Origin of the sequence: Comamonas sp. A7-5, assembly GCF_039581385.1 — a bacterium.
In the GTDB taxonomy this organism is placed as follows: Bacteria; Pseudomonadota; Gammaproteobacteria; order Burkholderiales; family Burkholderiaceae_C; genus Comamonas; species Comamonas thiooxydans.
Window position 1 is genome coordinate 1 of sequence record NZ_JBCPWO010000018.1, and the last position, 57,671, is coordinate 57,671.

Below are 57,671 nucleotides of genomic sequence, written 5' to 3' on the forward strand. Positions count from 1 at the left end.
CGGTGTAAGTACCGCTGTACTCGACGATGTTCCTGGATGTCCCGGATACCGTGCTGTTCAGATTCTGGGTAGTGGTTCCGCTGGTCGTTATGTTTTGATCCGAGCTTGAAGTCGACCTGCTTTCGATGCTGGATACCGATCGACTGTCCGCCGCAGCAACCGGATTGACGATGGTGATGGACTGATTCTGTTGTGCTCCCACTGCGGAAGAGCTGGAGAGGCTTTGTGCACTGCTATCGGCATTCTGCGCAAAACTGCACAGAGGGACACAAAGGCTTAGCAAGGCTATTGAGGCTTTCATGCTGTTTCTCCTTTGTCCCCGAGTCTTGACTTGGGAGGCCGCAACCCGGGGGCAATACAACTGAGTTCGCGGAGCTTATCTAGTTGGCGGCCGAGTTCGCCCATCCATAAGCATTGCCCGAAGTTCCGCCACCATTGGAGCCTCCGAAGGCTGTACCCAGGCTGAAGCCGGTAGTTGTCGCGTTGCCAACGGAGGAGGCGCCAGAGTTATTGCTGGTCGAGGTTCCTCCCGGCCCCGAGATCGCCTGCGAGTTCGCTCCAAAGTAGGAGTTGGTATGGGCAGTGCTGTTCACCACCGCAATGCCATTGCCGATGGACGCGGTTCCAGCCACATTGTTGGTGCTCGAGTTTGCATAGCCTCCGGCGCCACCGCTGACCAGCTTGCCGGGAGCTTGGCCGAGGTAATTGCTACCTACGTCCGAATGTGCGTTGGCATTGGTGGTTCCGTAGCCGCCGGCAACGCCGCCCCCGCTGGTCGCGGCAAGACTGGTGACGGTTCCTGTGGTGGAGGCGCTTCCTCCGACACTCGATTGGCCCGAGGCCACAGGCCCCCAGGAGCCGGTGGTGCCGGTGCTGGTTCCAAAGCCGCTTGCTTGAGCGCTGGCCGTCGCACTATTGAAGCTCACAGCGCTGCCCGTGCCGGAGCTGGCAGCCGAGGAATAAGTTCCTGAGGACGCATTGGTCCCTGTGTTGGTTGCAGCAGATGCCACACCAGCCAAGGCAGCAACCGCCATGACAATCAAAGACTTTTTCATGATCATTCCTTTGAATAGCGAGTTCTCAGACCACGGGGATGAATTCAGGCGAAAGACCATTTGTCATTGCACAATGATCAATGCCAACCGGAGTTGCGCTTTGGCTTCGCAGATGCCTGTTCCAAAACGTTCTTTCGGTTAATGGCAGTTTCAATAAGCCGGAGGAAAACAGAAATACCTTGTTTGGGCACGAAATAGGATTCTGTTGATCTGCTATCGTTATTTGTGCAATTTATTGGAATTCAGAACTGCATTGCTATCAACAATGAAGCGAAATCAGATGATTCCATTATTGTTTTTAAGTGTAATTTTCAAAACAATATAATTGTCTATATTGAGATTGCTGTATACGAATATTTTCCGAGAAGAAAGCAATCTTGTTCTTCTCGACTTTTAATACCAATATTCAGTGGTTTTTAATTGTAAATAATGTACTGTCCAATTCGATTGAATAGTATTTCATGGATTCATCACCATTTTTTTTGAGTTTTCGTAGAAGCTGAAAGACGGACACTCAGGAATGGTGCCTGTGGTTTGCCATGTCCGATTTCGGGACGAACCTAATCCGGCCCCGATTCTTGTTGCAAGCCAATGGGCGGCAATGCGGTTGATCCTCGGCAGGTTCAAGATATCGCCGCGATTTGTTGGCAGTCGTTTCAAGGCCATCCCTCGTAGATGCGAGCGACGGGAATTTCTGTCCCGATCGCCCGCCAGAGCTTTAGGCCCTTATCAAGCCTTTCTCACTCTCACTGGCAACCCTTGCCTGACCACTGCCCCCGATACCCAGTCGATCCAGACATTGTCCTTTGCAGGTCGGGTCGGATCGGCAAAGCCCAGAGCATTGAGATTCACGCCATTGCCGTGCTGTGGGTTGGCATGGGTGGGCTGGCCGTCAACCTTGTGGGCCATGGTACCCAGTTGCTTGTGACCGTAGCCGTGCTCAATGGCGATCGCACCGGGCGCAATACCCGCGCGTACCAAGGCCACGCCTTGGAGTTTGCCGCCGGGGGTGCTGAGTTCGATGTGGTCGCCATTGGCGATGCCCAGCTTTGCAGCGTCGGCCTTGTTGATGCTCACTGGATTGTGTGGGTGCACCTGGCGCAGGCGTGAGGCGGCGATGGACATGCTGCTCATCAGGTTTGACTTGTAGCTGGTCATGGTCAGCGGCCAGTCTTGTTCGGAAAACACTTGGCGCATGTCCGAGCCGTCGGCCAGGCGCGTGGGGTACCAGGTGGGGCAGCCGCTGTAGCGCTCGCCGGTCATGGAGTGGCGCATCCTGGACAGACCTTCGTGCCAGAAAGTGGCCGGGAACTTGGCCTGCAGCTTGAGCTGGTCGTCCGTCCATGCGTCTTCAACCTTGTCGAAGCGGCCGCCACGGCTCATGACCATGGCGACGCGGCGCACTTCTTCGGGGGCGACACGCTGTTCCAACGATGGCATCCATTTCTCGAGGCCGGTGATTTCTATGTCGTCATCGCTGGCTTCGGGTACAGGCTTGCCCGCCTGATAGGCGATATTGCACATGCCGCGCAGGTAGAAGTCTTCGGCGTTTTCCAGGTCCAGCAGCTCGCCTTGCTTGGTGCTCATCGCATTCTTGCCAAAACCTGGCAGACCCAATTGCTTGGCCACGGCAAAGATGAAGGTCTCAAAGCTGATGGCTTGGCCGTCTGCCGTTTTGGCCGTGGCGGCTTCTACCGTGGGCCAGCGCACTGTGCTGCTCTTGGCTACGACGTCGGCCCAGGGCGCGCCAATGCCCCAGCTCTCATAGGTGACAGTGTCTGGCACGATGTAGTCGGCCAGAGCAGAGGTCTCGTTGATGAAGGGGTCCACCGAGACAAACAGCGGTAGCTTTTTCACGTCCTTGACCGAGTCTGCCAGCGCATTCTCGAAGCCGCACATGGCGTAGATGGGGTTGCTGATGTGGTTGATCCAGGCCTTGACCGGGTAGGGGTAGCCCAGCATGCCGGCGGCCAGCATCTCGCTGGAAAGGCCGCCAGGCGCGGGGTACCAGGGCGCCTTGGCGGGGTAGGGGTTCTGGCCCGCCTCCTTTTTGCGCTTGAATTCGCTGGTCTTTTCGTAAGGGAAGCGCGTGCGCGACAGGGCCACACCCCGGGGTTTGACTGCGCCTTCAAACTGCGCAAAGTTGTATTTCGGTCCCGGGCCAAAGGGGCCGAACGGGCCGGCATCCATGACCCAGCCGCCGCGCACATTGAGGTTGCCGATGAGGTTGTTGAGCATGGCAATGGCATAGGCTGTGTAAAAGCCCGAGCCATTCATGGTGCCGCCGTGCGAGTTGGCCACGGCCTGTTTGCCATGGCTGGTGAATTCGCGCGCCAACTCCTCGATCTCCTTGACCGGCACGCCGCACATAGCTGCGTATTCCTCCAGCGTCTTCCTGCGCGCTTCGGCGCGCAGTTTGACAAAGGCGGTGCAGACGGCCATAGGCGCAGGCTCTTCGGTGGCGCCGACAGCCTTGATGGGTGTGAATTCGCGCTCGGCAACCAGCTCGGCAGGCTGGGCCACGGTATGGGCGGCCAGGCTGCCATCGTTCAGCTGCACCACATATACATCTTCGGCGGGTGTTTTTTCGTCGATAGGATCTGGCATGGGCAGACCAATATCTGCGCCGCGCAGGAACTGGCCGTAGCGCGGATGCTTGGGCTCGTTGACCAGCAAGTGGGTGGCGTTGCTCCAGCTGGCTTCGCCAACGCTAGCCATGGCTGCGGGGCCGGGCTGGGTCAGAAACTGCTTGTCGTAGCGCTCGTTGTCGATGATCCAGCGGATCAGGCCCATGGCCAGTGCCAGGTCGCTGCCGGGTTTGACGGGCAGCCAGCGGTTGTTGTCACCTGCCGCATGACTGGACGAAGTGGGCAGCATGGGCGAGACCACCACGTATCGATAGGTGTTCTCGCCGCGCGAGCGGGCTTCGGCCAGCTCGCGGCCCACGCGCTGGAACGGGTTGCCAGACTGAGCCGGCGAGGTGCCGATGAACAGGCCAAATCGCGAGCTCTTCCAGTCCGGCTTGCCGTGGGGCATGCCGGCCATGTCGCCCAGTGCCGCGCCCGTGCCTACCCGGTAGGTCTGGCCGCAGTAAGAGCCGTGGTTGGACACGTTGATGGTGCCGAACGATTGTTTGGCAAAGCGGTTAACCAGCGGAGTACGGCCTTCGTTGGCGGCCTCCGTCACCAGCAATTGGTTGGACTTGGGGCCGTATTCGGGATTGGCTTCATCGATCAGCGTGTTGACGTCGCGGATGGCGCGCAGGCCGTCCACATGGCCTTCGCCGAAGAGATCGCCGCCTTCGCAGATTTCCTGAACCAGCTCTTCGAGCGTGATGCTCTTCCACTGGCCGGAGCCGCGTGGACCGACGCGCTTGAGCGGCTTGAGAACACGGTGCGGTGCTTTTTGGTGCTCGAGCATGGCCGAGCCGCGGGCGCAACTGGTGGCACGTCCTTCCAGACCGTTGTCACCGCCCAGCATGGCATAGACCTCGCGAACCGGTGTTTCCATGGGGGCGGGGTGGGTGGTGGCCAGGGGGTGATAAGGGTTGCCAGCGATACGGATGATACGGTTGTCGGCAGTATCGACGCGCACACGCACGCCGCACTGTGTCCAGCAGCCCAGACACGAGGAGGGGCTGACCACCTGGCCGGGCTGGGTCGTAAGCTTGCCGCTGACGGGGTCTATACGGAATTCGGGCGTCAGCGAGTTGCCGCGCGTGGCACTTTGGGTGGCTTTGCCCGAGCTGCCGGTGATCAGCCCTTTGGCTCCCTTGGCCACGGTTTCGCCATAGCCTGCGGCAAAAGCTGCCAGACCGCCTGCGACGGCGCCGCCGCGCAGCAGCATGCGGCGGCGGTTGGCATCGGTGCGATCGGCCTCGACGTCTTGTGATTGTCCAGGGGAGAGTTTCTTGTCAGTCATTGTCTTGCCCTTTGTGTGAGGGAAGGGCAAGCGCTGCAGCGTTTCTATAGTGTTGAGAGCTGCTGGCGCCTGCTGGTATTGCGTTAGATGTGTACTTGGCTTGGTTTTTAGGCAGCGTTGGCGGGCTTGCGGGCCGGGAGCAGCTCCAGCGCCCAGGTGGTCAGCGCAACCAGTGCCACGCACAGGCCTGCCATGCCCAGCATGCCCATCAGGCCTTCACCGCCCAGAGGCATGCTGTACAGATACAGGCCTGCTCCAAACTTGGGCACGCCCTGCACGCCCATGAACAGTGCCCAGCGGAAGGCCCATGCCGACGCCGCCAGGCCGGTGCCCAGCACCAGGGTGTAGCCCTTGGCTGCCAGACGATGCTCGCCGCGCAGCAGGGCCATCACCACGGCTGCTCCAAACACGGCCGAGCCCAGCATGGAGACGCGCCAGACAGGGAACTCATTGAACAGGCGCACAGCCATGTCGAATGAAGGACTCTGGCCCGCGATGCCGGCAATTCCCCAGGTCAGGGCGCTGGCAATCAGGCCGGTGGCCAGCCACAGGCCCAGATTGCGCAGCCCTTGCAGGGCTGCCGCATCGGGCTGCAAGGATCGGGGCAGAAAGCGGTAGAGCACAAAGCCCATGCCCACGGTGGCCAGCCAGCCGCTGAGTGTTAGATTGATCGGTACCCACAGCGTGTTCCACAGCGGGCGCGATCGGATGACCATGATTTCGGCGCCCGTGTAGACCACGATGCTGAGCGTGGACAGCACCAGTACAGGCACCAGCAGGCGCATCAACCGCTGCTTGCCCAGCCACCACAGCGCGCACATCAACACGCACAGCCCGACAAACGTGGGCATGAGCACGGCACCCAGGCTCATCCACGACCAGGGCGTGAGGTGGGCATAGAAATGCCAGAAGCGTGCAGGCTGGTGCAGGTCGGCCAGCAGGGCCACCGGCGCGGCAATCGCACTCATGGCCAGCACCAGCACCGCTGTGGGCAGCAGGCGCTGGAGCAAGCCTTGGGCCGGCCCGAACGCACAGGCCGAAGTCAGCAGTGCGGCCCCCGTGGCCATGCCGACCAGAAAGAAGTACTGCACGGCCCATGGCAACCATGCCGCTTCGTAGGCTGGGGTCAGGAGTTCAATGATTTGCATGAGGGCACTCCTTTCACAGATGCTCGGCAACAAGGCGAACCGTGGCCTGACCATCGACACCGTTCACAAACTCATCGGGCAGACCGATGTAGAAGACGTGCGGCTTGGTCTTCATGCCCGGCTTGAGGACCTTGATATCGTCCTTGTGAGCATTGATGCGCTGGTTGATTTCGCTGTGCGCGTCGTTCAGATCGCCAATCACGCGCGCGCCACCCACGCAGCTTTCCACGCAGGCGGGCAGCAGACCGGCTTCCAGGCGGTGTTCGCAGAAGGTGCATTTGTCGGCAGTCTGCGTTTCGTGATTGATGAAGCGCGCGTCGTAGGGGCAGGCCTGCACGCAATAGCCGCAGCCCACGCAGCGCTCGTTATCGACAAGAACGATCCCGTCGGTGCGTTGAAATGTGGCTTGAACCGGGCAGACGGGCACACAAGGCGGTTCGTCGCAGTGGTTGCATAGCCGCGGCAGACTGACCATGGCGGCAGCCGTGTCGCCGGCCTGGTCGATTTCGTATTGCAGCACCGTGGTGCGGAACTGGCCGATGGGGGGCTGGTTTTCGACCGAGCAGCTCACTGTGCAGGCCTGGCAGCCAATGCATTTGCGCATATCGACCAGCATGCCGAAGCGCTTGCCTTGCATGCCGGGTCGGCGCAGGGGCTGGAAGCTGGGGTCGCCGGGCAGCGCTGCGCGGGCGCTGCCCGCAACACCGAGGCTGGCGGCCATGGCAATCAAATCCTGCAAAAAACCGCGCTTGGTGGGCGCAGTCACTGCCTGCTGAGGTGCCTGGGTAATGGATGGAGTGCTGCAGGTGCAGGCCGAACTGCTGGTTGCGCAGTCGGAGAGTTCTCGTTTCTGAAGTGGCATGGCCCTTCCTTTCATCGTCGCACTGGCACCAGAAAGCCCTGATGCTTTAAACATAAAAGAGTATTAAATTAATATCTTTTATGTCTAATTGACTATATGAAAGTTGCCGTTTGTGACACTTGATTTGAGTCAAGTCTTCGCTTGCTGAAGAGTTTTTTTGAATGGAACTCCCGCAAGCAGGTGACTTGTTGCCGAGCATGCAGCCACTTTATTAATGAACTGTTAAGCAATCAGTGTGTTGCCGTATGTAATCCGCTTTGCTTGGCGGCAGATGCTGGAGATCAAGCTATGCATGCACGGCATGCCTGAGCTCAGGCTGAGGTCGCTCTGCTGCGCCAACGTAAAGGCTGCTGCAGCAAACAGATTGGTTTGGAGCCTTGAACGGCTTTATATTCCTTGACATGAGGCAGTTTCGCTGCTGTCCGACAGTGCCGCAGGCCCGCGAGTTTCTTGGAGGCGGTGCGTTTTCTGTAAGATGTTCACATGCTGCAGGTTTTATGAGCGGCCGGCCCTGATGCTTGCTGTCTCGCAGCTATCTTGGTGCACTGCCAAGTGCATGCGATATTCCAATTTCGTCACATTGAAAGGATCGATATGTCACGCTCTGTTTCCGACGCCGTTTCCACCGCCCAAGACGATCTGGAAAAACTGGTCAGCGATCTGCGCGGTCTGCTGTCTGCCCGTGAACTGGACAAGCTTCCTGAAATCAGCGTGCTTCGTCAGCGCATCGACGACGGCATGGCCAACGTGCGCGAGTCTGCCGTGCGTGCGGCTCAGGACGCCGCTCGCCAGGCGCGCGAAGCTGCCGATGTGGCGGATCGTTATGCCCACGACGAACCCTGGCGCGTCGCCGGTGCCGCGCTGGCAGTGGGTGCACTGCTGGGTTTCATGCTGGGCCGTCGCTAAGCATTGCTGAGCTGCAAAAGGACAAGTGCCTGTGAATTTGATTTCACTACTAGGTCTTGATTCCCTGCTGGAGCGCTGGCGTGCCAATCTCAACGAGGCAGCGATCGCGGCCGAAGATCGCGTTGATCTTGCGCAGCTTGAGTGGCAACAGCACAAGCGCAGCATGCAAACGCTGGCGGTGCTGGCCATTGTGCTCGGCGCACTCACCGTGGTCGTGCTCATTGTCCTGTCCATGGCTGTGCTCGTGCAGTTCTGGGATAGCGAGCATCGTCAGCTGGTGGCGTGGCTGCTGGTCGGTGGCTGGGTTCTGGTCTGGGGCCTGGGGCTGTGGCGACTGCTGGCAGCTGTCAATCAACTCTCCAGTCCTTTCAGGCTCACGCGGCGCGAGCTCAAATCGGATTGGCAGGCGCTGAAGGAGAGGATTTAGCATGAACAGCATCTCTCCCGATTCGCGAGCCGCAGAGCTGGAACCCGTCAAGCCCGCAGGCATGGATGCTCGGCTCTGGGATGAAGCGACCGCCGAGCAAAAGCTGGTGCTGTCGCGCATTGCCAAGCAACGCGCGCGCGTCAAGGCCCGAGCCGCTGCCAAGGCGCAGGCGCAGGCCTTGCGCAGCATGCAGCCTGCGCATGTGGACGCCGATGCTCCCCTGCCCGAACGCCTGCTGTCTTTTGTGCGCCTGCATCCGCTGGCAACGGCGGCAGCGGGGGGCTTGCTCATGGTTCTCGGGCCGCGCAAGCTGATTCGCTGGGGTAGCGCAGCACTGCCCTGGATTCTTAAGCTGCAGCAGCGCGCACGCGGCTGAAGGGTCCTAGAAAAACAGCCCGTCAGGCTCAGGCATGACGGGCTGTTTCTTTGTGCGCAGCCAGGCCACGCGTTAAGTTCAGTGCATATGGGCGATGGCCTGGGCGGCTTCGGTCACAAGATCGGGACCGCGATAGATCAGGCCGCTGTAAATCTGCACCACATCAGCACCTGCGCGGATCTTGCTCACGGCGTCGGCGCCGCTCAAGATACCGCCCACGCCAATGATGGGAAAGCGGCTGCCAAGGGCTGAGCGCAGCTGGCGAATGATCTGGTTGCTGGCTTCGAGCACGGGCGCGCCGGACAGGCCGCCGGCTTCTTCGGCATGCTGCAGACCCTTGACGGCATCGCGGCTGATGGTTGTGTTGGTGGCAATCACGCCATCCATGCCGTGGCGCTCCAGCGTCGCCGCAATCACGCCGACCTGTTCCTCATCGAGGTCGGGAGCGATCTTCACGAACACCGGCGTGCGCTTGCCATGCTGGCTGGAAAGCTGTTCGCGGCGATTGGCGACAGCTCCCAGCAGAGCATCCAGTGCCTCGTCGCTTTGCAAGGCACGCAGATTCTTGGTGTTGGGTGAGCTGATGTTGACTGTCACATAGTCGGCATGAGGGTACACGCCGTCCAGGGCCTTGATGTAGTCGCTGGTGGCCTCTTCGATGGGGGTTGTGGCGTTCTTGCCGATGTTCAGGCCCAGCAGCATGGCGCCGCCATTGGCGCGCACTTGCGAGCGACGCACATTGGCCAGAAATGCATCCAGGCCTTCGTTGTTGAAGCCCAGGCGGTTGATCAGTGCATTCTTTTCAGGAATGCGGAACATGCGGGGCTTGGGATTGCCGGGCTGGGGGCGGGGCGTGACGGTGCCCACTTCCACAAAGCCGAAACCCATGGCGGCCAGCGCATCGATGCAGCGCGCATTCTTGTCCAGGCCTGCGGCCATGCCCACACGGTTCGGGAACTTGAGGCCCGCCAGCTCGATGGGGTCGTTGATCAGAGGGCGCGCCCAGGCCTTTTGGAGCAAGGTATTTTGACCCTTTGCCATGAAATTCATGGTGAGGTCGTGGGCCGCTTCGGGGTCCATGCCGAAAAGAATAGGACGCGTCAATGAGTAAGGAATAAGAGACATGGGGATAATCGCAGGATTACCTGGATTTTCCCTCATGACGACATCTGCTGCACCTCTTTCTCAAGATGAACTGAAAACTTTGGTCGGACAAGCTGCCCTGAAATATGTGGTCGCCGGTGAAATTGTGGGCGTGGGCACAGGCTCCACGGTCAACAAATTCATTGATGCACTGGCCACCATCAAGGATCGGATTCCTGGCGCCGTCTCCAGCTCGGTTGCCAGTACCGAGCGCCTGAAGGCGCTGGGCATCAAGGTGTTCGATGCCAATGAAGTCGCCAGCCTGGCCGTCTATATCGACGGTGCCGACGAGATCGACGGCAAGGGCTATATGGTCAAGGGCGGTGGTGCGGCGCTGACGCGCGAAAAGATCGTGGCGGCGCTGGCTCAGCGTTTTGTCTGCATTGCCGATGAGTCCAAGCGTGTGCCGGTGCTGGGTAATTTTCCGCTGCCCGTGGAAGTCATTCCCATGGCTGCTGCCCAGATCGCCCGTCGCTTTGAAGCCATGGGCGCTGACGTGACGGCGCAGATTCGCATGAAGGATGGTGCGCCGCTGGTGACCGACAACGGCCAGCATATTCTGGATGTCCGCGGTCTGAAGATCGCAGAGCCGCTGGCCTTCGAGTCTGAAGTCAATCAGTGGCCCGGCGTCGTGACCGTGGGCGTGTTTGCTCACCAGAAGGCTGCGGTGTGCCTGCTGGGAACCGCACAAGGCGTGCAGACGCTGGAATACTAAGCAGCAATCTGCGGCCGGAAAGCCACCTGCTTGCGCAGGTGGTTTTTTTGTGAAATTGATAGCTGCTAACGCTTTATTGGTAAGCGTTAGAGACTGATTTCATTGAAAATTCATGAATCCTAGAAGCGCAGGCCCGCGGGGTTGTCAGGTGTGGGTGCGCCAGGGGGTGGGGCTGCTGGCGCCGTGATGCGTGCAGGACGCTCGGCGGGCTTGGCTGCTTCGGCAGCAACTGGTGCCGGCATGGTCAAAGGCTTGGCTGCGGGGGCTTTGTAGTTCTTCGGCAACTGGGGCTGCTTGGGGTAGCCGGCCGCGCTCAGGTACTGGTCCCAGCTGTCGGCGCCAAAACCCTTGAGGTGCTGGTTGCCGATGGTGGCAAAGGGCAGGCTGTCCTGCCCGCTGAGCTTTCTGAGTGCTGCAACATCGCTGCTGGTTTCTATGGTGCGTTCGTTGAACGGGATGCCACGGTTCTGCAGATGAGACCGGGCCTCGTCGCAGGGCTCGCAGTCCTTGCCCGTATAGATCGTGACGGGATAGCGGTTGGCAGTCTGGCGCAGGTCGTAAGGCAGTTGCGCGTTGGCCGAAGACGCCGGGCCATCGGCGTTGCTCACGGCTTCGGTACTGGGCTTGGCGTTGGGGCCGATGGCCCGGTCGGAATAGGTGACACGCCCGTCGGGGCCTACACTGCGATAAAGGTTCTGGGCCTGGCCGACTCCGCTCGCCAATGCGGCAAAGGCGGCTACAAGCATTGTCAGCAACAGGGCGTTGCGGGAGGTCGGTTTCTCGGCCGAAGGCCGGGCAATGAAAGATCGTGGCATCTCAATCTTGGTCAATGAAGTGCAGTGAAGAGGTCTGAGGACGCGAGCGTCGATGGGCAGAGCATAGCTTGCATGGAGGACTGTCTGCTCCCATGCTCAGGCTTGTCTTGATCCGACCTCGGTGCGTGAGTCAGCTAGCGTCAGTCTTGGGTCTCTCTTATTGGGGCAATGGCAGACATGAAAAAGCGCCCGGGAAGGGCGCTTTTGGGGAGATGGCAGAAGACTCAGGCGGCCTGGCTCATACCTTGGTGGCGAAGCAGTGCGTCAATCTGTGGCTCGCGGCCACGGAAGGCCTTGAAGGACTCCATGGCAGGGCGGCTGCCGCCGGCCTCCAGAATCGACTCGCGGTACTTGCGGCCGGTCTCGGGGTTGGGCGAGCCATCGGCCAGCATGGTTTCTTCAAAAGCCGCATAAGCGTCCGCGCTCAGCACCTCGGCCCATTTGTAGCTGTAGTAACCGGCGGCATAGCCACCAGCAAAGATATGGCTGAAGGTGTGGGCCATGCGGTTGTAGGCTGGCGATTGCAGCACGGACACCTCGGCGCGCACCTGGTTCAGCAGCGCCATGAAGTCGTCTGCGGGATTGTGCTCGGTGTGCAGGAGCATGTCGAACAGCGCAAATTCGATCTGGCGCAGGGTCTGCATGCCGGACTGGAAGTTCTTGGCGGCAATCATCTTGTCGTACAGCGCGCGGGGCAAGGCCTCGCCCGTGTCCACGTGGGCAGTCATGTGCTTGAGCACATCCCACTCCCAGCAGAAATTTTCCATGAACTGGCTGGGCAGCTCGACTGCATCCCATTCCACGCCGGCAATACCCGAGACATCGCGTTCATTGACCTGCGTGAGCATGTGGTGCAAACCGTGACCGGTTTCGTGGAACAGGGTGATCACATCATCGTGCGTGAGCAGCGCGGGTTTGCCGTCCACGCCGGACGCGAAGTTGCAGACCAGGTGGGCCACAGGCGTTTGCAGCTGATGGGAGTCGGGGCGCAGCCAGCGTGTGCGCACATCGTCCATCCAGGCGCCGCCACGCTTGCCCTTGCGCGCCTGCGGGTCCAAGTAGAACTGGCCGACCAGCTGAGTGCCTTGCGCGGTGGATCGCTCGATACGGTAGAACTCCACGCAGGGGTTCCAGACCGGAGCTTCGTCGCGGCGGATGGAGACTTCGAACAGGGTTTCGACAATCTTGAACAGGCCTGCCAGCACCTTGGGTGCAGGAAAATACTGCTTGAGCTCCTGCTCGCTGAAGGAATAGCGGGCTTCCTTGAGCTTTTCGCCGATGAAGGCCCAGTCCCAGGGCTGGGGGTCGGCAATGCCGAGCTCAGTCCTGGCAAAGGCACGCAGATCGGCAGCATCCTTTTCTGCATAGGGGCGGGCTCGTTGTGCCAGATCGCGCAGAAAGTCAATGACCTGCTTGGGCGAATCGGCCATCTTGGGCACGATCGAGACTTCGCCGAAGTTGCTGTAGCCCAGCAACTGGGATTCTTCCAGGCGCAGGGCGAGGATTTCCTTCATCACGGCGGTGTTGTCAAAGCGTTTGCCATCGCCATCGGCCTGATCGGAAGCTCGAGTCACATAAGCCTGATAAATCTTCTCGCGCAGCGCGCTGCTCTTGGCAAACTGCATCACTGGCAGATAGCTGGGCATCTTAAGCGTCAGCTTGTAGCCTTCTTTGCCATCGGCTTCGGCGGCGGCTTTGGCCGCGGCGATCACATCGGCCGGAACGCCGTCCAGCTCGTCAATCCTGGCGTAGTAGGCAAAGGCATCGGTGGCGTCTAGCGCGTTCTCGCTGAATTTCTGGGCCAGCTCGGCCGAGCGAGCCTGAATCTGCGCAAAGCGTTCCTTGGCAGCGCCCTGCAGTTCGGCGCCCGAGAGCACAAAGCCGCGCATGGCATGGTCCCAGGCGGCGCGCTGTTCCTTGTTGAGGCTGGCCGGGTCAATGGCCTTGTACTTGGCGTACAGGCGTTCATCGGCGCCCAGATTGGTCCAGAACTCGGTGACCTTGGGCAGTGCTTCGTTATAGGCCGCGCGCAACTCCGGGGTGTCGGCAACGCTGTTGAGGTGATTGATGGCCGACCAGGCGGTGCCCAGCTTTTCAGTCGCCACGTCCAGCACGGCAGAGATGGCCTCCCACTGTGCGGGGAAGTCCGGTGCAACCACGGTCTCCAGCGCCTCACTGGCACGGGCCAGCAAAGTGTCGATGGCGGGTGCCACATCCGCAGGCTGAATGCGGTCAAACAAGGGCAGGGAGGAGGATTCGAGAAGTGGATTGCTCATGCTGTATTAAGTGCCGGCAAGGTCGGGAAAATCAAGCGCTCTCAGGGTATTTATTGCTATCGCGTTCATAGCGTCAGCCTGTGGTCAGAAGCGTGCTCGCGCCAGGACTGCGTGCAAGCGCCACCGCGCAGCAAAGCGGTCGTCCCCCTCGTGCAATCAGAGCTAGAGAGGGAGAAGTCGCGGGGCGGCTCGGAGGGCGTCAGGCAGCGGCGCGCTCTGCCGATTCCATGGTGTTGACCAGCAGCATGGTAATCGTCATGGGGCCGACACCACCGGGCACAGGGGTGATGTAGCCAGCAACTTCCTTGACGCCGTTGAAGTCGACGTCGCCGCAGAGCTTGCCTTCGGCATTGCGGTTCATGCCCACGTCGATGACCACTGCACCGGGCTTGACCATGTCGGCGGTCAGCACATCCACTTTGCCCACGGCCGCGACGATGATGTCGGCCTGGCGAGTCATGGCAGCCAGATCGGCGGTGCCGCTGTGGGTGACGGTGACCGTGGCATTGGCGGCCAGCAGCATCATGGCCATGGGCTTGCCCACGATGTTGGAGCGGCCGATGACCACGGCGTGCTTGCCGCGCAGATCCTTCATACCGATGGATTCCAGCATCTTCATGCAGCCATAGGGCGTGCAGGCCTTGAAGCCGACTTCGCCGACCATCAGTGCGCCGGCGCTGGCCACGTGGAAGCCGTCCACATCCTTGGCGGGGGAAATGGTTTCGATGACCTTGTGGTCGTCGATGTGCTTGGGCAGGGGCAGTTGCACCAGAATGCCGTGAATGCTGGGGTCGTTGTTCAGCGCTTCGACACGTGCCAGCAGTTCGGCTTCGGTCATGGAGGCATCGTACTTTTCCAGCACCGAGTGGAAGCCCACGTCTTCGCAGGCCTTGACCTTGTTGCGCACGTAGACCTGGGAAGCCTGGTTGTCGCCCACCAGAACTACGGCCAGCCCGGGCGTGACGCCCTTGGCCTTGAGCGCTGCCGCGCGGGTGGCGACTTCCTTGCGCAGTTGTTCGGAGAGGGCTTTGCCGTCGATGAGTTGGGCTGTCATTGCTGGAGTACCAATAAAAAATGCTGCTAGCCCTTGATGAACAAGCACTAGCAGCTATCAGAATAGGAGTTGGCTAAAGCGCGAGGCCTGGCCAGTGCTCCCTGGATTATCTCGCGATTGGAGTGGCTTCCGATTTCGCGGGGAGCACTTAATTGACGGCAGCCGCCGCTTTGGCCGCAGCGCTGGTCTGGCCCTGGCCCAGTGCGATCTTGAGCAGATCGGCCACGGTGTTGGCGTTGAGCTTTTCCATGATGTTGGCGCGGTGAGCTTCCACGGTCTTGATGGAGATGCCCAGATCGTCGGCGATCTGCTTGTTCAGGCGGCCGGCGACGATGCGCTCGAGCACCTGGGCTTCGCGGCCCGTGAGCTTGGCCAGCAGCGCATCGCGGCTGGCGGCTTGCTGGTGGCCGGTAAAGGCTTCGCGGGCGTGATCCAGCATGCGCTCGACCAGACTCAGCAGCTCTTCTTCGTTGAAAGGCTTCTGGATGAAGTCCAGCGCGCCTTTCTTCATGGTGTTCACCGCCATGGGCACATCGCCGTGACCGGTGATGAAGACGATGGGCAGAGGAGACTTGCGCTCGATCAGTCGGTCCTGCAGCTCCAGGCCAGTCATGCCGCCCATGCGGATGTCGACGATCAGGCAGGCCACTTCGCGTGGGTCGTAGCGCGACAAAAAGGTCTCGGCGGAGTCAAAGCAACGTACGCGGTAGTCCTTGCCTTCCAGCAGCCATTGCAGCGAATCACGGACTGCTTCGTCGTCGTCAACTACGTAAACAGTGCCTTTTTTGGGAATCAAACTCATGCAATCGTCCTCTTTATGGGTTCGCTTGTCGTGGTGAGTGTTGTCGTCTCCACACCCGTTGCCAACGGTAGCCAGAATGAGAACCGGCAACCAGTGACTTCGCTTCCATTGTAGAGGTTCTCGGCATGCATTCGACCCTGATGTGATTCGACAATCGAGCGGCAAAGGTTCAGGCCTATGCCCATGCCTTCGCTCTTGGTGGAGAAGAAGGCTTCGAACAAGTGTTCCAACACTTCCGGCGGCAGGCCCTTGCCCGTGTCTTCCACGGTGAACTCCACACCCGGCAGGCTTTCAAAGACCTGGGGGCGCACGCGCAGTTCCACATTGCGTTGGCCCAGCGGGCGGTCGGACATATCAATGGACTCAGCACTGTTTTTCATCAAATTGATGAGAACTTGCTCAATGAGGATGGCATCGGCCATTACCGGTGGCATGCGTTCGGCAATATGCGAGGTCAGCTGCACATTGCGGCGGCGCAACTCGATACCGGCCAGCTCCAGCGCCTCGTTCACCATCTCGCCTACCTGGGCCAGCATGCGATTGGGCTCGCTCTTTTTCACGAAGGAGCGGATGCGCTGAATGATCTGCCCGGCACGCTGTGCCTGATGTGCCGTCTTTTCCAGTGCGAACTTCATCTGTTCGGGTGTAAGCGTGCCGTTTTCCAGGCGCGTCAGCATGCCGGAGCTGTAATTGCTGATGGCGGTCAGGGGCTGGTTGAGTTCGTGCGCCACGCTGGATGCCATCTCGCCCATGGTGATGAGGCGGCTGGCGGTCTGGGCCTTTTCAGCCTGGGCCGCAGCCTGTTCCTCGGCCAGGCGGCGCTGGGTGATGTCGGTGGCAATCACCATCTGGGCCAGGCGGCCGTCCACCCAGCTCAGATAGCGCGAGCGGACTTCCAGCCATTTGCCCAGGCTGGGCACGAAGATCTCGGCGTTCTCGCTGCGTGCGGCAGTCAGCGTGTCCGTGGGCAAGCCCATGAGGCCGTCTTCGTTCTCGGCTTCGGGCTGGTGGCGAACCGGCAGCTTGCCGGCCTGGGCGACCAGTTGCAGATGTCCTTCGGTGTGCGAGCCAAACCACTGACGGTACAGCTTGTTGGCAAACAGCAACTCGGCACTGCCAAGAGGGGCCACGGAAACAGAGGCATCCAGCGCCTCCAGCACAATGGTGAAACGCTCGTACGAGGCAGACAGCTGTTCGCGAATCCGGTTGGGCTCGGTAATGTCCGTCATGGACGACATCCACCCCGTGTGCTGGCCGTGGGCATCAATCAGCGGCGATACATACAGGCGCGCGTCGAACAGGCTGCCGTTCTTGCGCTTCACACGTACCTGAAAGCCGCCAACGATGGTCTTACCCGACAGCTCTTCGCGCAGCTGTGAATGCAGATTGTCGTAGTCGTTATCGGGCCAGTAGGAATAGGGTGGAACCTGGCCGACCAGATCCTTCTCGCTCCAGCCCGTCATCTGGCAGAAGGCTGCGTTCACATAGGTGATGCGGCCGTGCAGATCCAGTGCTCGCATGCCCGTCAGCACGGAATTTTCCATGGCACGACGGAAGTTGGTCTCGGCCACCAGGGCCTCCTGGGCACGCTGACGGCGGCGTGTGTGGCGCCAGGTGGCCAGCAGCAGCCAGGCCGTCATGGCCGACAAGGTGCCCACCAGCCAGAACAGGCCGCTACCGACTACGCCCAGCGAGGTCTGATAGGCCTGGGCGCGCATCATCAGCGCCGTGCCCACCGGGGAGACGGGCACTTCGTATTCATTCGCAATGGCACGCCAGTGCAGCAGCTCGGTAGGCGTCTTGCGCGGTGCCAGCGGAGTGCCGGCCAGCACATGGTTGTCGGCATCGCGCATGGTGATGGCGTAACGGGCCATCACTTCCGTGGGCGTGCCATAGCGCAGCAGACTGTCCACCGAAAACTCGGCCAGCAGCTCGCCCTGGTAGCGGCTGTTGGCGCTGATTGGCACATGCAGTTGCAGCAGTGGCGGCAACTCATTGGGCTGGGCTTTTTCCTGCACATAGATGGGCTGCAGCATCTCGCGGGCCTGCTCATAGGCTTGCAGGGTCTCGCCCTGATGCAGGCTTTCGCCGACGGCACGCAACTGATCCGTGGCCACCGTCGGGGCTGACTGGCTGTACACAACCTGACGCTTGTCATTGATCCAGGTAATCGATTGCAGCTCGGGGTATTGGCTGATCAACGCTTCGGTGCGACCGTCGAAGTCGGCTTTGCGCATCTCTCGGTTGCCGATGTCACGAGCCATGCGCATCAGTTGCTCCTGGCGCTCCAACAGGCGCAGGCGCACGCGTTGTTGGGCGTATTCGACGTCGCGGCGCAGTGCCTCCTGCTCGCGATCCACTTCTTCCGTGCGCAAATACCAGAACGACGCAATGATTGCAGCCATGAACATCAGCACCGACGCCAGCGGCGCGAGCGCGGCATAGCGATCCTGCCGGGTCGGCGACAGGCTGCGCCACCAGCTACGCCACCAGCGCACAGGGGATGCAACGGATTGCGCGCTTTTTGCGTCCTCTTTTTCTCGTTCGTGATTGCTTGTTTGCATGCCTCCAGTGTAGGGGAGAGACCTAGTGGAATCTGCGACTATTTCTGTCGCGTAAAAGACAATCTATAGAGGCTTCACTGTATGTGCATTTGCAGCATTTTTTTATATAGTGAAATCACAAAGCACAATTTGAAATTTGAAAAAAATGTGCGAAACTCGCCAGCGATCGACACAGTGAATCGGTTTAATCCGGGGAGCACCCGAAGGTGCTGTGCCACGCGTTATGCGGTGTGGCGCTTGCCGCACCCGTGTGATGCCGCACTCACTGCTTCGTGATAAAGCTACCCCCTCTCGAAGGAGACACTCACAATGACAGCTCAGACTGATCCCAAAGGCGCTGGCTTTCCTGCCGGCCTGGACCAACAAGAATCGCGCGAGTGGATGGATGCCCTCTCTGCGGTGATCGACCGCGAAGGTGCGGACTATGCTCACAAGCTGATCGAGGATCTGCTTGAACACGCGCGCCAGAACAGCGTGGACATGCCTTTCTCGGCCAATACAGGCTACGTGAACACCATCGAGGCCGATCAGGAAGAAAAGTGCCCCGGCAACCTCGAGATCGAAGGTCGTCTGCGTGCCTACATGCGCTGGAACGCCATGGCTATGGTGGTCAAGGCCAACCGTATTCACCCCCCCGAAGGTGGTGATCTGGGCGGTCACATCGGCTCCTTCGCTTCGCTGGCCAATATGTTTGCCGCCGGCTTCAACCATTTCTGGCATGCCGAGAACGAAAACCACGGCGGCGACTGCCTGTATATCCAGGGTCACGTCTCGCCCGGCATCTATGCCCGCGCCTACCTGGAAGGCCGTATCTCCGAAGAACAGCTGCTGAACTTCCGCCAGGAAGTGGATGGCAAGGGTCTGTCGAGCTACCCCCACCCCAAGCTGATGCCCGACTTCTGGCAGTTCCCCACGGTGTCCATGGGCCTGGGCCCGCTGATGGCTATCTACCAGGCACGTTTCCTGAAGTATCTGCACGCACGCGGCATTGCCAACACCGAAAACCGCAAGGTCTGGGTGTTCTGCGGCGACGGTGAAATGGACGAAGTGGAATCCCTGGGCGCCATCGGTCTGGCTTCGCGCGAGAACCTGGACAACCTGGTCTTCGTGATCAACTGCAATCTGCAGCGCCTGGACGGTCCTGTGCGCGGCAACGGCAAGATCATCCAGGAGCTGGAAGGCGAATTCCGCGGTGCCGGCTGGAACGTCATCAAGCTGCTGTGGGGCAAGGGCTGGGACGAGTTGCTGGCCAAGGACAAGGACGGCGTGCTCAAGAAGATCATGATGGAGTGCAACGACGGCGACTATCAGGCTTTCAAGGCCAACGATGGTGCCTACGTTCGCCAGCATTTCTTCGGTCGCGATCCTCGCGCCCTGAAGATGGTCGAGCACATGTCCGACGATGAAATCTGGAATCTGCGCCGCGGTGGCCACGATTCGCAGAAGGTATACGCAGCATTCGCCGCTGCCAACGGCCACAAGGGTCAGCCTACCGTGCTGCTGGTCAAGACCGTCAAGGGCTTCGGCATGGGCAAGATCGGTGAAGGCAAGAACAACGTTCACCAGACCAAGAAGCTGAGCGACGAGGACATCAAGGCCTTCCGCGACCGCTTCAACATCCCGATCCCCGACAGCCAGATCGCGGACATTCCCTTCTACAAGCCGGCCGACGATACGCCGGAAATGAAGTATCTGCACGAGCGCCGCAAGGCTCTGGGCGGCTATCTGCCGCACCGTCGCCAGCAAGCTGACGAGCAGTTCACCGCTCCTGCGCTGGATACCTTCAAGGCCATCCTGGAGCCCACACCCGAAGGCCGTGAGATCTCCACGACCCAGGCTTATGTGCGTTTCCTGACGCAGCTGCTGCGCGACAAGAACATCGGCCCCCGCGTGGTGCCCATCCTGGTGGACGAGGCCCGTACCTTCGGTATGGAAGGCCTGTTCCGTCAGGTCGGCATCTACAACCCCCACGGTCAGCAATACACCCCGGTCGACAAGGACCAGGTGATGTACTACCGCGAGGACAAGGCCGGCCAGATCCTGCAGGAAGGCATCAACGAAGCCGGCGGCATGTCCAGCTGGATCGCTGCAGCCACCAGCTACAGCCATAGCAACCGGGTCATGATCCCGTTCTATGTGTACTACTCGATGTTCGGCTTCCAGCGCATCGGCGACCTGGCCTGGGCGGCTGGCGACCTGCAAGCGCGCGGCTTCCTGCTGGGCGGTACCTCGGGCCGTACCACGCTGAACGGCGAAGGCCTGCAGCACGAAGATGGTCACAGCCATATCCTGGCCAACACCATCCCCAACTGCGTGTCCTACGACCCCACCTTCGCTCACGAAGTGGCCGTGATCATGCAGGACGGTCTGCGTCGCATGGTGCAGAACCAGGAAAACATCTTCTACTACATCACGCTGCTGAACGAAAACTACCCCATGCCTGGCCTGGAAGCCGGCACGGAAGAGCAGATCCTCAAGGGCATGTACATGGTCAAGCCTGGCCAGAAGGTGCCCGAGAGCGGCCTGCGCGTTCAACTGCTGGGCTCCGGCACCATCCTGCGCGAGTCCTTCTTCGCCCAGGAACTGCTGGAAAAGGACTGGGGTGTTGCCGCCGACGTCTGGAGCTGCCCGTCGTTCAACGAACTGACCCGCGAAGGTCAGGAAGTGGACCGCTTCAACATGCTGCATCCGCTGGAAGCCGCCAAGGTTCCCTTCGTGTCCCAGCAGTTGGCTGCCCATCCCGGCCCCGTGGTCGCCTCGACCGACTACATGAAGGCCTACGCCGAGCAGATCCGTCCCTACATGCCCAAGGGCCGTACCTACAAGGTGCTGGGTACCGACGGCTTCGGTCGTTCGGACTTCCGCGCCAAGCTGCGTGAACACTTCGAAGTCAACCGTCATTACATCGTGGTGGCTGCACTGCGTGGTCTGGCCGATGAAGGCAAGATCAACGCCACGACCGTGGCCGAAGCGATCAAGAAGTACGGCATCAACGTCGACAAGATCAACCCGCTGCACGCCTAAGAAGGGGAGACAGATAACATGGCATTGACAGAAATCAAGGTCCCCGATATTGGCGACTTCTCCGAAGTCGGCGTGATCGAAGTGCTGGTCAAGGTGGGTGACACCATCAAGGTCGAGCAATCCCTGATTACCGTGGAGTCCGACAAGGCTTCCATGGAAATCCCCTCCAGCCAGGCTGGCGTGGTCAAGGAAATCAAGGTTGCCCTGGGCGACAAGGTCAAGGAAGGCTCCGTGGTCGTGATGCTGGAAACCGCCGACGCGGCTCCCGCACCTGCCGCCGCAGCACCCGCACCTGTGGCTGCCCCCGTGGCCGCTGCTCCTGCTCCCGTGGCTGCAGCTCCTGTGGCGGCCGCTCCCGCAGCGTCTTCTACCGTGGACATCAAGATCCCCGATATCGGCGACTTCAAGAACGTGGCCGTGATCGAGATGCTGGTCAAGGTGGGCGATACCGTGGCCGTCGAGCAATCGCTGTTCACCGTGGAGTCCGACAAGGCCTCGATGGAAATCCCTTCACCCTCGGCAGGCACCATCACGGCGCTGACCATCAAGCTGGGTGACACCATCAACGTGGGCGACGTGGTCGGCCAGATGACGGTGCAGGGCGCAGCAGCTGCTCCCGTGCAGGCCGCCTCTCCCGTGGCAGCCGCTGTTGCCGCCCCTGTGGCTGCTGCAGCTGCTCCTGTGGCCGCTGCTCCCGTTGCTGCAACTCCTGCTTCCACACCTGTGGCAGCGCCTGCAGCCCACAACCCCACCGTGGCGCCTTCGGGTCAGCTGCCCCATGCCTCGCCTTCGGTGCGCAAGTTCGCTCGCGAACTGGGCGTGCCTCTGGCAGAAGTCAAGGGCTCGGGCAACAAGGGCCGCATCACGGCCGAAGACATCCAGTCCTTCACCAAGTCGGTGATGGCTGGCGCCGTACAGACCCTGGCTCAGCAGGCTGTGGCTCCCAAGTCTTCCGGCGGCAACGTCGGCGGTCTGGAAGTGCTGGCCTGGCCCAAGGTCGACTTCGCCAAGTTCGGCGCTGTCGAGCGCAAGGAACTGTCGCGCATCAAGAAGATCTCGGGCGCCAACCTGCATCGCAACTGGGTGGTCATCCCCCACGTCACCAACAATGACGAGGCCGACATCACCGAGCTGGAAGCCTTCCGCGTGCAGACCAATGCCGAAAGCGCCAAGGCCAAGAGCGACGTCAAGGTGACGATGCTGGCTTTCGTGATCAAGGCCGTGGTGGCTGCGCTCAAGAAGTTCCCCGAGTTCAACGCCTCTCTGGATGGCGACACTCTGGTCTACAAGCAGTACTTCAACATCGGCTTTGCCGCGGACACACCGAACGGCCTGGTCGTTCCCGTGCTCAAGGATGCCGACAAGAAGGGCATTCTGCAGATCAGCCAGGAAATGGGCGAGCTGGCTAAGAAGGCCCGTGACGGCAAGCTGGGCGCTGCGGACATGCAAGGCGGCTGCTTCTCGATCTCGTCTCTGGGCGGCATCGGCGGCACCAACTTCACGCCCATCATCAATGCGCCTGAAGTCGCCATCCTGGGTCTGTCCAAGGGTGCCATGAAGCCTGTGTGGGACGGCAAGCAGTTCGTGCCTCGTCTGATGCTGCCTCTGTCGCTGTCGTACGACCACCGTGTCATCGACGGTGCAGCCGCTGCACGCTTCAACGCCTACCTGGGCGCTGTGCTGGCCGACTACCGCCGCATCCTGCTCTAAGCAGCTGACAAGCAGGCCGATTTTTAGCGAAATCGGCCTGTAGCGCTTATCTGAACTGCGCAAGTAGCTATCTTTTTAGATGCCTTGCGCTTCACCTTGCCAGTCCATGAGTGAGATGAAGAACCTGAGACAGCATCCCATCGAGCATCTGCGTGGCGTCATCCCGGGTATCCGGCCCTTTCCGGATGCGGCTGACGTCTTCGCCGAGCCGGTCGAGAAGTACGCGCGGCATTTTCTGCCGCTGGTCACCATCGATCTGGCCTTGCTCGACGATGCCTGGAGCGGGCCGATTCATCTCGTCGCCCCTTGCGAGCCCTACGAAGGGCAAGTCGGGGAGTGGGGAGGCGAGGAGTTTGGCAATGCGCTGCTCAAGCCTGACTGGCTGGCTTTCAAGCTCAACGAACAAGGCAGGTACGAGTTGCTGGGCGACTGGCGCTACTTCATGCTGGAGCAGGATCGGGCCGACTGGGCGGAAAAATCGCTCGACTGGCGCGAGGTGCGAACCCAGCATCGTGAACTGGTCAAACTGGGCGTGGAGCCGCCGTTTGAACTGCACCACGAGGCCAAGTACTCATGGCGCGATGTGATGGAGCTGCATTACGCAACCCAGCACGCGGCATATGGGCAGGCCAGGCGGGACTTTCTGGCCCATGGCTGGAATGCTGCCAAGCCCTGGGATGACGCTGCTGAAGTTGCCAAGCTGCCCTTGTATGAGCCAGGCACGGATTGCTATGACTCCACTTCAGGTCGCTATCTGCTCGGCGTGCTGGGCGGGCCTGCATGGGGTGGTAATTGGAGCAATCTGACCAACCCGCTGCTCAGCGACATTGGTACGGATGACGGCATTCACCCCATCCACCCGGAAACGGGCGCTGCGTTCGAGTTCATCACCAGCACCTATGCCAACGAGTTCACCGGTAGCGACTGCGAAATTCTGCTGTTCTACGAGCCACAAAGCCGCACCGTGCTGCAGACCTTTGATTGGAGCTAAGGCGTCACCGTCCGGCTTCAAACCGAGAAAAACCGTTTTTGCTGCCTGATTCTTCAGGTGGCACAGAGACAAAAACCAAGATAGGAGCGCATATGAGCCTCATCGATATCAAGGTGCCTAACATTGGCGACTTCGCCGAAGTGGGCGTGATCGAACTGCTGGTCAACCCCGGCGACACCGTGGCCGTGGACCAGTCCCTCATCACTGTGGAGTCCGACAAGGCCTCCATGGAAATCCCTTCCAGCCACGCCGGCGTCGTGAAGGAAATCAAGGTCAAGGTCGGTGACAAGGTTGCCGAAGGCTCGCTGGTGCTGACACTGGAAGCCGCAGCCGGCGCCGCCGCATCTGCTCAGGCAGCAGCCCCTGCGCCCGCCGCAGCCGCTCCCGCACCTGTGGCGGCCCCCGTGGCTGCCGCTCCAGCTCCCGTGGCCAGCAACTTTGCGGGCACTGTGGACATGGACTGCGACGTGGTCGTTCTGGGCGGTGGTCCTGGCGGCTACTCCGCCGCTTTCCGCGCAGCCGACCTGGGCCTCAAGGTCGTGCTGGTCGAGCGCTACGCCACCCTGGGCGGTGTCTGCTTGAACGTGGGTTGCATCCCATCCAAGGCGCTGCTGCATGTGGCTGCCGTGATGGACGAGGTCAAGCACCTGGAAGTGGCTGGCGTGAAGTTTGCCGCTCCCGAAGTCAACATCGACCAGTTGCGCGGCCACAAGGAAAAGGTCATCGGCAAGCTGACCGGCGGTCTGGGCCAGATGGCCAAGATGCGCAAGGTCACCGTCGTGCGTGGCTACGGCAACTTCGTGTCTGCCAACCACCTCGAAGTGGAAGAAACCACGGGCGAAGGCCAGGAGAAGACCGGCAGCAAGAAGATCGTTCAGTTCAAGAACGCCATCATCGCTGCGGGCTCGCAAGCCGTGCACCTGCCTTTCATGCCCAAGGATCCCCGTGTGGTCGATTCCACCGGCGCCCTGGACCTGAAGGAAGTGCCCAAGCGCATGCTGATTCTGGGCGGCGGCATCATCGGCCTGGAAATGGGCACCGTCTACTCCACACTGGGCGCGCGCCTGGACGTGGTCGAAATGATGGACGGCCTGATGCAGGGCGCTGACCGCGACCTGGTCAAGGTCTGGCAAAAGATGAACGCGCCACGCTTCGACAACATCATGGTCAACACCAAGACCGTGGGTGCCGAAGCCACGCCCGAAGGCATCAAGGTCTCGTTCGCTCCTGCCAAGGACGGCGTCACCGTGCCTGAACCCCAGACCTACGACCTGGTTCTGCAAGCTGTGGGCCGCACGCCCAACGGCAAGAAGATCAGCGCCGACAAGGCGGGCGTGGCCGTGACCGACCGCGGCTTTATCGACGTCGACATCCAGATGCGCACCAACGTGCCCAACATCTTCGCGATCGGCGACATCGTGGGCCAGCCCATGCTGGCGCACAAGGCCGTGCACGAAGCGCACGTGGCCGCTGAAGTCATCGCCGGTGAACTGCAAGGCAACAAGGAACTGGCTTCCGCAGCCTTCAACGCCCGCGTGATTCCTTCGGTCGCCTACACCGACCCCGAAGTGGCATGGGTGGGTCTGACCGAAGACCAGGCCAAGGCGCAAGGCATCAAGGTCAAGAAGGGCCTGTTCCCCTGGGCTGCTTCCGGCCGCGCCATCGCCAACGGCCGCGATGAAGGCTTTACCAAGCTGCTGTTTGACGATTCCCCTGAGGCCCACGGCCATGGCCGCATCCTGGGCGGCGGCATGGTCGGCACGCACGCTGGCGACATGATCGGTGAAATCGCCCTGGCCATCGAAATGGGCGCCGACACGGTGGACATCGGCAAGACCATCCACCCGCACCCCACGCTGGGCGAGTCCATCGGCATGGCGGCGGAAGTGGCGCATGGTTCCTGCACGGACGTGCCACCCGCACGTAAGTGAGCGTTTCGCTTGCTTAAAACAAAGGCAGCCTTCGGGCTGCCTTTTTTATATTTCCATAGCTGCTTGTGCTTGCTACATAAGTGCTTGAGACCGACTGATTCTCAATTTTCCATCTGTGATCGTGCTGCTTTGAGCGCTTAGACTAGTTTTGATAGCTGCCAGTGCATGATGCATAAGCGCTGGAGCCTGTTTTATCTTGAATTTTTGGCGTTGGTGCTTGAGCTTGTCTGTCAATGAATTTCCCGATCAGGAAATATTGATTCCTTTTCTGCATGCTCTGCTTCATAATTTCCCGAACGGGAATTTTCAAGCTAGACCACCTTATGTCCACCATCCACACCACCGACCAACTGGGCACGGCCCTGCGCATCGCCCGCAAACAACTGGGGCTAACCCAGCCGCAGCTTGCCTTGGCCGCAGGCGTGGGCACGCGGTTTATTGTGGATCTGGAGTCGGGCAAGCCCACGGTGCGGCTGGAGCATGTGCTGCGGGTGATCGATGCGCTGGGGGGAGAGTTGCAGTTGGGCGGCTTGCCGGAAGCGGCGCATGAAGACGCGGCAGGCCAGGCTGCCGCAGCAACGGAGGGCGCAGACCGTGACGCATGAACTCGAAGTCTGGCTGTTTGACCGGCGCGTCGGCAGCCTGTCGCTGGTGCATGGGCGGCTGAGCTTTGCCTATGCGACGGACTGGCTGGCACAGTCGCAGGCCACGGCTTTATCGCAGTCGCTGCCGCTGCAGGCTGAGCCCTTTGGCGATCACCAGACCCGGCCATTCTTTGCCGGTCTGCTGCCTGAGGGGCAGATGCGCCGCCTGATTGCCCAGCAGTTTCAGGTGTCGGGCCAGAACGATTTTGCGTTGCTGGACCATATTGGCGGCGAATGCGCGGGGGCCGTGACCTTTCTGGAACCAGGGCAGGCCTTGCCGCAGACTGACGGGGCTGGGGCGACCGGGGAACCGGGTGATGTGGAGTGGCTCAGCGATCAAAAGCTGCTCGCCTTGCTGGACGAGCTGCCGCGCCGCCCCATGCTGGCGGGAGATGACGGGCTGCGGCTATCGCTGGCCGGGGCGCAGGACAAGCTGCCCGTGGTGGTGGACGAGAGCATTCCGGGCGCAGTGCGTATCGGTCTGCCGCGCAACGGCGCTCCCAGCTCGCATATCTTGAAGCCCGCAATCCATGCGGTGGAGGACAGCGTAGCCAACGAAGGCTTTTGCATGCTGCTGGCCCAGGTCATGGGGCTGCGGCCTGCCAATGCCCGAATCCAGAGCGTGCTGGGCCGCTCGTTTTTGCTGGTGAAGCGCTATGACCGGGTGCTGAAGGACGATGCGCAGGGCCAAGCGCAGCTGCAACGTCTGCACCAGGAAGACTTTTGCCAGGCGCTGGGCGTGGTGCCCGAGCTGAAGTACCAGAACGAGGGCGGGCCGGGCCTGGCGCAATGCTTTGCCTTGGCGCGCAGCGTGACCCGCCCCAGCGCGCCGCAGGTTCTGCGGCTGCTGGATGGGGTGATCTTCAATGCCCTGATCGGCAACCATGATGCGCATGGCAAGAATTTCTCGCTGCTTTATGGCGTGCGTAGCCCTGTGCTGGCACCGTTCTACGACCTGCTGGCTACAGCGATTTACCCCCAGCTGACGCCCAAGATGGCGATGAAGATTGGCAGCAAATACAAGTTCAGCGAGCTGGAGGCCAGGCACTGGGAGCAGTTTGCCGAAGAATCAGGCCTCGCCAAGGCGGCGACGCGCAAGCGTTTGCAGCAGCTGGCGAACGAGCTACCCGCCGCCGCCCGCAAGCTGCAGGCCGCGCCACCGCATGGTTTTGCGGGCAGTGCGGTGGTGGAGCAGGTCGTGCAGCTGATAGAGCAGCGCAGTGCCTTGACGCTGCGGCGCTTGGCCTGAATGCGCACATGATTTCACACCTAGATCGGAGCGCAGCGATGCCAGTTAAATTTCCCGAACGGGAAATATGCATTTAAATTAGTTGCGGCAAGCCAAAAATTTCCTGATCGGTAAATTTAAGAAAATTCATAGCTGCTTGCACTTTATAGATAAGCGTTTGAGCCTGATTTGACCGATATTGGATGCCGCTGATTCCAGCGCTCGCCGCAAAACTGTCCCTTGATCGAAACAACCATGCCCAGCACCAGCCTTGATTTTTCCCGACCGCTCCAAGCCGCCTGCCACTGCGGCGCAGTGCGCTTTACCGTTCTGTTAAGCGATGGCCTGAACACCGCGCGGCGCTGCAATTGTTCGTTTTGCCGCATGCGCGGAGCCGTGGCGGTGTCGGCTGATTTGAGCGGAATCGAGGTGCTGCAGGGACAGGATGCGCTGACGCTCTACCAGTTCAACACCGGGCAGGCCAAGCATTTCTTTTGCAAGCATTGCGGCATCTATACCTTCCATCAGCGGCGCTCGTCGCCGCATCAGTACGGTGTGAATGTGGCTTGCATAGCGGGCATGAGCCCGTTTGACTTTGCCGAAGTGCTGGTGAGCGAGGGGCGCTCGCACCCCAGTGACCGCCGCGCAGGCGCTGCTGCGGGCAAGTCTGTAGCGGCAGGCTGGCTGAGTTACAAGGCGAATCCCTTGGCCAAAGCGCAGCTTGAGGAATGATTTTGATAGCTGCTAACGCTTTACAGGTAAGCGTTAGCGGTCATTTTTAATGAATTTTCTGCGTTCGGTATCGAATCAGCCAGCCAGATAGATCGGCGGGCGGTCCAGCTGGGGCGCTGCCTGACAAGCGCGCCGGGCATGGCTTAGCCGCGCCTGGTCTTGGAGTCGCGCACTGCCACCATCAGCACCAGTGCCGAGAGGATCAGCATGACCAGCACGAGATAGATGCTGTAGTGCCTGTTGCCTGTGTGCTGGGTCAGCAGGCCGGCCAGCGTGGGGCTGGCGGCCGAGCCCAGATTGCCCAGGCTGCTGATGAGCGCTATGCCGCCGGCGGCCACGGCCGGTGACAGATAGTCGCTGACCAGGGCAAAGAACAGCGGGGGCAGGGCCGCAAGTCCGATCAGCGTGAAGGCCAGGGCAATCAGCGAGCCCTCAAGATGGCCGTGCATCTGCAGGGTGACGATCAGGCCGGCAATGGCCATGCCGGTGGCGATGAACAAATGCCAGCGGCGGTCGCGGAACCGGTCGGAGCTGGCACCGAAGGCAATCATGCCGAAGAAGCCTGCGACAAAGGGAATGGCCGAGTAGATGCCGACATGCAGCACGTCCTGCACGCCCAGGCCCTGAATCACGGTAGGCATCCAGAAGACAAACAGATAGGTGGCACCGTGCATCATGAAATACACGAGTGACAGGGCATAGACCTTGGGGTCGCGCAGCAACTGGCTCAGAGTGGCGCTGCTGTGGGCCGCCTTGTGCCCGTGGCCGCCATGGTGAGCAACTTGGCCGCTGTCGTTGGCGATGTTGTGTTGCAGGCGCGCTTTTTCGGCGTCTGTCAGCCATTTTGCGTCGGCTGGCTTGTCCTGCAGATAGAAGTAGAGGATCAGACCCAGAATGCAGGCGGGAGGTCCCTGGATGAGAAACAGCCACTGCCAGCCATGCAGACCGTCGATGCCATCCATATATTTGAGAATGGCGCCGCACAACGGGCCGGCCGCAATCGCCATGGCCATGACGGCTGAGAGAAAGATGGAGATCACGCGGCCGCGGCGTGCCGAGGGATACCAGTAGGTGAAGTAGAGAATGACGCCGGGAAAGAAGCCGGCTTCGAAGGCGCCCAGCAGAAAGCGCGCCACATAGAACTGCATGGGAGTGGAGACCCAGGCCATGGCGGTGGCGATGACGCCCCAGACCAGCATGATGCGCATCAGCGTCTTGCGCGTGCCAATCTTCTCCAGCAGCAGATTGCTGGGCACTTCAAACAGAAAGTAGCCTATGAAGAACAGGCCTGCACCAAAGCCGTAGGCGGCGTCGCCGAAGTCCAGCGTCTGCTTCATCTGGATCTGGGCGTAGCCGATGTTGATGCGGTCCAGGTAGGCGACCATGTAGCAGATCAGCAGCAGGGGCAGCAGCCGCCAACTGACCTTGGCATACAGCGCGTTGTCTGCATCGATGTTGTGGCTGGTGTCCTGCCTGGGCGTTGCGCCCGAAATGGTCGTCGCGCTTGGGGTCATGCTTGTCTCTTGGAAGTTGGTATGGGGCGCTGGGCGGTTCCTTGCGGCACGTCTTGCAGCATCACGACGTAGACGCTGCAAGCCGCTGTGCTAGGGCTATGCCGGGCTTTTGTTGTTGTCTTGAATACAGGGGGAACTGCGCAGAGGCCCACAGCATCAAGCCGTGGTGCACAGGCTGCCAAGTCTTGCTGCCTGGAACTCACGAGGTCACGGCGGAGACTGTGGTTGTGACCAGTGATTGGATTGCTTGCCTTCGAGTTCCCGGTTCATTTCCTGCTATTGCCCTTCATGGCCTGGACCTGGCTGCGCACAGGTATGCATCAGCCTGTCTTGACCTCTGCGGGGGCAGAAATCAAGGTGTTCGAGGGGGCAATGTAGGGCTGCTGCCCTGAATGGACTTAACGCATGCCGCAATTCAGTTGCCAGATCATGACATCCGAGGGTAAGCCTTAGGGTCGGCCTTGCTGCGGCAAGGCAGCGGAAGATGCTGCAGTTTTGCGCGGCGATGGCGTGCGCCATCGAGAGCCATGCTCCACTTGCACGGGGTCGGACCCCCGTTTCATTTGCGGATAGCGAATGTGGCTGAGTATGTCTTTTTGATAACGGCCAGCGCTTTGGATATGGGGGAAGGCGCCAGTTGGGCTTCTATTTGCACAAGCGGGCTGCCAGAGCTTTTGAGCTGCCACATCGTGCTTGGGCATACGCCCGGCATGGCTCCGGGCGTGGGGGGATCGGTGGGTTCAGCGATGAGGAGTGCAGCCTCAGGCCTTTTTCAGAAACTCGGATTTGAGAATGAATGGACCCTGATCAGTCTTGCAGTCCACGTCATGGTCGCCGTTGTCATAGACCAGGCGAATGCCTTTGATCTTGGTGCCTTTTTTGATGACGGTCGAGGAGCCTTTGACCTTCAGGTCCTTGACCAGCAGCACGCTGTCGCCGTCGGCCAGCGGCGTGCCGTTGGCATCCTTGATGATGCGGGGGCCATTGTCTTCATCGGCAATGACTTCTGCATGGGCCGACCATTCATGGGCACAGTCGGGGCAGATCAGCAGATCGCCATCGGGGTAGGTATTGTTCAGGCCGCATTGGGGGCAAGAGGGCAAAGTCGTCGTGCTCAAGGATTGGCTTTCTTTCAAAATAACAAGCACCAAGCCTAGCCGCAAAGCAGTAGTGGGTCGCCCAGGTGTGGATTGAGAGGCCTTTGCACGCCGATATGGACGGCATGCGCTGCATGAGCCTGGCTGGTTTCAGTCCATCACAAAGATGGGCGCAGCCGTGCGAAACGGCAGCTTGCGGCCGGGCGGCAGCAGATAGGCATGCTCGCGCGGCACGCGCAGCTGGTCGCATTGACCATCGGTGATGATGAGGATGGGGCCGTCCTTGGGAAAGTCGTCGTCCTGTAGCAGCAGATCCACGCCCGGTTGCAGCACGGTGCCGCCACGGCCCTTGAGGGCGATGCGCTGGGCAATGTCGGCGGCTGGCAGATAGCCCAGATCGTAGGCGGCAGCGTCGCAGCATATCAGGCGCACTGCGGGCACATCCTTGGCATCGGCGTAGCTTGCGATGGCGCCCAGAGCCTTGGCCAGCACATGGCGCTCCATGGAGCCCGAGGTGTCCAGCAGCACGCCGAAGGTACGGCCTTCCAGCCAGCGGCTGTCGGCCTGAATGCGGGGCCGGGGAATATCGGGCGTGGCGCTTTGACGGCGGCTGATGCGGGCATAGCTGCGCCGCGTCTCTATGGGCGGAAAGTGGTGGTCGAACCAGCGCGCCAGCTCCACCTGCCAGTCAATCGGCGGCTGCAGCAGAGCGCGGATTTCCTCGATCAGCCCCGCAGGCAGCAGGCCGCGTGCGTCTTGCTCATGGCGCAGCAAGCCTTTGCCCAACTGGGTGCGACAGAACTCGTCGATATCGGTGTAGTCGCCAGCCCTGCGCTGGCCGCCCACATTGCGCTCCAGCATGTCGCCCTGGGCACCGGCCAGGGTGCGCAGCTTGCGCATGCGGCGCAGATCGCCCGCGATGCGGTCGTAGACCTCTTCCGCGCTGAGTCCGCGCAGCTCCGGGTCGTAGAGCAGGCCTATGCCCGGCGGCTGACCCACGTCCATCTGAATCAGCCAGTCGTTGATGACGAAGTCGCAGGCCACGTTCCAGAGAAACGGCTCGCGCCCGCGCCGTCGCAGCAGATGGCGCAGGGCGACGTGCAGGACTTCGTGGGCGATGACGAAACGCAGCTCCAGCTCGGACAGGTGCGGGCCGGGGTTGATGTAGATGGTGCGCAGCATCTCGTCGACCGCGGCGACGGCAATGTCCTCGCGCTCGCAGATGCTGGCGTCCTCCATGATGTCAAACGCCGCGACCATGCTGCCCAGCAGCGGAAAGCTGTCCATGAACCAGTGGCGTGCGCGGTCCAGCGCGCTGCTGACAGGCAGGCTCTGGCCAAACTCGCGGCGCACGCCCGCAGCCATTTCCACGGATTGGGTGACGGAGCGAGCCAGGCCTGCAGCAAACATTTCGGGCCAGTTGCCGTACCTGCGCCAGTACGGCTGCGGCTTGCTGGTGGATGAGGCGGGCTCAGGCCATTGCTCTGGCAAGGCCAGGCTGGGGTGAGCGCCGCCCTGGCCGGGACCGGCAAGACTCAGCGCCTGCGCCCAGTCGGGTATGCCCTGTTCGCAGAACTGCACGTACCACTGTGCCTCATCGCGCTGGGGCAGTCCGTCGGGTAATTCCATGCCTTCGGGCGGACGTCCGAGCTTGATGGTCTGGATGAAGCGGGCTGTGACCACATCGCAGGCTGCGCTCCATTGCGCCCAGTGGCTGCGGTCGCGCTGAAACAGCTCCAGCGCGTAGCTGAGCGTGGCCCGCCCAAGGCAATATGCCCATTCCTCGGGACTGGCCATGCGCTTGGGGTGGATGTCGATCTGGCCGGTAAAGCGCTGGTGGTTGAGGCTGGCCTGCGCCCAGCCATGGGCCGGACACTGGGAATGGGCGCTGCGCACAAAGCCCAGGCTGCGGCTGAGTTCGGTAAAGATGGGATGTGCCTGCAGCATGGCCAGGCCTTGCGTATAGGCCTGGGTGGCTGGCGTTTCGCGCGTTGGGGGCTTGGCCATCAGGCTCTGGCCGCTTCGCGCGCTTCCACCAGGCGTGGCAGGTCGCGCACGATTTCCACCATATACCAGGCGGGCAGGGTCTGGCTGTCGCTTTCGGCTGTGACGATTTGGGCCATTTCCAGGCTGATCTGGGCCAGCTCCTTGAGCATGGCCTTGGAGCGGTGCACGGTCTGCTGCAGCTCGCCGCCACTTTGCTGCTTGTCGGCGGGCAGGATCTTGAGCAGACGCGCACGGAAGGCCTGGGCCAGGAAATACAGCACATCCCTGTCCTGCGGAGCATGGGGCCAGTTGGCGTCACCCTTGAAAATGGCGTCCAGGCGGTGACGGTCGTCGGCCAGCTTGTAGAAGGCCTTGAACTGCGCCGCATGCTGGGGCGTGAGGCAGCCGCTGCTCAGGGCTTCCAGCGTCTGCAGGTTCAGCGCATCGCCATAGGAGAGCAAGGCGTCGCTGAGCATATGCCAGGAGCGCGGCGTGGAAAACGCCTCTTCATGTTTGGGCGGCTGGCTCCACAGGTGATCGGGGCGCTGGGCCAGGTATTCGAGCACCAGGGCATGCAGCTGGGCTTGCTGCGCCCATTGCAGCCACTCGCTGGCGCTGACCTTGAGTTGCACGTGAATCATGCGGTTGACCAGCGCCGAGGACATGGTGCGCACAATCGCGGAATCCTGGGCGCGGTTGCCAGCCGCAATCACGATGGAGCCCTCGGGCATCAGGTACTCGCCCACGCGGCGCTCCAGAATCAGGCTGTAGAAGGCTTTTTGCACATCCTGGCTGCAGGCGTTGAGTTCGTCCAGGAACAGGCAATAAGGCTGCTCGCGCGCAATCATGGCGGGCGGGCAGAAGCGGGTTATGCCGTCAATGATCTGTGGCACGCCCAGCAAGTCCTCGGGAGCGAGCTGGCTGCCCAGCAGGGACACGCAATCAAGCCCCACGCTTTGCGCAAAGTTCTGTACCAGTGCCGATTTTCCTATGCCTGGCGGCCCCCAGATGAACACGGGGCGTACGGTGGCGACGTTGAGAAGGAATTCGCTCAGTTGCGAGGGAGTGAGAGCCATACTGGTTTGCATGCTGCGTGCAGTCTAAGGCAAGTGCAGCGGCGTCCTCAGCATGCTCAGGCGGCCTGACCTGGAGTCTTGCGGGTCGCCGCTCATGGCTCCTGAAACGCCTGCATGCCTTGCATGCAATACAGCAAAAAGCGATTGGCGGCCGGGGACAGATGGCGGCCGGTGCGAGTGATGAGCTGCATCTCCGCATCCTGAAATGCAGGGTTGTGAATGGGAATGGCGCGCAGGCGCCCGCTTGCCAGCTCGGCCGTGACGGAGCAGGGCGGCAGCAGGGTCACGCCCTGGCCGCTGGTGACAAAGGCCAGCAGCACGCTGATGAGATTGCTGGTCAGCGCGGGGCTGAGGTGGATCTTGTCCTTGCGTTCGGCATATTCCACGAGCTGGCGAATGCCATACACACCTTGAAGCATGGCAATAGGCCATTGGCTGAGCTCCTGCAGCGAAGTCTGGGCAGCGCTGGCCAGCGGGTGCTGGGAGTGGACGATGGCGTGCATGGGCTGGCGCGCCGTACCGCGTGCGGTGATATGGCTGTCGGCGGGCGGGTAGTAGACCAGGCCGATCTCGGCAGCGTCCTCGCGAATCCGGCGCATGATCTCGGTCGTGCCGTAGATTTCCAGCGAGATGCTGACGCCCGGATATTGCTGGCGAAAATTGCGTATCGGCCCGTCTATCAGCTCCTGTGCAAAGCCTTCGCCGCTGACCACGCTGACACTGCCGCTGTGCAGCCCGCGCAGCGCATCGACCTTGGCTAGCATGTCGTGGCGGTGGGCCGTGTGTTCGCGGTGATAGTCCAGCAGCAACTGGCCGGCCTCGGTGGGTACCACGCCGTTGCGATGGCGCTCCAGCAGGGCCAGGCCCAGTTCCTCTTCGAGCAGGCTGATCTGGCGGCTGACGGCCGAGGGCACGATGCCCAGTTTTTCGGCGGCGGCACGAACGGAGCCGCAGTAGACGGCTTCAAACAGATAGCGGGCGCGGGAGTCTTGAAAGGCGGGCATGCTGCGATTGTCGTCGCCAAATTACATCTGTATTCATACGTATGTTCACTTTTTTAGAACAGAAAAAGAATGCGTATGCAATAAATGCATTGTTATATTCAGCGCCCGCATGGGTGAGCGCCAGCTTGGGCTGGCCGTGCCCATTTTCAGGGTTCAAAGCTATTTCAGCGCGTCGGCAGCGGCCGTCGTGCGCAAGGAAAGTTGATGCGTACAGAGGTGCAGCCGGCCAAGGCCGCGTTGAATGTGGGCAGCGTGGTGCAGGTATTTGCGCTGGCGCTGGTGATCGCGGCATTGTCCGAGTGGCTGGGGCCGCTGCCCATTTCGCTGGGCGTGGGCAAGGTGGTGCTGCTGCCCATGATCTGGGCGCTGCTCATCGGCCTGGTGCTGGGTCTGCTGCGCAAGCGCATGCCCGGCCCGCTGCAACTGAGCCTGTACAGCCAGAATCTGGCCGCCGCCGTGCTGTCCTGCGCGCTGTTCCTGTTCATTGCCAAGCTGGGCCTGCTGGTCGGTGGTTCGCTGCCCAAGCTGGCGGAAGTCGGCTGGGGACTGGTGTTGCAGGAGTTGGGCAACTTGGTCGGTTGCGTGGCCCTGGGCATGCCCGTGGCGCTGCTGCTGGGGATCAAGCGCGAAGCGATTGGCGCGACGTTCTCCATCGGCCGTGAACCGGGCCTGGCCATCATCGGCGAGCGTTTCGGCATGGATTCGCCCGAAGGCCGCGGAGTGCTGGCCGAGTACATCACGGGCACTCTGATCGGCGCCATCTTCATCTCGCTGCTGGCCGGCTTTGTCTCCAGCCTCAATATCTTCCACCCGCTGGCCCTGGGCATGGGCGCCGGCGTGGGTTCGGGCAGCATGACGGCCGCCGCCGTGGGCGCGATCGCCGCCCAGCATCCCGAAATGAGCGACCAGATCGCCACTTTTGCCGCTGCCGCCAATCTGATCGCAACGACGGTGGGCACTTATCTGACGTTGTTCATCTCGCTGCCCCTGGCCTTGCGCGCCTATCAATGGCTGGAGCCGATTCTGGGCCGCAAGCGCAAGCAGGCCGTGGTGGAGCAGGCCGTGGATCTGTCGGCAGCCAAGGACGAAGAGCAGGCGCAGGTGCCAGCGCTGGGTCTGGGCATGCGCTTCGCTTCCTGGGTCCTGGTCGGCGCCATGGTGCTGATCGGCAACCGCATCGGCCATGGCGTGCCGGTGATGGATGCGCTGCCCGGCGTGCTGCTCATCATTGCTGCCGTGTTTGTCGGTGATCTGATCTACGTCGGCACGCGCCGCATGCTGCCTGCCGTGTGCTGGATCTCGTTCATCGCCATGGCCATGACATTCCCGCTCACGCCTTATGCCGCCGAAGTGGCTGCGCTCACCGGCAAGGTCAACTTCCTGGCCATGATCACGCCCATGCTGACGTTCGCGGGCCTGTCGCTGGCCAAGGACATCCCGGCCTTCCGCCGTCTGGGCTGGCGCATCGTCGTGGTTTCGCTGCTGGCCAATGCCGGTGTGTTCCTGGCTGCGACCCTGATCGCCCAGACCTTTGTCCATACGCTGTAAAGCCGGAGCACGACCATGATGAACACCATCAAGTGGCCCGGCCAGCAGGAACTGCAAGCCTGGCGCCATGACTTTCACCGTCATCCCGAAACCGCGTTTCAGGAGCACCGCACCAGCGCACGCGTGGCCGAACTGCTGAAGAGCTTTGGTCTGGAAGTGCACACCGGCCTGGCCGGTACGGGCGTGGTTGCCGTGCTCAAGGGCAATATGGGCGCAGGCCCCTCCATCGGCCTGCGCGCCGATATGGACGCGTTGAATGTGACGGAGCTCAACCAGTGCGAGCATGCGTCCACGCACGCCGGCCGTATGCATGCCTGCGGCCATGACGGCCATACCAGCATGTTGCTGGGGGCGGCCCAGGCTCTGGCCTCGGCGCCCGATTTTGCGGGGACCGTGCATTTCATCTTCCAGCCCGCCGAGGAAAACGAAGGTGGCGCGCGAGCCATGATCGAAGCCGGGTTGTTCAAGCGCTTCCCCATGGACGCGGTCTACAGCATGCATAACTGGCCGGGCCTGCCTGTGGGAACGGCAGCGGTGCATTCCACGGCCGTGATGGCGGCCTTCGACATCTTTGACCTGACGCTGACCGGCAAGGGTTGCCATGCCGCCATGCCCCATCTGGGCAAGGACGCACTGCTGGCTGCCTGCCAACTGGTGACCCATCTTCCCGCGCTGATTGCGCGCGAGCAGGAGGTTCACAAGCCGGCCGTGCTTAGCGTAACCAGCTTCAACGCCGGCGATACCTATAACGTGATGCCCGAAGTCATCAAGCTGCGTGGCACCGTGCGCTGCTTTGACATGCCTCAGCGTGCGCGCATCGAACAGCGTTTTCGCGATGCGATCGCCGCGACCTGCGCGCTGCACGGCCTGGAGGCCCATCTCGACTACCGCGTCAGCTACCCCGCGACCATCAACAACCCCCAACATGCGGAAGTCTGCGCCGAGGTGCTGACCAGCGTGCTGGGCGAGGGCAAGGTGCGCCGCGATATGGTGCCGAGCATGGCCTCGGAAGACTTTGCCTTCATGGCGCAGGAATGCCCGGGCGTCTATATCTGGCTGGGCAATGGCGAGGACAGCGCATCGCTGCACAATCCCAAGTATGACTTCAATGACGCCAATCTGCCGCTGGGCATGCGTTACTGGGTGGCGCTGGTGGGTGCGCTGCTGAAGGATGGCAAGCTGCCAGCCTGACAGCGCAGTTTTGCCATACATGCCTACGCCGGGTCAACGCAGAGTTGAGCCCGGCGTTTTTCATGATCCGCTGGTTTGCAAAACTGCACCAAGCAATGCATTCGGTCACAGAAATGTCGGAAGGCTGACACCCTGTAACGCCATTGGATGCAGGAGCTCTATGATGTTTGTAGCGCTCCGAGATGGTTTCTGTCGTTATCTCAACAGGAGTTGGGGCGTGCGTGGCGGCCGCCTTGATCCTGTGGGTGAAGAGCTGGTTGCGCAATAGCAGGTGTTGCATTCCGGCGCATGGCCGGGATTTCACGCGGCGCTGACCGCATCTCTTTCGCAACGCTGCCTGCACCAACCCTGGTGACGCGACTTGTTGCACTGTCCGGGTCTTGATACAGGAGGGCGCTATATGCCGTTCGGCAATCTGGAGGCGGGCATCTGGCCTGCCGGCTTTCCACCGCTGCTGAGCTGGTGCGTGCTGGTTTCGGCCGCCGCCTTGCTTGGTCATCTGGTTCATCGCTTTACCGGCTATCCACGCATGCTGGGCTACACCATGGTCGGCCTGGTGGCCGGCTGGGTGGGGTTTGGTGACCTGCCCTGGCCTCTGCAGGGCAGTTCGGCGCTGTTGCTGGAGCTGGCCGTGGGTGCGAGCCTGTTGCTGGCTGCATCTCAGGTTTCCCTTCCCTGGCTGCTGCGTCAGCCCTGGCTGCTGCTGCAAAGCCTGGGCGAGTCGTTGTTGACTCTGGTGGTGGTGACCGCCGCCTTGTTGGCGCTGGGTTGGGGCTGGGCCGTGGCGCTGGCCGTCGGCGTGATATCCATGGCAGCATCGCCGGCCGTACTGCTGCGCATTGCCGATGATTTGCGTGCCAGCGGTGCCGTGACGGATCGCAGTCTGCTGCTGGCAACCATCAGCACCTTGCTGGCGCTGCTGGCGGCGCTGGTGCTGACGGTAGTATTTGTTCCTGCCGCAGCTGCGGCGGGCGGCGGCCTGCAGTTCTCGGCTGCGGGACTGGGGCGTTTGCTGCTCAGCCTGCTGCTGACCCTGTTCTGGGCCTTGCTGGTCACGGCCGCTTTTTGGCCGGTGTTGCGTTGGCAGTCATCGCGCAGCGACAGCACGGCCTTCTATCTGCTCGCGGCAATGACTGCGGTCTGTCTGCTTGCAGAGCAATGGGGTGGTTCGGCCGCGCTGGGCTTTATGGTAGCGGGGCTGATGCTGCGCAATCTCAGTCCCATGCCATTGATCTGGCCCCAGGCCTTTCAGGCGGCCAATGCCATGCTCAATCTGCTGATGTTTGTACTGGTTGCCAGTATGGCAGCCCAGGTCGGCATGTCGTTCGCTCTTGTTTCGGTAGTGGCTAGCGCCGTACTGGCAAGGGCAGTCGGTAAATTTTCTGCAGTTTTGCTATTGGGGCACGGTACGGCCATAGGCTGGCGCAGACAATGGCCCGTGGCCTGCGGACAGTTTGCGCTCTCGGGTGTGGCCCTGCTTATGGTCTCTGCTCTGGTGTCGCAGTGGACTGCTTTCAATGCCAGCGTGGCCCAGCAGCTCGCGGCCATTGCCTTGCCCATGATTGCCTTGTGTGAAGTACTGGGTGTGCTGCTGGCTGCCACGGCGCTGTGGCGCAGCGGCGATGCCCATCGCGGCGTGGGCCGCGCAGCCTTGCAAAGAGGGGAGAGGCGTCATGACGCATGAAGTCGAACACATTCAATCGGCAGCGACCGATGGTCTGGGCGAATTCGCGCCATCTAAGGCGTTGACGCTGGGCGTGGAGCTGGAGCTGCAGCTGCTCAACACCCATCACTACGATATGACGCCTTATGCGCCCGATATGCTGGCTCTGCTCAAGAACGCTAAGGTTCCGGGCTCCATCGTTCCCGAGGTGACGGCCAGCATGATCGAAATCTCGACCGGCATTTGTAGCGATGCACAGGACGCGTATGAGCAGTTGGCGGTCACGCGCGATGCCCTGGTCAAGGCGGCTGACCGGCTCAATATTGCGCTGGCCGGCGGCGGTACGCACCCGTTTCAGCAATGGCACCAGCAGCGCATTTACGACAAGCCGCGCTTCAAGGAACTGACGGCGCTGTACGGCTATCTGACCAAGCAGTTCACCATCTTCGGCCAGCATGTGCATGTGGGCTGTCCCAGTGCCGATGATGCGCTGATGATGCTGCACCGGCTCTCGCGCTATATCCCGCATTTCATTGCGCTGTCCGCATCCAGCCCCTTTGTGCAGGGGCAGGACACGGCGTTTGACTCCGCGCGCCTGAACTCGGTGTTCGCATTTCCGCTCTCGGGGCGTGCGCCATTTGCCTTGCACTGGGAAGACTTCGAGCGCTATTTTGTCAAGATGGCTGCCACGGGCGTGATTCACAGCATGAAGGACTTTTACTGGGATATCCGTCCCAAGCCCGAGTTCGGCACTGTGGAAGTTCGTGTCTTCGATACGCCGCTGTCCATTCATCGCGCGGCGCAACTGGCGGCCTATGTTCAGGCACTGGGCGCCTGGTTCCTCAGTGAGCAGCCCTTCGAACCCAGCGAAGACGACTATCTGGTCTATACCTATAACCGCTTCCAGGCCTGCCGCTTTGGTCTGGACGGCACCTATGTGGACCCTGCCACCAGCGAGCAACTGCCGCTGCGCGAGCATATCGAGCAGACGCTGGGGCGCATCACCGGTCATGCGCCGGCATCCGGCAAGAGCGCTTTGCAGGAGCTGACCCAGGTGCTGCAGGGCGGCAACGATGCGAGCTGGCTGCGCGAGAGCTATGCCCGGGTGCAGCAGTTGCCGGAGGTGGTGCGCCAGGCGTCGCTCAGATTCGCCGGCAGGCCCTGACGGGCGTTGACATTATCGGCTCGGCGCAAGGCATTAGAGTTGCCAACACTTAAGAGTGGGGAGAAAGGCTTGAGTAAAGCCTGGACCAGACCTGCTTTGTTGATCCGCAGGTCCGGCTGTTCTCATTGCCTGGACCAGGCGGGGCCTAGCTTTATCGGATATGAGCGATTTCATGGTTGCGACCGTCATCCTTGGCATGCTCTGCGTGCATCTGTTGTGTTTTTGCGTTCTGTTCATGCTGATCAGTCGCAGGCTGCCCGGCAGAAAAATGGGCATGGAGGTCTTTGCGCTGGGCAATCTGCTGCTTGGTTGTGCCTATATATTGCAGTTGCTGGGCGGCAAGCCTGGCTGGAGTGTGATGAGCCTCGTCAATCACACGCTGACGCTTTGCGCGCCGGTAGTGTATGTCGTGGGTGCGATGCGGTTTTTCAATCGGCCGACGCCGGTCTGGCGTCCGTTGCTGATTTTGGCACTGGCCTACAGCGCGGCTCAGGTGCTGGTGCAGTCTACGCTTGGTCTGGAGGCTCGCCAGGCCATGTTGGCTGCGGCATGCACTTTGCTGTTTCTCTGCATGACGATCACTTTGCTTTGGGGAACGCGCAGCTTTGCCAGGAATATGGCCGTGGAGATGGTGGTGTTTGCCATCCTGATCGCGGGCATATGTGTTCTCAATGCCATGAAGTTCATGCTGATCCTGAAGGGGGGATTGCAGGCTTTGGACATGAACAGCCGTTTCCAGATGGTGTTCTATATCTATATGTCCTTCCTCGGTACGGTGATTCCGCCAGGCGCTGTCTGGCTGGCGTTGCGCCGTTTGACGGACGAGCTCGGCAGCATGGCAGCGCAGGATCCGCTGACCAAGCTACTCAATCGTCGTGGTTTGCTAGATGGGCTGGAGGCGCATTTTGCAGTCAGGAAAGCCGCTCCGGTCCACCTCTTGATCGTGGACATTGACCATTTCAAGCGCATCAACGACAACTATGGGCACCAGTTTGGCGACAACGTGCTGTGTCGCGTGGCAGAAGCGATTCAGCAAAGCACGCGCAGGAGTGATCTGAAATGTCGTCTGGGTGGCGAGGAGTTTCTGGTTCTTTGCCCTGGCCTGAAGGGGGATGAAGTTCTGCAACTGGCCGAAAGAATACGTGCGGCAATTGCGGAAATCGCGATACCTGGCATCAGCCTGCACGGCTCTGTCACTTGCACGGCGACGATTGGTGTTTCCAATCCGTTCATCACTTCTCAGGCATTTGACAGCACGCTGCAGCAGGCCGATGCCGCTCTTTATCGAGGCAAGAGCGCCGGGCGCAACCGCGTTCAGCGTGCGGACCCCGAATACCTTCTGCCTCAGGCGCTAGAAAGCAAGGCAAGAAGGTCAAGCCTTTCTAACCGGGAAAGGGCCTGAATACGCTCAGGCTGCAATCACCGTTACGGCATAACCCTTGCCGCTTGCAATCACCTCCAGCAGTCGATCGATATTGGGGTGAGCGCCTGGGCGTGCCTTGGCGTCTTCGGTGTGCTCTGCAAACAGCTGCAGACCCTCTTCGGCGGCGGCGACATTGATGCTGCCATGTTTTGCGTAGAGGGCGCTGTAGACCGTGACAGAGCCGGCCTTTCCAGGCGCATTCGGAATGCTTGCGGCAAGCTTGCCGTCGGAGTCGATCAGCTGTAGCTCGGCGACATGGGCGATGGAGGGAAGTTGCTTGAGGTTGTCGGCAAAGGCCATGGTGTGCTCGCGATGGTCGCTGTGATGGAAGCCGCTATTGTGAGGCAGTCTGACGGCGTGTTCAGCTGCGGGCGCTGTTTTGCTCCAGCACCCGCAGCGCCTGCTGCATCTGCGCAAGCGTTGGCGCATATTCGGGCAGCTCGGCAATTTCATCCATTTCGCGCTGCATCAGCTGCTGAACCTGTGCTGCAAGGTCCTGCCACTGTGCGGCGCTCATGAGGGCCTGCGCCGCCTGCAGCAAATCGGCTTCAGTCTCGTAGGACAGCGAAAGCTTGCGCACCACATTGAGGGCAAATGGCGGGCACAGCAAAATCTGAAACGCCGTAGAGCGCGCGAAGGCCCGATTGCTGTGGCCCTGCTTGCCGTGGCGCAGGGCCAGCCAGCTCAGGCAGGCCGTGCTCAGATAGATCAGCGCGAGTGCGATCAGCTGCAGCAGTTCGGAATGCAGCACCAGCAAGGCAGCGGGAAGACAGAGAAACAGCAGCGCAGCCAGCAGATACAGCGGCAGCGCAAACGCTTTGAAGCTGCGGGCATGTGTCTCCACTGCCTTTGAAAATGCCGCGTCACCGGGCAGATGAATCTGTGTGGCACTCCAGCGCTGCCGGTAGACGGGCTGGTGTAGTGCAAAAACAGGCAGCCATAGCAGGCGGTTCTGACGCAGCTCGAAGCCCCGGCTGGCCAACTGTGCCCGCCATCCCGAGCGTAGCGGGCGCAGCAAACCCTCTTCTGGCTTGAGCAGCAAGGCCGCGTCATAAAGATAGAACAGGACAATGGCCAGAACTACCTGCAGCTGCGTGGAGATCGTGAAGTACAAGACGGCTTTCGGGAAAAGACAAAACCCGCGATCTTAGCGATGCGCGGGGCGGGGTTACAGGGGTTGAGGCTGCGACCGATCGACTGTCTTATTCTGCGGCTTTCTTGCGGCCAAACAATTTGCCTATGCCTGCGAACAGCGCGACCGCTGCGGCTGCAATGATTTTCCAGCCTGCAGCCAGAAAGCCTGCAATCGCACCCCACAGGCCTTTCTTTGTGGCCACTGCGGCAGCGCCGCCGAGCACCAGTGCACCCAGGCCGATGGCTGCGACCTTGTCACCGTTCTTGAACTCGGCATAGGTCTGGCCGCTGTTGTAGTCGAAGCCGGCGAGTACCTTCTTGAATTCATCGGTGTTCTGGGCCAGTGTGGCGGTGTCGGAGACCAGGGTGGCAGTCATCACGCCGCTACGACCCAGAATGCGCGAGGTGTAGTTGACATTCTTCTCGCCCGACTCGCCGCGCAGACGTAGACCCCACTCCAGTCGCTTGGTGGCTGTGTCGTAATGTGGGGGAACCTGCCAGCCATCGGTGTAGAGCGCTTCAAGACCCAGCTTCTTGCGCTGTTCGTTGCCGGCCTTGTCGCCTGCCTGCATGGATTTGAGCAAGTCGTCGGCATCGATCTTTTCGTCGTCCTTCACGTAACCAGTGTCGTCATACGAGAACACGGCAAACCAGTCCAGCGATTTGGGGGCTATCAGAAAGTGATCGCTGCTGGGCGGGTTGCCAAATGCCTGCAACAGCTTTGAGGTGTCGGCCTCGCCGAGAAAGGCATAGCCCGATGGAATCTTGACGCTGGCCTTGTCAGCGATTTCTCCCTTGCCGCTTTCCTGCCAGTGCAGGGCCTTGATTTCAGGCGGTAACTCCTGAGTGGCTTCGGTCTTGGCCCAGACGCCCAGAGAAAGTGACAGGCCGAGAACGGCGGCCGCGATGGACTTGAACATTCAATGAACTCCCGTGTTATGAATTTATTGAGGATTGCTATTGGTAATAGCGAACTTGATTTCACATACGCATTCGAATCATCAGTCGTTGATTCGCACGCGAAGCATAACGCGGCTCAAACTGAGCTGACAAAATTAGCAGGATCGATAGCTCAAAGCGTCAGTAATATCGGACAAAAAGCATGTTTTAAAGATTTTTCATGGAGATCGATCATATGCACAGTGCCATATCTTTCTTACAGGGACATGCCAATCTGGGCATGGGCAGCTGGCACCTTGGCCAGGGGCGGCGTAGCCGGGACGAGGAGAAAGCGGCCTTGCTCACCGGATTGCAACTCGGCTTGAGCGTGATCGACACCGCCGAGATGTATGGCGACGGCCTTTCCGAAGAACTGATTGGCAATGTGCTGCGTGACTGGCCGCCAAGTCGGCCCCGGCCTTTTCTGGTCAGCAAGGTGCTACCCATGCATGCCAGCCGCAAGGGAGTGGTGCGTGCGTTCGAGGCCAGCGCCTATAAGCTGGGAGTGGACTGTATCGACCTCTATCTGCTCCACTGGCGCGGAAATACGCCGCTGGCCGAGACGGTAGCCGCGTTTGAGGACCTGAAGACGCAGGGCAAGATTCGTCATTGGGGCGTTTCCAACTTCGACACTGACGATATGCAGGAGCTGTGGCAAGTTCCGGGCGGACGCAACTGCGTGGTCAATCAGGTGCTCTACAACGTTTTCAGCCGCGGCATCGAATATGACTTGCTGCCCTGGTGCCAGAAGAATGGCGTGACCGTGATGGCTTATTGCCCGCTAGGAAATGGAGAGCTGATTGAGCACAGCCTGCTGGCTGAAATCGGTGATCGCCATGGTGTCAGTGCCAGTGTGGTGGCTCTGGCCTGGGCTCTGCGCAGCGGCAAAGTGCTAGCGATTCCCGAGAGCGGCTCCGAAGACCATATCCGAGACAACGCCCGTGCACTGCAGCTCAAGCTCGGCCCGGAGGAGCTTGCGCTGATCGACGCTGCCTCGCCCCCGCCGCGCTTCAAGCAGCCGCTGGACATTCTCTGAGCAAGAAGGGCCTGAGGCTTGGGCGAGGCGGTGTCATGAGCGACGGTCCGTGAGATCCTCGCTGCCCGTACCAGTACTCAGACCTGAACCCAGTCCGGCGCCCAGCCCCAGGCCTCCCGCTCCCATGCCTGTGCCCTGAGCGCCTGTGCCACTGCGACCGCCCGAACCCTGAGCTTCACCGGCCTTGCGATTCCCTCCGGCTCCCCCAGTATTCGGCCTTGCCGGGCCCTGGGACGGTATCTGGAGATGCGAGGGAATGGGTTCAAGATCCAGAGCGTCGCGAATAAAGCCGCGCAGCGAGGTGACCAGCGCGGCGGTCTCGATAGGTCGACCGGCCACCATATCCTGGGCGGCCCGGGCCGCCAGTTCCACCTGCTCCTCGGTACCCAGCAGGATGATGTCGGACAGCGCGGCTTCCACGGCATCCCGGATACGACGCCGGCGCTCGTTCAGGCTAGCTGCGGCTGGCGGTTGTGGCGGCGTCTCATTGTTTTGCCTCAGGTCGCGCAGATGCAGAGGGCTCACGCTCAGCGTGCCGGTGAACGAGCTGCCCAACGTTTTGTAGGCGGCGATCAAGGTCTTGAGTCGTTCGTTGATCTGCCGGTTCTCACGCTCGCGTCGTTTTTGCACGGTCTGCATGAACAACAGGCGAATGCCCATCATCAGGCAGGTCACCAGCAACAGGCCCAGCACAGTGGAGAGCAAGGAGGTCCAGGAGCTGAAATCAAGCGAAGAGCGCATGGAGTTCTTTCAAACGGAGTCGTCGGCCATGAAAGCGAGTTTGCACAATTTTTACGCGATCAGGGCGAGAGCGGCATGCTCCGGCAGCGCTTGCAGCAAAGCTTGTCAATCGGTCTCGCGTTTTGCCATATGCTAGATAGTTGACATATCACCTAGCTGAGAAAAAGAGACAACGTGGTGGAGCCTGTGACTAACCGGGGTCTGAACCCCTCATGGATCATCGTCGCAGCCGGCGTCAGTGCCTCGCTGCATGTGGGCAAGCTGCCGCCCGCCGTGCCCCTGCTGCAGCAGCAACTGGGCGTGTCCCTGGTGCAGGCCGGATTTCTGCTTTCCACCGTTCAGGTGGCGGGCATGGTGCTGGGCCTGGTGGTGGGCCTGGGCGCCGACAAATGGGGTCTGCGTCGCAGCTTGCTGATAGGGCTGTTATTGATGGCGCTGTCCAGCATGGTGGGCGCTGCGGCCACGGGCTTTGCCTGGTTGCTGGCGCTGCGCGCTCTGGAAGGTCTGGGATTCTTGCTGGTCGCCATGCCTGCTCCAGGGCTGATTCGTCGCAGCGTCAAGCCGTCAGAGCTGGGGGCGCGAATGGGCTGGTGGGGTTCCTATATGCCCATTGGCAGCGCCATGGGCTTGCTGCTTGGGCCTTGGGTGCTGCAGGCGACCAGTTGGCAGGCCTGGTGGCTTGCGCTGGGTTGTACCTCCGCCTTGGCTGCCTATGCCGTTTGGCGCATGGTGCCTGCGGATGCCACTGCAGCGGTAGCAGCCACTGCCGATGAAGGATGGCGTCCGCGTCTGGCGCTCACATTGCGCAGCCCCGGCCCCTGGCTGGTATCGCTGGGCTTTATGGTGTATTCGGGTCAGTGGATGGGCATTGTCGGCTTTCTGCCCACGCTCTATTCTGAGGCCGGACTCAGTGCCAAGCTGGCCGGCCTGCTGACTGCCGTGGTCGCTGCCAGCAATATGCTGGGCAATGTGGCAGCAGGCAGGTTGTTGCATCGGGGCTGGAGTCCCGCGCGCTGCCTGCAGAATGGCTATGTGCTGATGGGGCTGACGGCGCTGCTGGCCTATGTGCAGATCGGCGGCGAGCCCTTGGCACCGCTGTGGCTGCGCTTCGTGGCCGTGGCACTGTTTTCAGCGACGGGCGGTCTGATACCGGCGACCTTGTTCACCACGGCCATGCATCTGGCGCCCAGCCAGGCCACGGTGTCCACCACCGTGGGTTTCATGCAGCAATGGTCTTGCGTGGGGCAATTTGTGGGTCCGCCGCTGGTGGCGGCCGTGGCCATGCAGATGGGCGGTTGGCAGTTTACGTGGATGGTGACGGGCAGCATGTGCGTACTGGGCTGGTTGCTGGCGCTGGGAGTGGGCCGTTGCTGGAGCAGCCTCAGGGCCTGAGATTTGGGAGTGATGCTCTGTATTTGTGAGCTTGCAGTTCTTGGTGGGAAAGTGCTGTAGCTCGATTTGGTGTGTTGTTTTGAGCTGGCGCAGAGGGCTCAATTGCCAGTCCAAGCATGATTCGAGTCTGAACTGCGGTTAGGCTGCAGTCTTGTGGAGGTTCATGATGCAAAAGCGCCAGTTTCTCGCCACCGCAGCTTCGCTGACGGCATTGTCATCAACGCCCTGGCTCGCGGGCTGTGCTTCGCGTCGTACCAAGACGGTGGTCAAGCCCGCCGAGCTGATTTACTACGGCGGCCCGATTCTCACCATGAACGACGCCCAGCCCCAGGTGGAAGCTGTAGCGGTGAATGCCGGAGTGATTGCTGCCATCGGCTCACTGCCGGAGCTGGAGGCCTTGCGCGGTCCGGCCACGCGCATGCTGGACTTGCAGGGGCGCACGCTGATTCCGGGCTTTGTGGATCCGCACAGCCATATCGGCGGCGTGGGACTGCAGGCCATTTCGGCCAATCTGCTGCCTCCGCCCGACGGCGGCAATGCCTCTATCGCCGACTTGCAGCAGACGCTGCGCGAGTACATCCAGACCTCGCCCGAGGTCAAACAACTGGGCATCGTGCTCGGTTTTGGCTATGACGATTCCCAGCTCCAGGAGCGGGGTCATCCCACACGCGACGACCTCGATGCCGTTTCGCGTGATTTGCCGATTGCCGTGATTCATCAATCAGGGCATTTCGGCGCACTGAATTCCGCGGCCCTGGCCCGTGCCGGCATTGGTCCGGGCACACCCAACCCCGAAGGCGGAGTGATTCGTCGTCGGGCCGGCAGCCCGGTGCCCAACGGGGTGCTGGAGGAGAACGCCTTCTTCCACACCCTGGGCCGGATCATGCCCAAACTCACTCTGGAGCAGTCCATGGACTGGCTGGAAAAAGCCCAGCAGCTCTATCTGGAGTTCGGCTACACCACTGTGCAGGACGGGCGCTCCGACGCAGGCGCGATCGCCTCGGCCATGGCGGCTGCCGAGTCGCGTCGGCTGGTCATCGACGTGGTGTCCTATCCCGACATATTGCAGTTGGGTGATGGCGCGCTGGCCAACAAGCTCAAGTTCAGCCGGAACTATACCAATCGCTTTCGCATTGGCGGTGTCAAGCTCACGCTTGATGGCTCGCCCCAGGGCAAGACAGCCTGGCTGACCGAGCCCTATCTGTTGCCGCCAGATGGCCAGAAGGCTGGCTACCGTGGCTATGGGGTGCTCAGCGATGCCAGGGCCAACGAGCAGGTGGCCAGGGCCATCCACAACGGCTGGCAGATTCTGGTACATGGCAACGGCGACGCGGCGATCGACCAGTTCATCGCTGCCGTGCGTGCCAGCGGCTCCGTGGAGCAGGCGCGTGCCGTGCGCCCGGTGCTGATCCATGGACAGACGCTGCGGCGCGACCAGGTGAGCCAACTCAAGGAGCTGGGCATTTTCCCGTCGCTGTTTCCCATGCATACCTTTTACTGGGGCGATTGGCACCATGATTCGGTGCTCGGCGATCCTCGCGCGCAGAACATCTCGCCGACAGGCTGGGTGCTGGCCGAGGGCATGGTGTTCACCTCTCACCACGATGCGCCTGTCGCTCTGCCGTCGTCGATGCGTGTGCTCGATGCCACGGTCAATCGAACCACGCGCTCGGGTCGCGTGCTGGGGCCCGAGCATCGCGTCTCGCCCTGGGTGGCGCTCAAGGCGCAGACCATCTGGTCGGCCTACCAGCATTTCGAGGAAGACCGAAAGGGCTCCATCGAGGTCGGCAAGCTGGCCGATTTGGTCGTGCTTTCGGGCAACCCGCTGACTGTGGAGCCTCATCAGCTTGCCAGCCTCCAGGTGCTGGAGACCATCAAGGAAGGGCGCACGGTTTACAAGCGCGATGGGGCAAACTTCTGATTTGAGAGCCACTTGCGATTGATAGGTATGCGTTTGGGTGAATGTTTTTCACGCATCGCGCGAGCCGATAAGGGCGCGCAACGCACGCTCCAGTTGCCGGGCGTTCTCATGCACTAGCAGCCATTCGGGCTGCAGTACTTCCGTTGGTGCAGGTGATGCAGGGCAGCTATCCATGGTCGCAAGTGGATCATCGGCCCTGAGTGCGACCACGGTTGGCTGGTTGGCCAGATCCAGACAGGCTTGCGTCAGCCAGCGACAGTATTCCGCTATTGCCGCAGGCGGTGGCATCCCGGTGTGGGCGGTGGCACGATTCAGACTTTCGGCCAGCAGCAGAGCCGTGGCATAGACGCGCACAGCGTGTCGGTCATAGCGACGGGTGACAAAAGCCAGTCGCTCTGCATTGAGCCGTCCGCGCAGGGTCCAGCGGCGCGAGGAATGGGCCTGGCCTACGGCGGCGCGAAGGGCGGCCAGCGATTCATGGGCCAGTGATAGCTGGCCGAGAGCGGTTTCGGCTGCATCGGCTTTTTGCTGCTGGCAGGCCCTGAGGATCAGATCCAGACCGTTGGCAAGCTGTTTGAGAAAGATCGAGGCGGCCCGGCCCATATCCTTGATGGGGTTGGAGGTCAGCAGCACCTGGCTGAAGATAAGCCCGACCGCGGCGCCGACCGTGACGTCCAGCAGACGGGCTCCGCCCGCCATGCTGGGGCCGAGCACCAGCACCAGAATCACCGAGACCCCTGCTTGAATCGGCACCACGGGCGCGGGGCCGATGATGGCACCGAGCAGGATGGAGAGAAATGCGCCCAGACTCATGCGCAGCAACAGATGCTGCTCGGGCAACTGCCACAGCAGATCGCCGATCACGATGCCCAGTGTGCAGCCTATGAGCAGACTGCGCGCCTGTTTCAGATGGCTGGGCAGTCCAGGGGCGAGGCAGATCACGGCGGTGACCACGGCGAAGGCGGGCTTGGGGTGGCCCCAAAGCTGCTGGGCGATGACCCAGGCCAGCATGCTGGCCAGTGCGGCGGCAATCGCATCACGCAGGGCCAGCCTGGCTCGCGATGGAAAAGTGGTCTTGGCACGGCGCCAGGCCAGCATGAACGGGGTGCTCCAGCGCAATCTCAAACTCCTTGGCATGGCCGTCAATCAGACTCTGATTCAAGGATGTTAGAGGGCGTAGCGAGATTGTCCTGTGGGAAATACGCCACGTCACCCGGAAATGCAGCTCGGCGGATCAGTCTGCCGAGTCGTCGTACTGGGGCGGGGTCTTGCGAAAGCCACTGGTGATGATGGCCAGATAGGCAAGGCCGATGCTGCCCCAGATGAGGCCCGAGCTCAGCGAGCTGGGCTCCACCTCCAGCCACATGGCGCCTACGCTCATGAAGCCCAGCACGGGGGTGACAAGATAGCGCAGCAGGTCGCCCGGGCTGTGCCAGCGGCCCTGGCGCCACATATATTCGGCCAGCACCGACAGATTGACAAAGCTGAAAGCCGTCAGCGCGCCGAAGCTGATCAGGGCGACCACATATTCCAGACTCAGAAAGCCAGCGGTCAGCGCCACCGCGCCCACCAGCAGAATGTTGTAGGAAGGCGTGAAGGACCTGGGGCTGATATGGCCGAAGAAGCGCTGGTGGATCACGCCGTCGCGGCCCATCACATACATCAGGCGCGATACACCAGCGTGAGCCGCGATGCCGGAGGCCATGACGGTGACGATGGCAAAGGACAGCACCACTGACTTGAACAGCGCACCGCCCACTAGATAGAGTATCTCGGGCTGGGTTTCGTCCACGGCCTCGAAGTACTGACCGGGGTCGCCAGGGAAATAGAGCTGCAGGAAATACGTGGCCACGATGAAGATTAGGCCGGAAATAAGCGCCGTCAGAAAAATGGCCTTGGGCAGGGTGTTTCGGGTGTCGTGGGTCTCTTCGGCCAGTGAACTCAGCGAGTCAAAGCCTGTGAACGAAAAACAGAGAATGGTGGCTCCCGTAATCAACGCACCGATCTCGGCCTGGGCGCTCCAGAAGGGCGACAGTGTCCACAGGCCCTGACCACCGTGCCCGGCAATCGCACCCAGGGCATTGCGGCCCGCATGCAGATCGCGCCAGACCATGCAGGTGAAGACGGCGATGACGAGCAGCTGGAAGAAGACGATCAAGCCATTGAAATGGGCGACGAAGCGAATGCCGCGCAGGTTCACGCAAACCATCAGCGCGGTCAGGCCGACGATCCAGACCCAGTGGTTGACCTCGGGGAACATGGATGTCAGATAGATCTTGGCCAGCAGGATATTGACCATGGGCGAGAGCAGATAGTCCAGCAACGACGACCAGCCCACCATGAAGCCCACGTTGGGGTGAATGGCCTTTTGCGCATAGGTATAAGCCGAGCCCGAGGAGGGGTAGCGCCGGATCATGTGGCCGTAGCTCAGCGAGGTCAGCAGCACGGCCAGCAAGGCAACAAAGTAGGAGGTGGGCACATGCTGCAGCGAATCTCGCGAGACCATGCCGAAAGTGTCCAGCAATGTCATCGGCTGGATATAGGCCAGGCCGATGATGACCACATGCCATAGCAGCAGAGTCTTTTGCAGGCCGGCAGGAGCAGGGGGCGAGGCCGCCTGGGCTGGGTGATCGGTCAGTGCAGTCATCTTCTACAAGAACAAGAGAGCCGGCACAAAACCTGTGCCGGCCTGCGCGTGGCAAGGCAGCGGGCGACGAGTCCCCGGCTGGCAGCCACCGTGTTGTCAATGGTTTGGGCACACCCCGAAGCAGGGCGCCGTTCTTGGGTTCCGCTGAACCTCGGGTCGGGCAGCAGCGAAAAGCCGGCATTATCGGCTTTTGTTACTGTCGAGGTTGCTTATGATGAAAATCTCATTAAATTCAAGGCGGTATCAGCACAGCTTGCTATGACTGGAAGAGCATGCACATGTTCAGCCTCAACTCCCTTGCAGCAGAGACTGAATGCATTGCCATTCGGCTTCGGTCACCGGGGTAATGGAGAGACGATTACCTTTTTGCAGCACGCGCATCTGCGCCAGTTGAGGTTGCTCGCGCAGCTCTGGCATCAGCAGGGGGCGGATCTTTTTCAAGGCCTGCACATCCAGCATAAGCCAGCGCGGTTTGTCGGTCTGGGACTTGGGATCGTAATAGGGGTCTGCAGGGTCGAACTGTGAAGGGTCCACACGCAGATTGCCGGCAATGCGGGCAATGCCGTAAATCCCAGGTTCGGCGCAACTGGAATGCCAGTACAGCACACCGTCACCCACCTGCATATCGTCACGCATGAAATTGCGTGCCTGGTAATTGCGCACGCCATTCCAGGCAATGGTCTGCTCGGGGGACGCCAGAGCATGGTCGATGGAGTACTCGTCAGGCTCGTTCTTCATGAGCCAGTAACGATGGGCTTGGAGGCTGCTGTCGTTCATGGGTGCATTGTCGGTGAGGAGGTTGCTGTCTCAGTCATCACGGTCTCGCTGCCAGGGACCGCGATCCTGCTGCCAATTGCGCACCAGATCGCTATTGCGTTGCAGCAGATTTCGGGTGTCCAGCCAGCGGCCCGGAATGTCCAGCTCGGCTTCTTCCACCACCCGCATACAGTCCTGAATATGGCGCTCGCCCAGATAGCGCAGAGTCGCGTAGCCTATGGATGCAGCTGCGAGCTGGCCCAGTAGCGGCACATATCTGGCGGCCTGCTTGGTGCTCATGCGCAAACCCAGGGTTTTGCCGAGGCGCAGCACTACGTCGCGGGTGATGAACTTGCCGATCAGCACGGAGCCAACCATGGCGATGGCTTTCTGGACTTGCTCGCGCTTTCCTGGCGTGAGTTGGTCGAGTTGCTCTGGCGTCAACCCGAACTCCTGGTTGATGCGCGGATAGAGTTGTGCGAGCAGGGCGGCATCAGCAGCCCAGTCCAGACCGGGTATGGGAATGGCACTGGCGGCAGCGCTGACGAGTGCCCGTCTTCTCAGTAGTTTGCGGGCCCGTTCAGCGGCTTGGGCAATGTCTTTGCGCTCCGCTCTGGTCGCACTAAGGTTTCTGAAGCTCGGGTCTTTTTTCCACATATTCGATAAGGAGATGACGGAAATAGAAAAAGGGGCTTGTCGGCCCCTTTTGGTCGGAATTCAGATTCAGTTGGCCTTACCGCGCACCATGCCATAAATAAACAAAAGAATCACGGCCCCAATGACCGATGCGATCCAGCCTGCGGTTTGCCCGGGCTGGTACCAGCCCATGGCCGAGCCCAGATAGGTAGCTACAAACGAGCCGACGATACCGAGAAGAATCGTCATGATCCAGCCCATGCTGTCATTGCCGGGCTTGATGGCCCGTGCAATCAAACCGACGATAAGACCGATGATGATGGTTCCGATGATGGACATATTCTGTTCCCTGTTGGTGCTTTGACGAAAGTGACTCTACGCGGCCCGGCAGATCGACTCTGTCGGACGATTCTGAATGTCGGCGCGAGCGTGGTTCTTGCATGAAGACATGCGGCGGCATGGGCTACATCAGGGCTCAAGGAAAAAACCAAAACGCCTGCAGAAAGCAGGCGTTTTGGTTGAGCTCTGATTCAAAATCAAGGCTGCAATGGACCCAGGGCGCTATATGCAGCAGCCGTGGTTGCCGAAGCGTCAGCACCTTCGACGCGGCGGGCGCCGTCGAAGCGGCGCGCCCAGTAGGAGGTCTGCATGCTTTCCACACGTACGCTGGCACCGGTGCGCGGTGCGTGGATGAATTTGCCATCACCCACGTAGATACCCACATGGCTGAATGTGCGGCGCATGGTATTGAAGAACACCAGATCACCGGGCTTGAGGTCGCTGCGGTCGATCTGCTGAGTGGCATTGGCCTGTTCGGCAGAGACGCGAGGCAGAACCTTGCCCATGGTCTGGGAGTAGATGGCCCGCACAAAACCGCTGCAGTCGAAGCCGGTTTCTGCATTGGTGCCGCCCAGGCGATAGGGAACCCCAAGGAAGCCCATGGCCGTCACTACCAGATCGGAGGTTTTTTCGGCCACGTTCTGACGTGCTTCGCGCACGAAGTCAGTCGTCTTCTCGGCCACGGAGTGGCGAGCTTCACGCAACTGGGTGATGAGGCCGCGGTTGACCAGCAACTGGGCCATGTCGTCGTCACGCTGCTCGCTAGGCGCCGCGTGCGCTGAGGTAACGCCGACAAATAGAAGTGCAATAAGCCATCGGGACATGGGGCGTGAGGGTAACACGTTCATTTGTAGGATGGGGTCTCTATTTCCAATTTTTTCTCTTGGTTTTTGATGCAGCACAGCAAGTGAGCTGCGGGCATAAGCTTATTGCGTGAGCTGCTCTCAAATTTGCAGCGTATTGCAGTAAGTGATTTCCCCATTCTGGTGAATGCGGGTCGGGAATGCACCAATTCATGGTATTGACATGCGAGAGGCGTTGCATTGACGGACTTTCTACCTCGGCATGCGCTTGCAGCGACAATAGCGCCATCGATTGCAGCCGATGCGACACGCTTCCTCAGCGTGCCGCGCGCCTGTCTTATGCAAGCGCTGCGCTTTTTAGCAGCGGCTTGACGCGGTTTTAAGAAAGATTTGCCATGTTGTTAGAAGCTTCCGAGTCGCAACTGGTTCTGGTGGACTACCAGGACAAGCTGATGCCCGTCATTCACGAAGGCGCGCAAGCGCTGGCCAATGCCGTCAAGCTGGCCAAGATGGCGCAGCTGCTGGATGTGCCTGTTTGGGGAACTGAGCAGAACCCCTCGCGCCTTGGCGCCAACAATGCGGAGTTGAAGGCGCTGTGCCAGAAGACGCTGGAGAAAATGTATTTCAGCGCCGTGCCGGAGGGGCTGGGTGAATGGCTGCGTCCTCCCGCCAAGCCGCAGGGCGGCAATGCGCGCAGCCTGCCCAAGCATCTGCAAAAGCCCCAGCAGCAGGCGCCCGAGCGCAATATGGTGGTGATTGCCGGCTGCGAAACCCATGTCTGTCTGTTGCAGACGGCGCTGGAGCTGCTGGAAGACGAGTTCGATGTGTGGGTGGTGACGGATGCCTGTGGCTCGCGCACCGAGCGTAACCGGGATGCAGCGTTTGACCGTCTGGCGGGCGCCGGCGCCGAGCTGGTAACCACCGAGATGGTGATGTTCGAGTGGCTGCGCACCTGCGAAGACCCTGCCTTCAAGGAGATGCTGGCTCTGGTCAAGTAATCGCTTGCAGCTATTCAGGAAATAAGCGCCTTCTGGGCGCTTTTTCTTTGGGCTGTGCATTGACCGTCACATTTTCGGCTCGCGGCACCCAGATCCCAGAAGTTGCTGCCCGGTTTGGCGTACCGTCTCCATGGGGGGCACGGAGGAGTCAGGAGTACTACGTCATACGCCATGTCGCGGCGGACACGATATCCGAGAAGAGTGCTTCAAGGAGGACCCAAGAACTGAACGTGCTTGGGCCGGTGCTCTGATGCGGCGTTGATGCGATAGTCAAGTGCTGTCAGTTTTTGGCAAGCGCGTTATGAATAATTATGAATTCAGAAAACTCTCTGCAAAAGACGGAGAGTCAAGGAGACATATTCATGACCACGCGTTTCGAAGATTTTTATCAGCGTTCCATTCATGACCGCGACGGCTTCTGGGCGGAGCAGGCCGGCCTGATCGATTGGCAGCAGAAGCCGCAGCAGATCTGTGACTACAGCAACCCGCCATTCGCCAAATGGTTTGTGGGCGGCACAACGAATCTTTGTCATAACGCCATTGACCGCCATCTGGCAGAGCGCGGCGATCAGAACGCGTTGATCGCCATTTCCACCGAAACCCAGACCGAGAAGGTCTATAGCTATCGCGAGCTGCATGCGGAGGTCAATCGCATGGCCGCCGTGCTGCAGTCGCTGGGTGTACAAAAAGGCGACCGCGTGCAGATCTATATGCCCATGGTTGCGGAGGCTTGCTTTGCCATGCTGGCTTGCGTGCGTCTGGGTGCCGTTCACTCGGTGGTGTTCGGTGGCTTTGCCTCTGGCGCACTGGCGTCGCGCATCGATGATGCCGAACCCAAGGTCATCATCAGCGCCGATGCGGGCTCGCGTGGCGGCCGTGTCGTGGCTTACAAGCCTTTGCTGGATGAAGCGCTCAGGCAATCCAGCCACCAGCCCGCTGCCGTGCTGATGGTCAACCGCGGGCTGGCTGAAATGCCCATGAAGGCAGGTCGCGACCATGACTGGTCGGCCTTGCGCGCTCGGCACATGAATGCACAGGTGGATTGCGTCTGGGTGGAGTCAACCCATCCCAGCTACACCCTCTATACCAGCGGCACCACAGGCAAGCCCAAGGGCGTGCAGCGCGATACGGGCGGCTATACCGTGGCGCTGGCGGCCAGCATGCCGCATATCTTCGATGCCCAGGCCGGACAGACCTTCTTCTGCACCAGCGACATCGGCTGGGTCGTCGGTCATAGCTACATCATCTATGCGCCGTTGATTGCGGGCATGGCCACGGTGATGTACGAAGGCCTGCCGGTCAACCCCGATGCAGGCATCTGGTGGAGCATTGTCGACAAATACAAGGTCACGCACATGTTCTCGGCGCCGACGGCGATTCGCGTGCTCAAAAAGCATGATGCTGATTACCTCAAGCGCTACGACATCTCAAGCCTCAAGGCCCTGTGGCTGGCCGGCGAGCCGCTTGACGAGCCCACGGCGACCTGGATCAGCCAGGCCATCAACAAGCCCATCATCGACAACTACTGGCAGACCGAGACCGGCTGGCCCATCATGACGCTGTGCAACGGCGTGCAAAAGCAGGCCACGCGTTTTGGCAGTCCGGGCCGGGCTGTCTATGGCTACAACGTCAAGCTCATCGATGACGCCAGCGGCGAGGAGCTGACCCAGGCGAATCAGAAGGGCGTGCTGGCGATTGAAGGTCCGCTGCCGCCCGGTTGCATGCAGACGGTCTGGCGTGACGACAACCGCTTTGTCAACACTTACTGGAAGAGCATTCCGGGTCGGCTGATCTACAGCACCTTCGACTGGGGCATTCGCGACGAGGACGGCTACTACTTCATCCTCGGCCGTACCGACGATGTGATCAATGTGGCGGGCCATCGCCTGGGCACGCGCGAGATCGAGGAGAGCATCTCTGCCCATGCCCAGATTGCCGAAGTGGCCGTGGTTGGCGTTGCCGACAATCTCAAGGGCCAGGCTGCGCTGGCCTTTGCCGTGGTGCGCGATGCGGCCTTGGTGGCAGATGAGGTGTCCAGCAAGGCCCTGGAGGCCGATGTGATGAAGCTGGTCGACTCGCGTCTGGGTGCGGTTGCGCGTCCGTCTCGCGTGATTTTCGTCACGGCTCTGCCCAAGACGCGCAGCGGCAAGCTGCTGCGCCGGGCTCTGCAGGCCGTGGCCGAAGGTCGTGACCCTGGTGATCTGAGCACCATGGAAGATCCTGCGGCCCTGGCTCAGGTCCAGCAACGCTTGTAACTTCAGCAAGCCGGAGCCTGTGGTGATGGCTCTCCAAATCACCACAGTCCAGGCAAGGGCCGCCCCGCAGCAAAGTCCGTCGT

The 57,671-nt window shown here is 60.9% G+C and carries 47 protein-coding genes and 1 pseudogene; 21 read left to right on the forward strand and 27 right to left on the reverse strand.

The genetic code is table 11. From position 1 onward, the window contains the following. The 5 genes and pseudogenes from AAIL67_RS21720 to dsrO all read right to left on the reverse strand — a co-directional run. A pseudogene (locus AAIL67_RS21720) lies at window positions 1–301 on the reverse strand (hypothetical protein); the annotation flags it as partial. A gap of 79 nt (window positions 302–380) precedes the next feature. Beyond that, the gene (locus AAIL67_RS21725) at window positions 381–1,055 is read right to left on the reverse strand and encodes a hypothetical protein (protein WP_034384266.1); all 675 of its coding nucleotides are present in this window, start codon (window positions 1,053–1,055) and stop codon (window positions 381–383) included. A 729-nt stretch (window positions 1,056–1,784) separates the two neighbouring features. After that, on the reverse strand, window positions 1,785–4,976 hold the full coding sequence (locus AAIL67_RS21730) for a tetrathionate reductase subunit A (protein ID WP_045838914.1): 3,192 nt from the start codon (window positions 4,974–4,976) through the stop codon (window positions 1,785–1,787). A 107-nt stretch (window positions 4,977–5,083) separates the two neighbouring features. Continuing rightward, on the reverse strand, window positions 5,084–6,124 hold the full coding sequence (gene nrfD, locus AAIL67_RS21735; RefSeq protein ID WP_063661146.1) for an NrfD/PsrC family molybdoenzyme membrane anchor subunit: 1,041 nt from the start codon (window positions 6,122–6,124) through the stop codon (window positions 5,084–5,086). A gap of 13 nt (window positions 6,125–6,137) precedes the next feature. After that, window positions 6,138–6,986 carry a sulfate reduction electron transfer complex DsrMKJOP subunit DsrO gene (gene dsrO / locus AAIL67_RS21740; RefSeq protein ID WP_034355836.1) on the reverse strand — a complete coding sequence of 283 codons (849 nt, stop codon included), beginning with the start codon at window positions 6,984–6,986 and terminating at the stop codon, window positions 6,138–6,140. Between the two features lie 594 nt (window positions 6,987–7,580). Here dsrO and AAIL67_RS21745 point away from each other — a divergent pair. The 3 genes from AAIL67_RS21745 to AAIL67_RS21755 are packed head-to-tail and all read left to right on the forward strand — an operon-like array spanning window position 7,581 to window position 8,695. Further along, complete coding sequence (locus AAIL67_RS21745; RefSeq protein ID WP_004340823.1) at window positions 7,581–7,892, forward strand: DUF883 domain-containing protein; 312 nt, start codon at window positions 7,581–7,583, stop codon at window positions 7,890–7,892. 25 nt (window positions 7,893–7,917) lie between these two features. Next, complete coding sequence (locus tag AAIL67_RS21750) at window positions 7,918–8,319, forward strand: phage holin family protein (protein WP_080746035.1); 402 nt, start codon at window positions 7,918–7,920, stop codon at window positions 8,317–8,319. Window position 8,320: 1 nt separating this feature from the next. After that, window positions 8,321–8,695, forward strand: a complete 375-nt coding sequence (locus AAIL67_RS21755) for a hypothetical protein (RefSeq protein ID WP_224650951.1) — start codon at window positions 8,321–8,323, stop codon at window positions 8,693–8,695. A 78-nt stretch (window positions 8,696–8,773) separates the two neighbouring features. On the opposite strand, the gene AAIL67_RS21760 is transcribed toward AAIL67_RS21755, so the two are convergent. Beyond that, window positions 8,774–9,820 carry a quinone-dependent dihydroorotate dehydrogenase gene (locus tag AAIL67_RS21760; protein ID WP_034355845.1) on the reverse strand — a complete coding sequence of 349 codons (1,047 nt, stop codon included), beginning with the start codon at window positions 9,818–9,820 and terminating at the stop codon, window positions 8,774–8,776. 34 nt (window positions 9,821–9,854) lie between these two features. Here AAIL67_RS21760 and rpiA point away from each other — a divergent pair, with 34 nt between their 5' ends. Further along, window positions 9,855–10,553, forward strand: coding sequence for a ribose-5-phosphate isomerase RpiA (gene rpiA / locus AAIL67_RS21765; protein WP_034355848.1), 699 nt, complete (start codon window positions 9,855–9,857; stop codon window positions 10,551–10,553). A 119-nt stretch (window positions 10,554–10,672) separates the two neighbouring features. On the opposite strand, the gene AAIL67_RS21770 is transcribed toward rpiA, so the two are convergent. From AAIL67_RS21770 to AAIL67_RS21790, 5 genes are all read right to left on the reverse strand, one after another. Then, window positions 10,673–11,368, reverse strand: a complete 696-nt coding sequence (locus AAIL67_RS21770) for a glutaredoxin family protein (RefSeq protein WP_231905760.1) — start codon at window positions 11,366–11,368, stop codon at window positions 10,673–10,675. 224 nt (window positions 11,369–11,592) lie between these two features. Beyond that, window positions 11,593–13,644 (reverse strand): M3 family metallopeptidase, encoded by a 2,052-nt coding sequence (locus tag AAIL67_RS21775; protein WP_063661151.1) that lies wholly within the window; start codon window positions 13,642–13,644, stop codon window positions 11,593–11,595. 199 nt (window positions 13,645–13,843) lie between these two features. After that, complete coding sequence (gene folD / locus AAIL67_RS21780; RefSeq protein WP_034355854.1) at window positions 13,844–14,698, reverse strand: bifunctional methylenetetrahydrofolate dehydrogenase/methenyltetrahydrofolate cyclohydrolase FolD; 855 nt, start codon at window positions 14,696–14,698, stop codon at window positions 13,844–13,846. Between the two features lie 148 nt (window positions 14,699–14,846). Further along, window positions 14,847–15,500: a response regulator transcription factor gene (locus AAIL67_RS21785; protein WP_034409991.1), complete on the reverse strand. Its 654-nt coding sequence runs from the start codon at window positions 15,498–15,500 to the stop codon at window positions 14,847–14,849. Then, window positions 15,497–18,064 (reverse strand): PAS domain-containing sensor histidine kinase, encoded by a 2,568-nt coding sequence (locus AAIL67_RS21790; protein ID WP_012838307.1) that lies wholly within the window; start codon window positions 18,062–18,064, stop codon window positions 15,497–15,499. The genes AAIL67_RS21785 and AAIL67_RS21790 overlap by 4 nt, the downstream gene beginning before the upstream one ends. Before the next feature lie 309 nt (window positions 18,065–18,373). Here AAIL67_RS21790 and aceE point away from each other — a divergent pair, with 309 nt between their 5' ends. The 4 genes from aceE to lpdA all read left to right on the forward strand — a co-directional run bounded on the left by aceE (window position 18,374) and on the right by lpdA (window position 25,720). Continuing rightward, the gene (gene aceE, locus AAIL67_RS21795) at window positions 18,374–21,088 is read left to right on the forward strand and encodes a pyruvate dehydrogenase (acetyl-transferring), homodimeric type (protein ID WP_034355857.1); all 2,715 of its coding nucleotides are present in this window, start codon (window positions 18,374–18,376) and stop codon (window positions 21,086–21,088) included. An 18-nt stretch (window positions 21,089–21,106) separates the two neighbouring features. After that, window positions 21,107–22,798 carry a dihydrolipoyllysine-residue acetyltransferase gene (gene aceF, locus AAIL67_RS21800; RefSeq protein ID WP_343484877.1) on the forward strand — a complete coding sequence of 564 codons (1,692 nt, stop codon included), beginning with the start codon at window positions 21,107–21,109 and terminating at the stop codon, window positions 22,796–22,798. A gap of 115 nt (window positions 22,799–22,913) precedes the next feature. After that, window positions 22,914–23,789 (forward strand): hypothetical protein, encoded by an 876-nt coding sequence (locus tag AAIL67_RS21805; RefSeq protein WP_343484878.1) that lies wholly within the window; start codon window positions 22,914–22,916, stop codon window positions 23,787–23,789. 92 nt (window positions 23,790–23,881) lie between these two features. Next, window positions 23,882–25,720, forward strand: a complete 1,839-nt coding sequence (gene lpdA / locus AAIL67_RS21810) for a dihydrolipoyl dehydrogenase (protein WP_343484879.1) — start codon at window positions 23,882–23,884, stop codon at window positions 25,718–25,720. A gap of 142 nt (window positions 25,721–25,862) precedes the next feature. Here the strand turns inward: lpdA and AAIL67_RS21815 are convergent, their stop codons facing one another. Further along, a complete protein-coding gene (locus tag AAIL67_RS21815; protein WP_343484880.1) occupies window positions 25,863–26,030 on the reverse strand; it encodes a hypothetical protein in 168 nt (55 codons plus the stop codon). Between the two features lie 13 nt (window positions 26,031–26,043). On the opposite strand from AAIL67_RS21815, the gene AAIL67_RS21820 reads away from it, so the two are divergent. The 3 genes from AAIL67_RS21820 (at window position 26,044) to AAIL67_RS21830 (ending at window position 28,324) form a co-directional block, all read left to right on the forward strand. After that, entirely contained in the window at window positions 26,044–26,325 is a 282-nt protein-coding gene (locus tag AAIL67_RS21820; RefSeq protein ID WP_343484881.1) for a helix-turn-helix transcriptional regulator, read from the forward strand. Continuing rightward, window positions 26,267–27,613, forward strand: a complete 1,347-nt coding sequence (locus tag AAIL67_RS21825; protein WP_343484882.1) for a type II toxin-antitoxin system HipA family toxin — start codon at window positions 26,267–26,269, stop codon at window positions 27,611–27,613. The genes AAIL67_RS21820 and AAIL67_RS21825 overlap by 59 nt, the downstream gene beginning before the upstream one ends. 234 nt (window positions 27,614–27,847) lie before the next feature. Next, window positions 27,848–28,324 carry a GFA family protein gene (locus AAIL67_RS21830; RefSeq protein WP_224650968.1) on the forward strand — a complete coding sequence of 159 codons (477 nt, stop codon included), beginning with the start codon at window positions 27,848–27,850 and terminating at the stop codon, window positions 28,322–28,324. 143 nt (window positions 28,325–28,467) lie between these two features. Here AAIL67_RS21830 and AAIL67_RS21835 read toward each other — a convergent pair whose 3' ends face one another. The 5 genes from AAIL67_RS21835 to AAIL67_RS21855 form a co-directional block, all read right to left on the reverse strand. Further along, window positions 28,468–29,838 (reverse strand): MFS transporter, encoded by a 1,371-nt coding sequence (locus tag AAIL67_RS21835; protein WP_343484883.1) that lies wholly within the window; start codon window positions 29,836–29,838, stop codon window positions 28,468–28,470. A 761-nt stretch (window positions 29,839–30,599) separates the two neighbouring features. Then, window positions 30,600–30,956, reverse strand: a complete 357-nt coding sequence (locus AAIL67_RS21840; protein ID WP_343484884.1) for a zinc ribbon domain-containing protein YjdM — start codon at window positions 30,954–30,956, stop codon at window positions 30,600–30,602. A gap of 129 nt (window positions 30,957–31,085) precedes the next feature. Beyond that, complete coding sequence (locus AAIL67_RS21845; RefSeq protein ID WP_343484885.1) at window positions 31,086–32,942, reverse strand: hypothetical protein; 1,857 nt, start codon at window positions 32,940–32,942, stop codon at window positions 31,086–31,088. Beyond that, a complete protein-coding gene (locus tag AAIL67_RS21850) occupies window positions 32,942–33,997 on the reverse strand; it encodes a MoxR family ATPase (RefSeq protein WP_343484886.1) in 1,056 nt (351 codons plus the stop codon). Before AAIL67_RS21850 ends, AAIL67_RS21845 begins: the two co-directional genes overlap by 1 nt. A gap of 92 nt (window positions 33,998–34,089) precedes the next feature. Next, window positions 34,090–35,001 carry a LysR family transcriptional regulator gene (locus AAIL67_RS21855; RefSeq protein ID WP_034355889.1) on the reverse strand — a complete coding sequence of 304 codons (912 nt, stop codon included), beginning with the start codon at window positions 34,999–35,001 and terminating at the stop codon, window positions 34,090–34,092. Window positions 35,002–35,205: 204 nt separating this feature from the next. Between AAIL67_RS21855 and AAIL67_RS21860 the strand changes: the two genes are divergently transcribed. The 5 genes from AAIL67_RS21860 (at window position 35,206) to AAIL67_RS21880 (ending at window position 41,970) form a co-directional block, all read left to right on the forward strand. After that, the gene (locus AAIL67_RS21860) at window positions 35,206–36,549 is read left to right on the forward strand and encodes a DUF3100 domain-containing protein (RefSeq protein WP_012838321.1); all 1,344 of its coding nucleotides are present in this window, start codon (window positions 35,206–35,208) and stop codon (window positions 36,547–36,549) included. Window positions 36,550–36,564: 15 nt separating this feature from the next. After that, window positions 36,565–37,740 (forward strand): M20 aminoacylase family protein, encoded by a 1,176-nt coding sequence (locus AAIL67_RS21865; RefSeq protein ID WP_046462437.1) that lies wholly within the window; start codon window positions 36,565–36,567, stop codon window positions 37,738–37,740. Between the two features lie 400 nt (window positions 37,741–38,140). Further along, window positions 38,141–39,424, forward strand: a complete 1,284-nt coding sequence (locus AAIL67_RS21870; protein ID WP_343484887.1) for a cation:proton antiporter — start codon at window positions 38,141–38,143, stop codon at window positions 39,422–39,424. Next, window positions 39,414–40,568, forward strand: a complete 1,155-nt coding sequence (locus AAIL67_RS21875) for a YbdK family carboxylate-amine ligase (RefSeq protein ID WP_343484888.1) — start codon at window positions 39,414–39,416, stop codon at window positions 40,566–40,568. The genes AAIL67_RS21870 and AAIL67_RS21875 overlap by 11 nt, the downstream gene beginning before the upstream one ends. 172 nt (window positions 40,569–40,740) lie before the next feature. Beyond that, window positions 40,741–41,970 (forward strand): GGDEF domain-containing protein, encoded by a 1,230-nt coding sequence (locus AAIL67_RS21880; RefSeq protein ID WP_343484928.1) that lies wholly within the window; start codon window positions 40,741–40,743, stop codon window positions 41,968–41,970. 6 nt (window positions 41,971–41,976) lie between these two features. Here AAIL67_RS21880 and AAIL67_RS21885 read toward each other — a convergent pair whose 3' ends face one another. From AAIL67_RS21885 to AAIL67_RS21895, 3 genes are all read right to left on the reverse strand, one after another. Then, on the reverse strand, window positions 41,977–42,291 hold the full coding sequence (locus tag AAIL67_RS21885; RefSeq protein WP_343484889.1) for a DUF2322 family protein: 315 nt from the start codon (window positions 42,289–42,291) through the stop codon (window positions 41,977–41,979). Between the two features lie 61 nt (window positions 42,292–42,352). Then, window positions 42,353–43,105, reverse strand: coding sequence for a hypothetical protein (locus AAIL67_RS21890; protein ID WP_343484890.1), 753 nt, complete (start codon window positions 43,103–43,105; stop codon window positions 42,353–42,355). Between the two features lie 88 nt (window positions 43,106–43,193). Then, on the reverse strand, window positions 43,194–44,045 hold the full coding sequence (locus AAIL67_RS21895; RefSeq protein WP_034355905.1) for a DUF2167 domain-containing protein: 852 nt from the start codon (window positions 44,043–44,045) through the stop codon (window positions 43,194–43,196). Window positions 44,046–44,245: 200 nt separating this feature from the next. Between AAIL67_RS21895 and AAIL67_RS21900 the strand changes: the two genes are divergently transcribed. Then, entirely contained in the window at window positions 44,246–45,100 is an 855-nt protein-coding gene (locus AAIL67_RS21900; RefSeq protein ID WP_343484892.1) for an aldo/keto reductase, read from the forward strand. A 33-nt stretch (window positions 45,101–45,133) separates the two neighbouring features. Here AAIL67_RS21900 and AAIL67_RS21905 read toward each other — a convergent pair whose 3' ends face one another. Continuing rightward, the gene (locus AAIL67_RS21905) at window positions 45,134–45,841 is read right to left on the reverse strand and encodes a hypothetical protein (RefSeq protein ID WP_343484893.1); all 708 of its coding nucleotides are present in this window, start codon (window positions 45,839–45,841) and stop codon (window positions 45,134–45,136) included. A gap of 177 nt (window positions 45,842–46,018) precedes the next feature. On the opposite strand from AAIL67_RS21905, the gene AAIL67_RS21910 reads away from it, so the two are divergent. After that, window positions 46,019–47,233, forward strand: coding sequence for an MFS transporter (locus AAIL67_RS21910; protein ID WP_343484894.1), 1,215 nt, complete (start codon window positions 46,019–46,021; stop codon window positions 47,231–47,233). Window positions 47,234–47,399: 166 nt separating this feature from the next. Continuing rightward, entirely contained in the window at window positions 47,400–49,154 is a 1,755-nt protein-coding gene (locus AAIL67_RS21915) for an amidohydrolase (protein WP_343484929.1), read from the forward strand. A 48-nt stretch (window positions 49,155–49,202) separates the two neighbouring features. Here AAIL67_RS21915 and AAIL67_RS21920 read toward each other — a convergent pair whose 3' ends face one another. From AAIL67_RS21920 to AAIL67_RS21945, 6 genes are all read right to left on the reverse strand, one after another. Then, window positions 49,203–50,273 carry an FUSC family protein gene (locus AAIL67_RS21920; RefSeq protein ID WP_343484895.1) on the reverse strand — a complete coding sequence of 357 codons (1,071 nt, stop codon included), beginning with the start codon at window positions 50,271–50,273 and terminating at the stop codon, window positions 49,203–49,205. Window positions 50,274–50,388: 115 nt separating this feature from the next. After that, a complete protein-coding gene (locus tag AAIL67_RS21925; RefSeq protein ID WP_343484896.1) occupies window positions 50,389–51,801 on the reverse strand; it encodes an APC family permease in 1,413 nt (470 codons plus the stop codon). Between the two features lie 288 nt (window positions 51,802–52,089). After that, on the reverse strand, window positions 52,090–52,578 hold the full coding sequence (locus tag AAIL67_RS21930; protein WP_034355920.1) for an EVE domain-containing protein: 489 nt from the start codon (window positions 52,576–52,578) through the stop codon (window positions 52,090–52,092). 30 nt (window positions 52,579–52,608) lie between these two features. Continuing rightward, window positions 52,609–53,214: a hypothetical protein gene (locus tag AAIL67_RS21935; protein ID WP_034384151.1), complete on the reverse strand. Its 606-nt coding sequence runs from the start codon at window positions 53,212–53,214 to the stop codon at window positions 52,609–52,611. 66 nt (window positions 53,215–53,280) lie between these two features. Next, window positions 53,281–53,532 (reverse strand): GlsB/YeaQ/YmgE family stress response membrane protein, encoded by a 252-nt coding sequence (locus tag AAIL67_RS21940; protein WP_034355925.1) that lies wholly within the window; start codon window positions 53,530–53,532, stop codon window positions 53,281–53,283. Between the two features lie 197 nt (window positions 53,533–53,729). Continuing rightward, window positions 53,730–54,356 carry a C40 family peptidase gene (locus tag AAIL67_RS21945; protein ID WP_034349623.1) on the reverse strand — a complete coding sequence of 209 codons (627 nt, stop codon included), beginning with the start codon at window positions 54,354–54,356 and terminating at the stop codon, window positions 53,730–53,732. 374 nt (window positions 54,357–54,730) lie between these two features. On the opposite strand from AAIL67_RS21945, the gene AAIL67_RS21950 reads away from it, so the two are divergent. Further along, window positions 54,731–55,333: an isochorismatase family protein gene (locus AAIL67_RS21950; RefSeq protein WP_004340903.1), complete on the forward strand. Its 603-nt coding sequence runs from the start codon at window positions 54,731–54,733 to the stop codon at window positions 55,331–55,333. Between the two features lie 362 nt (window positions 55,334–55,695). Beyond that, window positions 55,696–57,588, forward strand: coding sequence for a propionate--CoA ligase (locus AAIL67_RS21955; RefSeq protein ID WP_343484897.1), 1,893 nt, complete (start codon window positions 55,696–55,698; stop codon window positions 57,586–57,588). Window positions 57,589–57,671 lie beyond the last annotated feature (83 nt).

Coding starts and splice junctions, on each gene's coding strand:
- AAIL67_RS21725 (WP_034384266.1), bottom strand. CDS start 1,055: ATGAAAAAGTCTTTGATTGTCATGGCGGTTGCTGCCTTGGCTGGTGTG.
- AAIL67_RS21730 (WP_045838914.1), bottom strand. CDS start 4,976: ATGACTGACAAGAAACTCTCCCCTGGACAATCACAAGACGTCGAGGCC.
- nrfD (WP_063661146.1), bottom strand. CDS start 6,124: ATGCAAATCATTGAACTCCTGACCCCAGCCTACGAAGCGGCATGGTTG.
- dsrO (WP_034355836.1), bottom strand. CDS start 6,986: ATGCCACTTCAGAAACGAGAACTCTCCGACTGCGCAACCAGCAGTTCG.
- AAIL67_RS21745 (WP_004340823.1), top strand. CDS start 7,581: ATGTCACGCTCTGTTTCCGACGCCGTTTCCACCGCCCAAGACGATCTG.
- AAIL67_RS21755 (WP_224650951.1), top strand. CDS start 8,321: ATGAACAGCATCTCTCCCGATTCGCGAGCCGCAGAGCTGGAACCCGTC.
- AAIL67_RS21760 (WP_034355845.1), bottom strand. CDS start 9,820: ATGTCTCTTATTCCTTACTCATTGACGCGTCCTATTCTTTTCGGCATG.
- rpiA (WP_034355848.1), top strand. CDS start 9,855: ATGACGACATCTGCTGCACCTCTTTCTCAAGATGAACTGAAAACTTTG.
- AAIL67_RS21770 (WP_231905760.1), bottom strand. CDS start 11,368: ATGCCACGATCTTTCATTGCCCGGCCTTCGGCCGAGAAACCGACCTCC.
- AAIL67_RS21775 (WP_063661151.1), bottom strand. CDS start 13,644: ATGAGCAATCCACTTCTCGAATCCTCCTCCCTGCCCTTGTTTGACCGC.
- folD (WP_034355854.1), bottom strand. CDS start 14,698: ATGACAGCCCAACTCATCGACGGCAAAGCCCTCTCCGAACAACTGCGC.
- AAIL67_RS21785 (WP_034409991.1), bottom strand. CDS start 15,500: ATGAGTTTGATTCCCAAAAAAGGCACTGTTTACGTAGTTGACGACGAC.
- AAIL67_RS21790 (WP_012838307.1), bottom strand. CDS start 18,064: ATGCAAACAAGCAATCACGAACGAGAAAAAGAGGACGCAAAAAGCGCG.
- aceE (WP_034355857.1), top strand. CDS start 18,374: ATGACAGCTCAGACTGATCCCAAAGGCGCTGGCTTTCCTGCCGGCCTG.
- aceF (WP_343484877.1), top strand. CDS start 21,107: ATGGCATTGACAGAAATCAAGGTCCCCGATATTGGCGACTTCTCCGAA.
- AAIL67_RS21805 (WP_343484878.1), top strand. CDS start 22,914: ATGAAGAACCTGAGACAGCATCCCATCGAGCATCTGCGTGGCGTCATC.
- lpdA (WP_343484879.1), top strand. CDS start 23,882: ATGAGCCTCATCGATATCAAGGTGCCTAACATTGGCGACTTCGCCGAA.
- AAIL67_RS21820 (WP_343484881.1), top strand. CDS start 26,044: ATGTCCACCATCCACACCACCGACCAACTGGGCACGGCCCTGCGCATC.
- AAIL67_RS21825 (WP_343484882.1), top strand. CDS start 26,267: ATGAAGACGCGGCAGGCCAGGCTGCCGCAGCAACGGAGGGCGCAGACC.
- AAIL67_RS21830 (WP_224650968.1), top strand. CDS start 27,848: ATGCCCAGCACCAGCCTTGATTTTTCCCGACCGCTCCAAGCCGCCTGC.
- AAIL67_RS21835 (WP_343484883.1), bottom strand. CDS start 29,838: ATGACCCCAAGCGCGACGACCATTTCGGGCGCAACGCCCAGGCAGGAC.
- AAIL67_RS21845 (WP_343484885.1), bottom strand. CDS start 32,942: ATGGCCAAGCCCCCAACGCGCGAAACGCCAGCCACCCAGGCCTATACG.
- AAIL67_RS21850 (WP_343484886.1), bottom strand. CDS start 33,997: ATGGCTCTCACTCCCTCGCAACTGAGCGAATTCCTTCTCAACGTCGCC.
- AAIL67_RS21855 (WP_034355889.1), bottom strand. CDS start 35,001: ATGCCCGCCTTTCAAGACTCCCGCGCCCGCTATCTGTTTGAAGCCGTC.
- AAIL67_RS21860 (WP_012838321.1), top strand. CDS start 35,206: ATGCGTACAGAGGTGCAGCCGGCCAAGGCCGCGTTGAATGTGGGCAGC.
- AAIL67_RS21865 (WP_046462437.1), top strand. CDS start 36,565: ATGATGAACACCATCAAGTGGCCCGGCCAGCAGGAACTGCAAGCCTGG.
- AAIL67_RS21870 (WP_343484887.1), top strand. CDS start 38,141: ATGCCGTTCGGCAATCTGGAGGCGGGCATCTGGCCTGCCGGCTTTCCA.
- AAIL67_RS21875 (WP_343484888.1), top strand. CDS start 39,414: ATGACGCATGAAGTCGAACACATTCAATCGGCAGCGACCGATGGTCTG.
- AAIL67_RS21880 (WP_343484928.1), top strand. CDS start 40,741: ATGGTTGCGACCGTCATCCTTGGCATGCTCTGCGTGCATCTGTTGTGT.
- AAIL67_RS21885 (WP_343484889.1), bottom strand. CDS start 42,291: ATGGCCTTTGCCGACAACCTCAAGCAACTTCCCTCCATCGCCCATGTC.
- AAIL67_RS21895 (WP_034355905.1), bottom strand. CDS start 44,045: ATGTTCAAGTCCATCGCGGCCGCCGTTCTCGGCCTGTCACTTTCTCTG.
- AAIL67_RS21900 (WP_343484892.1), top strand. CDS start 44,246: ATGGAGATCGATCATATGCACAGTGCCATATCTTTCTTACAGGGACAT.
- AAIL67_RS21905 (WP_343484893.1), bottom strand. CDS start 45,841: ATGCGCTCTTCGCTTGATTTCAGCTCCTGGACCTCCTTGCTCTCCACT.
- AAIL67_RS21915 (WP_343484929.1), top strand. CDS start 47,400: ATGCAAAAGCGCCAGTTTCTCGCCACCGCAGCTTCGCTGACGGCATTG.
- AAIL67_RS21925 (WP_343484896.1), bottom strand. CDS start 51,801: ATGACTGCACTGACCGATCACCCAGCCCAGGCGGCCTCGCCCCCTGCT.
- AAIL67_RS21930 (WP_034355920.1), bottom strand. CDS start 52,578: ATGAACGACAGCAGCCTCCAAGCCCATCGTTACTGGCTCATGAAGAAC.
- AAIL67_RS21935 (WP_034384151.1), bottom strand. CDS start 53,214: ATGTGGAAAAAAGACCCGAGCTTCAGAAACCTTAGTGCGACCAGAGCG.
- AAIL67_RS21940 (WP_034355925.1), bottom strand. CDS start 53,532: ATGTCCATCATCGGAACCATCATCATCGGTCTTATCGTCGGTTTGATT.
- AAIL67_RS21945 (WP_034349623.1), bottom strand. CDS start 54,356: ATGTCCCGATGGCTTATTGCACTTCTATTTGTCGGCGTTACCTCAGCG.
- AAIL67_RS21950 (WP_004340903.1), top strand. CDS start 54,731: ATGTTGTTAGAAGCTTCCGAGTCGCAACTGGTTCTGGTGGACTACCAG.
- AAIL67_RS21955 (WP_343484897.1), top strand. CDS start 55,696: ATGACCACGCGTTTCGAAGATTTTTATCAGCGTTCCATTCATGACCGC.